This is a genomic window from Pollutimonas harenae (assembly GCF_004153685.1).
GTDB classification, from domain to species: Bacteria; Pseudomonadota; Gammaproteobacteria; order Burkholderiales; family Burkholderiaceae_B; genus Pusillimonas_C; species Pusillimonas_C harenae.
The window spans coordinates 402,370-460,040 of sequence record NZ_SDQD01000003.1 but is presented as its reverse complement, the minus strand read 5'-3'; the positions used below and the strand labels follow the sequence as shown (position 1 = coordinate 460,040).

Below are 57,671 nucleotides of genomic sequence, written 5' to 3'. Positions count from 1 at the left end.
CGACCAACAACTGATACCAACTGTTTCTTACACGACTCTTCCATGACCGACGCAATTGAAAACCTGACTATCACCCGCCCGGACGACTGGCATCTGCACTTACGCGATGGTGCTGTGCTGGACTCTGTCGTGGCGCATACGGCTCAACAATTTGCCCGAGCCATCATCATGCCCAACCTGAAGCCCCCTGTGACGACGACCGAGCTTGCGTTGGCCTATCGTGAGCGTATTGTTGCTGCGCTTGCCAGAGCCGGCGTGGAGCCGGGCCGATTCACACCGCTCATGACCTTGTACCTGACCGACAACACCAGTGCTGATGAAGTCCGTCGCGCCAGCGAGTCGGGCATGGTGCATGGCATCAAGCTATATCCCGCAGGAGCAACCACCAATTCGGATGCCGGGGTGACTGATTTGCTTGGCCGCTGTGCTACCGCGCTAGAGGCGATGCAGCGTAGCGGCATGCCGCTGCTGGTGCACGGAGAAGTCACTGATCCCGATGTCGATTTGTTCGACCGCGAAGCAGTATTCATAGAGCGCGTCATGCAGCCCTTGCGTCGGGCATTCCCCGAACTCAAGGTGGTCTTCGAGCATTTGACCACGCACGATGGCGTTCAATATGTACAGCAGGCCGATGGCCCGGTGGCCGCTACCATCACTGCGCATCATCTGCTGTACAACCGCAATGCCCTGTTTCAGGGAGGCGTGCGTCCTCACTGGTATTGTCTGCCGGTACTCAAGCGCGAAAAACACAGGCAGGCCTTGCTGGATGCGGCCACCAGCGGTTCGAGGCGTTTCTTTTTGGGCACTGATAGTGCACCTCACCCGAAAGGGCTTAAAGAGCATGCGTGTGGCTGTGCCGGATGCTATACCGCCTTGCACGCGATGGAGCTTTATGCCTCTGCCTTTGACTCTGTTGACAAGCTTGACCAGCTGGAAGCCTTTGCAAGCCTGAACGGCCCCGCATTTTATGGCTTGCCCGTGAATCCAGACAAACTGGTCTTGCAGCGCGCAAGCTACGTCATTCCTGAGGAGCTGCCGTTGGCAGGCTCTACCGTAGTGCCTCTGGCGGCAGGAGAATCACTGGGCTGGAAGGTTGTGACGAATTAAGCCGATCAGCTATCGTTCTTTTTTTCTTCCAATGCTTCCCAGCGTGCGAATAGTTTGTCGAGCTTATCTTCCAGGGCGTGCAGTTGCTCGTTGATCTGGATGACCTCATCCGGAGCATCACGATAAAGGCTGCCGTCCGCAAGCCGTTCAGTCAGTGCCGATTGCTCGGATTCCAGCTCGGCAATAGCATTGGGAATACCTTCCAGTTCGGTCAATTCCCAGGACGAGATGCGTGACTTTCGTGCGGGTTTGGGGCGTTCGGCAGCAGTTTCTTTCTTTTTGCTTTTTTCTTCAGCGGCTTCGGGTGGCATGGGACGCTGGGCTAGCCATTCGTCATAGCCGCCCACGTATTCCTGCCAGTGGCCATCGCCTTCCGCGGCAAGCGTCTGCGTAACGACGTTATTGAGAAACTCCCGATCGTGACTGACCAGTAAAACGGTGCCCGGATAGTTCTGGAGCAGTTCTTCGAGCAGCTCCAGGGTTTCTATGTCGAGATCGTTGGTGGGTTCGTCCAGTACCAATACATTGGTGGGACGGGCAAACATGCGGGCCAGCACCAGCCGCGCCCGTTCCCCGCCTGACAGGCTTTGCACCGGTGAGTGGGCACGGGCGGGCGAAAACAGGAAGTCTTCCAGGTAGCTCATGACATGCTTGCGTTGATCACCGATTTCAACCCACTCGCTGCCGGGATTGATGGTATCGACCAGCGTGGCGTTTTCATCCAGCTGGCTACGCATCTGGTCGAAATAGCCCACGGTAAGGTTGACACCCAGGCGCACCGTGCCGCTGGTGGGCTGTAGCTTGCCCAGGATGACTTTGAGCAGTGTGGTCTTGCCGGCGCCATTGGGGCCTATCAGTCCGATGCGGTCTTTGCGTAGAATCGTGGTCGACAGATCATCGATAATGGTGTTTTCGCCATAACGGTGTGTGACATGTTCCAGCTCGGCCACTAGTTTGCCGGAGCGTTGACCCTCGGCAACGGCCAGGTTGACATTGCCTTGCCGCTCTCGTCTAGAGAGACGTTCCCGGCGTAATTGTTCCAGGCGTCGCACGCGTCCCTCGTTGCGGGTGCGGCGTGCTTCTATGCCCTGGCGTATCCAGGCCTCTTCCTGCGCGAGCACCTTGTCGAACTTGGCGTTCTGCTGTTTCTCGGCTTCCAGCCATTCTGTTTTGCGTTGTTGCCATTGAGTGAAGTTGCCGGGAAAGCTGAAAAGCTGGCCGCGGTCGAGTTCGACAATACGCGTTGCCACGACATCAAGAAAACGTCGGTCGTGGGTGATGATAACCACGCTGCAAGAGGTGTTGAGCAGTAAGTTCTCCAGCCAGGCGATACCGGTGAAGTCCAGATGGTTGGTGGGCTCATCGAGCAGCAGCAGCTCGGGCTCGTCGGCCAGGGCCCTGGCCAGCGCTACACGTTTGCGATTGCCGCCAGACAGTCCGGCGATGCGAGCGTCCGGGTCCAGCCCCAGTTTTTCGAGTAGGGCTTGAACTCGTGATGGACGAGCCCAGTCCTCGCTTTCGGTGGTGTCTGGGCACAGGGTTTCGAAAATGTTCAGGCTGTTGTCCAGGTCAGGCTCCTGCTCTACCGTGGCGACCTTCAGCCCGCCAAGGCGCATCAGCTCTCCGTCATCCAGCAGTGTGCGGCCGTCCAGTACTTTCAGTAGGGAAGACTTGCCTGCGCCGTTGCGGCCAATCAGTCCTATGCGCTCGCCCGGTTGAATCGCAAAATCAGTATGGTCGAGAAGAGGGTGGTGCCCATAGGCAAGCTGGGCATTGCTCAGGGTAATCAGCGTGGTGGCAGCCATAAAAACAAAAACCTGTGTGCGCGAATCAAGAAAGACTCTATTGTCGCAGGTTACAATGCCTGCGTGAGGCAGGTTGGGCAATCGCGGTACTTTCGAGTATCGAGGAAGGTCCGGACTCCATAGGGCAGGGTAGCGGCTAACGGCCGTCCGGCAAGGGCTTGTGCGTGGCACAAGACCGAGCCGAGGAACAGGGCCACAGAGACGAGTCTGCCGCGAGGGCATGCATTGCATGCACCAGCACGGCTATCTCCGTGCTGAGCAGCCGGTTTACCGGTTGCTGCGCGGCAGGGTGAAACGCGGCAACCTCTACCCGGAGCAACATCAAATAGGCATGTGCAGGCTTCGGCCCGAGGGGCGGCTCGCTCCAGCATGCGGGTAGATGGCTAGAGTGACGCAGCAATGCGGCACCCAGAGGAATGATTGCCCGCCGGTTCTACCGGCGTACAGAATCCGGCCTACAGACCTGTCTCACCTCTTTCCTGCCCTGTAGGGCGTGCCCCCTCGCCTTACTTGTCAACAAATGCAAACAAATTCTCCCGGCATGCGTCTGTCTTCTGATAAAGGACTTGCAGTTGCTTCGCCAATTTCTTGATTTATCTACATATTTTTTTCTACAAACCTTAATAAAACAGCGCTAAGTGCTTGTTGTAATTGAAAAAATTGCAACTTTGCGCTTGACCTCTTGCAAGCTATCCCTTAGAGTGGGGAAAAGTAGGTTTTTGTGCAAAAAAGTGGGGAAAAAATCGTGTTTCAGGGCTGCAGTGCACTCACGCTAGATGCCAAGGGTCGGATGTCCATTCCGACCCGGCATCGTGACGCACTCGTTTCGCAGGTAGAAGGGCGTCTTACCCTGACCCGCCACCCTGATGGTTGTCTACTGGTTTATCCCCGTTCGGTTTGGGAGAAAAAGCGCGAGCAGATTGCGGCTTTCCCTATGCAGGCTCGTCCATTGCAGCGTCTTTTGCTGGGTAACGCACTTGATGTCGACATGGACGGCTCTGGCCGGATACTGGTCTCGCCCGAGCTGCGTACGGCAGCGGGCCTGACACGCGACGTCATGCTGTTAGGAATGGGTAGTCATTTCGAGTTGTGGGATAGCGCCGAGTGGGCGCGCCGCGAAGCCGAAGATCTGGCCAAAGGCATGCCTGAGGTCCTGGAAACCTTTTCATTCTGACCCCGACTATGGAGTTTTCGCATCGACCCGTACTGCTGGAGCCTACGGTTAACGCCCTCGTTGATCCTGGCTTTGGTGCCAAAGGCAAGCGCAGTCAGCTGCGGGAGGGCTCGTCGAAGTTGGCTGAAGGGGTATTTGTGGATGGAACCTTCGGCCGGGGTGGGCACAGTCGCTTGCTTTTGTCGCGTCTGGCGCCACAAGCGAAGCTGGTGGTTTTCGATAAGGACCCTGAAGCCATCGCTGTCGCTGAAGCCTTGCGACGTGAGGATGAAAGGGTAGTGGTAGTGCACAGTGGTTTTGCCGATATGCCGGCTCAGTTGCATGGCTTGGGCATCACCGCAGTCAACGGCGTCATGCTTGATCTGGGAATTTCATCTCCCCAGATTGACGATGCCAGCAGGGGTTTTTCGTTTATGCGAGAGGGTCCGCTGGATATGCGCATGGATACAAGCAGTGGGCTTACCGCTGCGCAATGGTTGGCTCAGGTCGACCAGGATGAACTAAAGGAGGTCATAGCTAAATATGGCGAAGAACGGTTTGCTTTCCAGATTGCAAAGGCGGTTATTGCTCGCCGCGAATCCAGGCCGCTGCGTACAACGCTCGACCTCGCCGAGCTCGTCGCCAGTGTTGTCCGTACGCGCGAAAAGGGTCAACACCCGGCCACCCGCAGCTTTCAAGCTATACGGATTCACATCAATCAAGAGCTCCAGGAGCTCGCGCTCGCCCTCGCGGCAGTTTTAAAAGTCTTGGCCCCAGGAGGGCGTTTGGCAGTGATCAGTTTTCATTCTCTTGAAGATCGTATGGTCAAGCAATGCATCGCAGCGGCATCCCGGCCCGCGGCGGTGCATGCGCGCCTGCCCATTCTCGAGAAAGACATGCCGCAGCCCATATTGAATTCCCTGGGGCGTATATTGCCCGCAGAGCAGGAGTCCAAAGAAAATGTTCGTGCCCGGTCTGCGGTGCTGAGAGTGGCCGAACGTACTGCTACACCCTTGCCGCCCGATCAGGGCGCGTCGTTTATTACGGCTATGAATCTGGTGTCCGGCTCAGCCCGGCAGCACGCCAGAAAGGGGCGCAAGTAATGGGCCGTCTGATCATTATTTGCGCAGTCTTGCTGATGTTGTCGGCGCTTTCCCTGGTCACTGCCCGTTTTCAGTCCCGCGAATTATTTGTTCAGGTTGATCGTCTGGAGGATAAGGCCAGAGATCTGGATACCGACTGGCGTCGTTTGCAGCTCGAGCGTGCCGAATTGGCCCGTAATGCCCGCATCGACGAAATAGCACGCCAGGATTTGAAAATGGTATCGACCTCGCCTGACATGACCTTGTATATAAAAGGTGTTGCCAGCAATGTGGCCCAACCTTCCGCCAGCGGGAGTCAGCCATGAAACGCGTACGGTTCTTCGACAGCCCGGTCCTGAGCGTGCAAATGCCCTTGTGGCGTTCGCGTCTGGTGCTGATTCTGCTTACGCTGGGGTTTGTTGCGCTGGGTGGCAAGGCTTTGTATCTGCAGGGGCTGTCCACCGAGTTTTTGCAGCAACAGGGCGAGCGCCGTTATGAACGTACCCTGGTCTTGCCGGCAACTCGTGGCAAGATTTTTGATCGTAGTGGTTCGGTGGTGCTGGCATCCAGTGTGCCGGTGCGCGCCATTTGGGCCATTCCCGAAGACACGCGTAAGGCAACAGACCAACAGATCAAGCAAGTTGGTGAATTACTGGGCATGTCGATCAAGGATATCAAGGGCAGACTGATCGACGATGAAAAGAATTTTGTCTACGTCAAGCGTCAGGTGTCGGTCGATATTGCAGAGCAGATCAAGGCGTTGAAGGTACCAGGCTTCCATCAGCAGATGGAAATGCGCCGTTTCTACCCCGAAGGCGATATCGCTGCGCATGTGATCGGATTTACAAATATCGAAGACAAAGGCCTGGAAGGCGTGGAACTGGCCTTCAATGAGGCACTGTCGGGCCAGCCCGGGTCGCGTAATGTCATCAAGGATCGCCTCGGTCGAGTGATTGAGGATGTGCGGGCTATCGTGCCGCCGGTCGACGGCCAGGACTTGATGCTATCGATAGATAGCGGGCTGCAGTTTGATTTGTACGCGGCGCTGAAGAAGGCCTTGGCTGAGCATAAGGCCAAGGCGGCTGCCGGGGTCGTGCTCGATACGCGTACCGGCGAGGTGCTGGCCCTGGTCAATCTGCCCACCTACGATCCCAATGACCGCGATGATCGTAAAGGAGCAGCATTACGTAATCGGGCGATGACCGATACGTTCGAGCCGGGCTCAATCATGAAGCCGTTTACCGCGGCTCTGGCGCTTGATATCAATCGTATTACCACCTCTACCTTGTTTGATACCGGCAATGGCCGCTATCGTTATCAAGGCTCCACGATTTCCGACGTGAGTCGCAATGGCACGCTGAACGTGGCGGGCATATTGCGGCGCTCAAGTAATATCGGAATGACCATGATCTCGGAGCAACTGACTTCGCAAGAGATGTGGAACAACTTTACCCGGCTGGGTTTCGGTCGTGCGCCGCAAACGAATTTCCCGGGCATGGCCTCCGGCCGGCTGCGACCCTGGGATCGTTGGCGGCCCATAGAACGCGCCACTATGGCATACGGCTATGGCATGTCGGTGTCGCTGCTGCAAATCGCGCATGCCTATACCACTTTTGCCCGTAATGGCGACATGGTGTCTTTGACCTTGCTCAAGCGCTCGGGCAAACCAACCAGTGTGCAAATTTATTCGCCCAAAGTGACGGGCCAGATTCGTTCCATGCTGGAAGCGGCAGCGGGCCCAGATGGGGCCAAGCTGGCGCAGGTGCAAGGCTACCGGGTAGCTGGCAAGAGCGGCACGGCAAGAAAAATTGTGGATGGCAAATACAGCACTTCGCTTTATCGCAGCTCATTTGTCGGGTTTGCTCCGGTCTCGGATCCCCGCATAGTGGTGGCCGTAACCATAGACGAACCTCATTCGAATGGCTATTACGGTGGCCGTGTCGCGGCGCCTGTGTTCTCCAGTGTGGTGGCCAGCAGCTTGCGTCGTCTGGGCGTACAGCCTGACGCGCCTATCGAGTCGCTGGTGGCAAGCAGTGTGAATGGGGAGCGGCAGCCATGAAGCCCATGGACGTACAAGATATTCTTTCATGGTTGGGCCGGCACGTATCGTCTGAGGCGAAGCTGTGCCTGGATACCCGGCAACTGGCTGCCGGAGACGTATTTTTTGCTTGCGCCGGTCTGGCTGGCGATGGGCGCGATTATATTGGGCAGGCTGTTGAAGCGGGTGCTGCAGCGATTGTGATGCAGGGCGATGGCCGTGCCGACGCCGTGCCCGAGCTTGCTGTGCCGGTACTCGCGGTGCCCAAGCTGCCTGAGCAGTTGGGCTCTATTGGACATCTTTGGTATGGTCGGCCGTCAGAAGCCATGTCTGTAGTGGCTGTCACCGGCACAAACGGCAAGACCAGTTGCGTGCAATGGCTGGCCGCGGCCCTGAACGCCGAGGGCACCCCTTGCGGAACCATAGGCACCCTGGGGGTGACGCTGCCCAATGGCAATAATCTTGGCGGCATGCTGACCACGCCGGACGTCTTGAGCATGCATCGCAGTCTGGCTGACATGCATGCTGCAGGCGCACAGGTTGTGGCCCTTGAGGCTTCGTCCATAGGGCTGGATCAGGGGCGCCTCGACCAGGTGTGCATAGCGATTGCGGCATTCACCAACCTGACGCACGACCATCTTGATTATCACGGCACACTGGACAACTACCAGCGCGCCAAGTTTGCCTTGTTCGCCTGGCCAAGCCTGCGCGGCGCAGTGATAAATATTGATGACCCCGCCGGCAAGACGCTGGCGTCCAGCTTGTCGCCAAGCACAACACTGGCTTATTCGGTTTCCGGCGATGAGGCTGCTGCGGTGCAGGCGCAGGATATCCATGCCGGTCGCTATGGCCTGGTGTTCAACGTCGTTACGCGCGATGGCGCCGTGCAACTGCTCACCCGGCTTGTCGGCGAGCACAATGTAGCCAACTTGCTGCTGGTTACGGGCGTGCTGCAGCAACTGGGCTGGGATCTGTCCCGTATTGCCCGGGTTCTGGCAACGCTCCGCTCTGTTGAAGGGCGCTTGCAGGTCGTGGAAGCCTTGGGTGCCGCCGGTGCGGCACATGGTCAGGCCATGGTGGTGGTTGACTACGCTCATACGCCCGATGCCTTGGAGCGTGCACTGTTGGCCCTGCGTGAGGTTGCCCGCGTACGTGGTGGCAGGCTGATATGCGTATTTGGTTGCGGCGGAAGTCGTGACCGCAGCAAGCGGCCCATGATGGGACGCATTGCCAGTGAGCAGGCCGACGAGGTCATACTGACCAACGATAATCCACGTCTTGAAGATCCGCTGGACATCATCGAGCAGATCAAGGCGGGTATGTCGATTGTGCCGCGAGTCGAACCGGACCGCGCTCAGGCGATTTTGTCGTGCATCTGGGCAGCCGATGTGCACGATGTTGTGCTACTGGCGGGTAAGGGTCATGAAACGTATCAAGAGTTTCAGGGTCGGCGCGTACCGTTCGACGACCGCGAGTGGGTTCGATTTGCCTTATCGTGGCAACAAGGGCTGAGTATCTCGACTGATACCCGTAGTATTGCCAAGGGTCAGCTCTTTGTTGCCCTGAAGGGTGACACCTTCGACGGACATGCTTACCTGTCGACCGCGCTTGAGGCTGGTGCTTGCGCTGCGATGGTCGACCAGAGGGATGCAGCCGTAGCACTGTCGCAGTTTGTGCTGGGCGATACGCGCCAGGCTCTGATACGCATCAGCACGACCTGGCGTCGCCAGCACGATTTGCCTGTGGTGGCGGTAACCGGCAGCAATGGTAAAACCACAACCAAAGAGATGATTGCCTCCATCTTCAGGCAGTCGCCGGGTGAGGATGCGAGCCTGGCGACCCGCGGCAATCTGAATAACGATATCGGCGTGCCGTTGACGGTGCTGCGCTTGAACCGCCAGCATCGTGCCGCCGTGCTCGAGCTGGGTATGAACCATCCTGGCGAAATCTCATTGCTGGCAGGTATTGCCCAGCCTACCGTTGCCTTGGTCAACAATGCTCAGCGAGAGCACCAGGAATTCATGCTCACGGTCGAGGCGGTGGCTCGCGAGAACGGAACGGTCATCGATATGCTGCCAGCGGACGGCATTGCGGTGTTTCCGGGCGACGACACTTATTCTGATTTATGGGCCGAACTGGCCGGCCAACGCAAAGTACTGCGTTTTGGGTTCTCGCCAGAGTTCGATGTACATGCTGACCAGATTCACGCCGAACCCAGCCGTACGGTATGCCGCATTCATACGCCATCGGGCAGTGCAACGCTTACATTGGCCTCGCCAGGCGTGCACAACCTGCGCAATGCGCTTGCTGCGGCGGCGTGCGCTTTCGCCACCGGAGTATCCCTGGACGGCATAGTGCAGGGACTGGAGGCGTTTAATCCAGTGTCGGGACGCATGCAGCCGCACGCATTGGCGGGCGGCTACCAGCTCATAGATGACACTTACAATGCCAATCCAGATTCGGTTCGTGCGGCCATCGATGTGCTGGCGGAGCTGGATGGCAAGCGTGTACTGGTGCTGGGTGATATGGGCGAGGTCGGGGCCAACGGCGATGCTATGCATGCCGAGGTCGGGGCCTATGCTCATGAACGCGGGGTTGATGTTTTGCTGGCTTTTGGTACGGCCTGTGTGCATGCCGTTCAGGCCTTTGGAGCAGGGGCACAGTCCTTTGCTTCCATTGAGGCGCTGAATAGCCACTTAGTGAAAGAAATGCCTGCTCATATCCTGGTGAAAGGGTCGCGCAGCACACGCATGGAGCGTGTTGTTCGTGCCCTTGAACAAGAACTCGACCATCACGAAGAAGGGGTACGCCATGCTACTTGAACTGGCACGCTGGCTATCCGATGCGCACATCAGCGCGTTTGGCGTCTTCGAATACATTACTTTTCGCGCCGTGCTTGCTTGTGGCACCGCCTTACTGATTGGCCTGTTTGCCGGTCCCTGGGTCATACGCAGGCTGACTGAGCTCAAGATAGGTCAGGCCGTCCGGGCATACGGGCCCGAGTCGCATCTCCAGAAAAATGGCACGCCAACCATGGGTGGCGCGCTGATCCTGATCTCCATCGGTGTCAGTACCTTGATGTGGGCGGACTGGACCAACCGTTTCGTATGGGTCGTCTTGATGGTGACCTTTGGCTTTGGCTGGATAGGCTGGGCCGACGACTACAAGAAAGTCGTCAACCGTGATCCCGAAGGCATGTCGTCCCGGCGCAAGTTTTTCTGGCAGGCGCTGATTGGCATCGTGGCCTCGGTGTATTTGACCTTTGCTGTATCGGCTCCGGCCAATGCTGATCTCTGGCCACTGTTTCGCGACTGGGTACTGAGTGGCTTTACCATGCCTTTGCCTACCCGGGCAGACTTGATCGTGCCTTTCTTCAAGAGTGTCAGCTATCCGCTGGGTGTATTTGGCTTTGTAGCCTTGACCTGGCTGGTCATCGTTGGCTCCAGCAATGCTGTAAACCTGACCGATGGACTGGATGGTCTGGCCATCATGCCGACCGTCATGGTGGGTAGCGCCCTGGGTATTTTTGCCTACGTGGTCGGTCGTGTCGACTACTCCAAGTATCTGCTTTTTCCTTATATACCGGGTGCGTCCGAGCTGATGGTGTTGTGCGCCGCCATTGCTGGCGCGGGACTGGCCTTCTTGTGGTTCAACGCTTATCCGGCACAAGTATTCATGGGTGATGTGGGCGCGCTGGCCCTGGGTGGCGCGCTGGGCACGATAGCAGTGATCGTGCGTCAGGAAATCGTCCTGTTCATCATGGGAGGCGTGTTCGTGGTCGAGACGCTGTCAGTGATGTTGCAGGTGACCTGGTTCAAGTACACCAAAAAACGCTATGGCGAGGGGCGGCGAATATTCCGTATGGCGCCGCTGCACCATCATTTTGAAGTGACTGGCTGGAAAGAAACACAAGTGGTTGTCCGTTTCTGGATCATCAGCATGATGCTGGTGCTTATTGGTTTGGCAAGTTTGAAACTACGATGAATACGATGTCTTTTCCTTCGTTGCGCGTCGATGGCCTGACCCTGATTTTAGGGTTGGGCGAGACGGGCCTCGCTGCGGCACTATGGTGTGCCCGGCAGGGCGCGCGCTTGCGAGTGCTTGATACACGAGCCGAGCCGGGGGGATTGCAGGCCTTGCAACAGGCGCTGGACGCTGGCAAGGTAGATTATCGGCTTGGGCCGAATGCGTTGGCGGAAGATGCATTGCAGGGCGTACATACCATTGTGCTCAGTCCTGGACTATCTCCGCTGCAGTCTCCGGTCAGCGAGTTTTTGGCCTTGGCCGCGCAGCACGATATTGATGTCGTCGGCGAAATCGAGTTGTTTGCCCGGGCCCTGGCCGATATGGCCGGGCAAGGCTATCAGCCCAAAGTGCTTGCCGTGACAGGCACCAACGGCAAGACCACAGTAACCGCCATGACACGCCAGCTGGTGCAGGCCGGCGGCCATACGGTCAAAGCCGCAGGCAACATCAGCCCGGCGGGCCTGACCGCCCTGAGCGACGCACTGGAGGCCGATGATCTTCCAGAGGTCTGGGTGCTGGAGCTTTCCAGCTTTCAGCTGGAGTCTGTACATACCCTCAGGCCTGATGCCGCCGTGGTGTTGAACGTCACGCAAGATCATCTGGACTGGCATGGGTCCATGCAGGCTTATGCGGCAGCCAAGGCGCGTCTGCTGAACATGTCACGTGTAGCCATTGTGAATCGCGACGATCCTCTGGTCATGGCCATGGTAGATAAAGTCGAGGCGCAGTCAGTACGCAGCTTTGGGCACGACATGCCTGTTTATGAGGGCGACCTGGGCCTGGAGCGTAGTCACGACATGCTTTGGCTGGTCGCGGCGGAAGCGACTGACTTTGAGTTGCCTACAGCACCGACGAGGCGCAAGAAAGCCGTAGCCGAACCGCCACGCCCAGAGGGCCGGTCCACACGCCTGATTCCCGCCGATGCCCTGCGTGTGCGTGGCCAGCACAATGCCTTGAATGCGCTGGCCGCCCTGGCCCTGGCTCGCAGCCTGGGTTTGGGTTGGGCGGCGATGCTGCATGCCTTGCGCGACTACGCGGGCGAGGCGCACCGCACAGAGTATGTGCGCACAGTGGGCGGGGTCGATTTCATCAATGACAGCAAAGGCACGAATGTTGGCGCTGCTGTCGCAGCGCTTGATGGCATGGGTGCTCCTGTAGTGTTAATTGCGGGCGGTTTGGGCAAAGGGCAGGATTTCTCCCCCTTGGCGGCGGCAGTGCGTGCGCATGCCCGTGCGGTCATCCTGATTGGGCAAGACGCTGGGCTGATTGGGCAGGCGCTTGTGGAAACGGGTGTGCCGATCGAACAGTCCGCCGACCTGGGGCTAGCGGTTGGCCGCAGTATGGAGCTTGCTCAGCCGGGTGATACGGTGTTGCTGTCTCCTGCCTGCGCCAGCATGGATATGTTCCGTAATTACGGTCATCGGGGCAGTTGCTTTGTGGATGAAGTGCAGGAACTGGCCTTGAGCCGTGGGGAGGTGGCATGAGTCTATTCACCGAACTGACTTCCAGCGTCAATGCCGTGCGGCCCGGACGCACGACCATGCCCAGCATCGATGTGTCTTTATTGGTGGTTGCGTTCGCTCTGGCTTTGTTTGGCTTGCTTATGGTGTATTCGGCCTCTATTGCGCTGGCCGATGGCCCGCGCTACGAAAGCTATGGCCGCTACTATTTCGTCATACGCCATGGCGTGTTTATGCTGACGGGTCTGTTGGCCGCCTTGTTCGCGGCCAGCATACCCATGAAGCTATGGCAAAAACTCGCCGTGCCGCTGTTTCTGTTGTGCCTACTGTTGCTGGTGGTGGTGCTGATCCCCGGAATAGGGCGTGAGGTCAATGGGGCTCGACGCTGGTTGTCCCTGGGTGTTGTCAATTTTCAGCCGTCCGAGCTGATGAAGGTGGCTGTGCTGTTGTATGCGGCTGACTATACCGTGCGCAAGCAGGAATACATGCAGAACTTCATGCGAGGCTTTCTGCCCATGGCGTTTGCGCTGGCGGTGGTGGGTATGGTTTTGCTGATGGAGCCCGATCTTGGGGCTTTCATGGTGATTGTCGCCATAGCGGTGGGCATTTTGTTTATCGGCGGCATCAATGGCAAGCTGTTCTCGATATTGCTGGGCATTATGGTCAGCAGCTTCCTCGTGCTGATCTGGGCTTCACCGTGGCGCCGCGAACGTCTCTTTGTGTACCTCGATCCCTGGAATCCTGACAATGCCTATGGCAGCGCCTATCAGTTGTCTCATTCATTGATAGCCTTGGGGCGCGGCGAATGGTTTGGCGTGGGTCTGGGCGCCAGTGTCGAAAAGTTGCACTATCTGCCTGAGGCGCATACCGATTTTATTGTGGCGGTTATTGGTGAAGAGCTCGGATTCGTCGGGGTGGCTTGCCTGATCAGCTTGTTTGTTTTCCTGGTCTGGCGTGGTTTCGAGATAGGTCGTCAGGCTTTCGCAATGGAGCGCATTTTCAACGGTCTGGTGGCACAGGGCGTGGCCCTGTGGTTTGGCGTGCAGTCCTTCATCAACATAGGCGTATGCCTGGGCTTGCTGCCTACGAAGGGCCTGACCTTGCCGATGGTGAGCTACGGCGGGAGCGGTATCGTCATGAACTGTGTTGCCATGGCACTGCTGTTTCGCGTCGACTTCGAAAACCGCAACATGATGCGAGGTAAACGGACATGAGCATACCGACCTTGTTGATCATGGCTGGTGGTACGGGCGGACACATTATGCCGGGGCTGGCAGTGGCGCATGAAATGAAAGCACGCGGTTGGCAAGTGCTGTGGCTGGGACATCCCGAACGCATGGAAGGGCGTCTGGTACCGCCACAAGGCTTTGAACTGTTGCCTTTACGGTTTTCCGGCGTTCGGGGAAAAGGTCTGTTGGCCTTGCTCAAGCTGCCTTTCACCTTGGGCCGGGCCGGCTGGCAGGCCCATCGTCTGTTGGCACGTGTCCGTCCAGACGTTGTGTTGGGCATGGGCGGCTATGTGGCCTTTCCTGGTGGTGTGGCGGCGTCCTTGCATCGCATTCCGCTGGTTATCCACGAGCAGAACGCCGTGGCGGGGACCGCCAATCGCTGGCTGGCTAAACTGGCCAGCAAAGTGCTGGTTGGATTTCCTGGTGCCCTGCCTGGCGCGGTTATGGTGGGCAATCCAGTGCGCAAGGCGCTTGTCCAGGTCACACCCGCACCCGAGCGCTATCAGGCCAGGCAGGGTGTTTTGCGTCTGCTGGTTGTAGGAGGCAGCCTGGGCGCTGCAGCCCTGAATAATATTGTGCCCAAGGCGCTAGGACAGCTAAGCGCCGCCGAGCGGCCTATTGTGACGCACCAGTCGGGTGAGAAGCATTTGGCTTCCTTGCGCGCTGAGTATGAAAAACACGGCGTGCATGCAGTGTGCCACGCTTTTATTGACGATATGGCGCATGCTTTGTCGGATGCTGACCTGGTTATCTGCCGGGCTGGAGCAATGACAGTGGCGGAAGTCGCTGCGGTAGGCGTGGCGGCGCTGTTTGTGCCGCTGCCGCATGCCATTGATGATCACCAGACGGCCAATGCACGCTACCTGAGCGAATGCCAGGGGGCGTGGTTGCAGAAGCAGTCCGGCTTGACGGTTGACTGGCTGGCCGACTGGTTGCGCAAGGCAAGCCGGCCGGCCTTGGCCGCTGTTGCCACCCATGCGCACGAGCATGCCTGCCTGAACGCGACCGGTCAAATCGCCGATGCATGCGAACAAGCTGTCAGGAGGCAGGCATGAAGCATCGTATACAAAGCATACATTTCGTTGGCATAGGTGGTTCCGGCATGAGCGGGATTGCCGAGGTCTTGCTGAACCTGGGATATTCGATCAGTGGTTCAGATATCCAAGAGACCAACGTAACACGCCGCCTGGCCGGATTGGGCGCACGTATTTCCATTGGGCATGATGCTGCCAATATCAAAGGTGCAGGAGCCATCGTAACCTCCACAGCGGTGTCAGCAGACAACCCCGAAGTGCTGGCCGCGCGTGCCGCGCGCATACCCGTCGTGCCGCGCGCACTCATGCTGGCTGAACTCATGCGCTTGAAGCGCGGGATTGCGGTGGCGGGTACGCATGGCAAAACCACGACTACCAGTCTGGTTGCCAGCGTGCTGGCAGCCGGTGACCTGGATCCTACTTTTGTAATTGGCGGCCGGCTGAACTCGGCAGGCGCGAATGCCCGCCTGGGGCAGGGCGAATTCATTGTGGTGGAGGCTGATGAGTCGGATGCTTCATTCCTGAATCTGTTGCCGGTGATGTGCATCATCACGAATATCGATGTCGATCACATGGATACCTATGGCCATGATGTGGCCCGGCTTAAAAGTGCTTTCATTGAATTTACGCAGCGTCTGCCTTTCTATGGCACGGCGGTACTTTGCAGCGACGACCCGAACGTACGCGAGATCATTCCCTTTGTATCGAGGCCAGTCACGACCTACGGCATAAGCTCCGAAGCGCAGGTGCGTGCCTTGAACGTCAGGGCCGAAGGCACATTGATGCACTTCGATGTGCAGCGCCAGGGCGTCACGGGTGCTCTGCCTCCGATGACGGTCAGTTTGAACCTGCCTGGCCATCACAATGTGCTCAATGCTCTGGCTGCCATCGCGGTGGCCACAGAGCTGGGTGTGCCGGATGCCGCTATTGTTGAGTCGCTTGCAGCCTTTAACGGTGTTGGACGACGTTTTACCCAAGTGGGTGATTTTCCTGTGGCCGAGCAGTACGGTGCTGGCACATATACCGTGATCGATGATTACGGGCATCATCCGGTCGAGATGGCCGCGACGCTTGCTGCCGCCCGTGGCGCATGGCCTGATCGTCGTATTGTGCTGGCGTTTCAGCCGCATCGCTACACACGCACACGCGATTGCTTCGAAGACTTTGTACGCATACTCGGTCAGGCTGACGCCGTACTGTTGACCGACGTCTATCCGGCAGGAGAACACGCTCTGATCGCAGCAGACGGACGGGCTCTGACCAGGGCACTTAGGGTGGCCGGCAAGGTCGAACCGGTTTTTGTCGAGGATGTGGCAGAACTGCCCCAGGCCATACGTGATTTTGCTCGAGATGGCGATGTTGTAGTGATTATGGGTGCAGGATCCATCAGCCGAGTGCCCGGGCAATTAGGAGAAACAGCGTGAATGGAACGTATGGCCGTGTAGGTGTTCTGTATGGAGGCCGCTCCGCCGAGCGGGAGGTTTCCCTGATGTCGGGCCAGGGCGTGTGCGAGGCATTGCGAAGCGCGGGGGTCGATGCACATTTGTTCGACACGGGACGCTACACGCTGGTCGACCTGATCAACGCTGGTTTCGATCGTGTGTTTATTGCGCTGCATGGGCGTTATGGTGAAGACGGAACACTGCAGGGCGCGCTGGAGCTGATGGGTTTGCCATATACCGGCAGCGGCACATTGGCATCGTCACTGGCCATGGATAAGATCATGACCAAACTGGTGTGGCTGCAGCAAGGACTGCCTACGCCCGAGTATGCCGTCCTGAGGCCGGACACCGATCTGGCCGCTGTGGCAGCCACACTGGGTTTACCCCTGATTATCAAGCCGCCGCACGAAGGTTCTACGCTGGGTGTTACCAAGGTTGGTGCGCTGGATGAGCTGCGCGAGGCGTATAAGCTGGCCGCCAGATACGATGACGACGTGTTGGCGGAACAGTTCATCACTGGTCGTGAACTAACCGTTGCCGTGCTGGGCAGCGGCAAATCGACGCGGGCGCTGCCTGTGATCGAGATCGTGGCGCCCGATGGCAATTACGACTATGAGCACAAATATATATCCAACGATACCCAATACATATGTCCGGCGAAGCTCGATGACGCCCTGAGCGCTTCCATACTCGAGATTGCCGAGCAGGCCTATATGGCGCTCGGTTGCGATGGCTGGGGCCGCGCCGACTTCATGCTGGATGAGGCAGGCAAGCCGTGGTTGCTCGAAATAAATACCTCCCCAGGCATGACCAGCCATTCATTGGTGCCCATGGCGGCCAGGGCGGATGGCATGAGCTATACCGAGTTGTGCCTGGAAATTTTGTCAACGGCCAGCTGCAAAGTGCTGGCCCCGTCCGCGGCCTAAGGAGATTTCTGTGTTTTCAGATGCCCGCCTGACCAATTTCATCGCGAACACGCTGGCTTTGCTGGCTGTGCTCGCTTTGATTGCGGGCATCGTCATGTGGGTGGCGCAGCGACCTTATTTTGCGATCGCCAAAATTCAGATAGAGCCCATGCAATCGGATGCCTTCAATTATGTGACGGCGGCGGGCGTGCAGGCAACGATTGCGGGGCGCGTGGCGGGTAATTTCTTTTCCGTCAATCTCGATGACACCAGGCATCTGATTGAAACCGTGCCCTGGGTGCGCCATGCACAAGTGCGTCGTGTATGGCCGGATTCCCTGCGTATCCGAATAGAAGAACAGCAGCCGCTGGCTCTGTGGAATGAGAACCAGATGATCAACACCTGGGGTGAATCCTTTACCGCCAATCAGGGACAACTGGCCGATGATGCCAGATTGCCCCAGTTGAACGGGCCGAACCGCTCCGAGCGGCTGGTGGTGCAGCGCTATGCCGAGTTGGCACGTTGGTTTGCCCCACTTAGCTTGAGCGTACAGGAAGTGACGCTGAGCCCGCGTTACGCCTGGGAAGTAAAGCTTTCCGATGGTGTGCATCTTAGTCTGGGCCGGGATCCGGCCGCCGATGTGGCCGACCCACACGGTCGTTCGGGTGCTTTGCCGTTCGCTGCCCGCATAGAGCGCTTTGTGCAGGCGTGGCCCAAATTGAATGGACGGCTGGATGGCCGTGTCATCAGCAGTGCAGATTTACGTTATCCCAACGGTTTTGCTATTACGTTGGCCCCTGTTTCCAATATCTCTTCGAAGTAAAAGACTATGACCCGTGACATCAAAGACCTGATCGTTGCACTCGATATCGGCACCAGCAAAGTGGTGGCGGTAGTAGCCGAGATATTGCCGGAAGGACGTTTCGAAGTGCTGGGCCTGGGCCAGCACGAATCCCAGGGTATGCGCAAGGGGGTGGTGGTCAATATCGAATCGACCGTCAATTCCATACAGCGCGCCCTGGAAGAAGCCGAATTGATGGCTGACTGCAAGATCCGCGAAGTCTATACCGGTATTGCTGGTAGCCATATCACCAGTTTCAATTCCAGCGGCATGGTGGCCGTCAAGGACAAAGAGGTGACGGCTACAGACGTCGCCCGCGTCATTGAAACGGCCAAGGCTGTCAATATTCCCACCGATCAGCAAGTGCTGCATGTGCTGACGCAGGAATTCATCGTGGATTCGCAAGAAGACATACGCGAACCCATAGGCATGAGTGGACTGCGCCTTGAAGTCAGGGTGCATATCGTGACGGGAGCCGTCAGCGCGGCACAGAATATCGTCAAGTGCGTACGTCGCTGTGGCCTTGAAGTACAGGATTTGATTCTGCAGCCTCTGGCATCCAGCCTTGCCTGCCTGACCTCCGACGAAAAAGAACTGGGCGTGGTCCTGGTGGATATAGGCGGTGGCACCACCGATGTAGCCATCTTTACCGGCGGCGCCATCCGCCATACCGCCGTGGTGCCCATTGCGGGCGACCAGATCACCAGCGATATCGCTGCCATGCTGCGCACACCCACGCCGGACGCGGAAGAGATCAAGCTGCGCTTTGGCATTGCCAAGCAGGTTCTGGCCAGTGCGGATGAACACATTGAAGTGCCCGGTCTGGGCGACCGGCCGAACCGTCAGGTCAAGCGTCAGGCGCTGGGCGCCGTCATAGAGCCGCGCATAGAAGAGCTGTTTACTTTTGTGCAGCAAATTGTGCGCGAATCAGGCTACGAGGACTTGCTGGCGTCAGGCGTTGTACTGACCGGCGGGACTGCATTGATGCCAGGCATTGTGGAGCTGGCAGAAGACGTATTTTTGAAACCGGTGCGTGTGGCCGTGCCCGACTACGAAGGCAGTCTGGCCGATGTCATGCACAATCCGCGTTTTTCCACTGTGATGGGCTTGCTGTCCGAAGCCCGCCTGCAACGCGCCCGGGGGCGCAAGGTAGCCCAGCAAAAAGGTAGCGTCAAGACCTTGCTGGCGCGCATGAAGGAGTGGTTCATGAATTAGGGCGAGGTGGCCCTGATGGGTGGGCAATATAAGCCCATTCCCGGAGAAGTCTCAAATCAGGTGCGAGTCAACAGGCTGGCATTTCCTTTGAGATGATTCCGAACAAAAAGTAGTACTGGGGAAATTTTTTTGTATTTATCGCTTTTCTGGAAATGTGAGGGAGTCAATCATGATGAATTTTGAGATGCTCGATACCAGCTCGAATGGTACTGTCATTAAAGTAGTGGGTGTAGGCGGAGCGGGGGGCAATGCTGTCGCCCACATGATCCGTTCCGGTGTCCACGGTGTGGATTTCATCTGCGCCAATACCGATGCCCAGGCGCTGGCCACGAGCGAGGCGCCGGTGCAAATTCGTTTGGGGCGTACCGGTCTGGGTGCAGGTGCCCGACCCGAGCAAGGCCGTGCAGCGGCCGAAACCGCACGTGAAGAAATTCGCGCAGCCCTGACGGGTGCCAATATGGTGTTCATTACTGCCGGTATGGGTGGCGGTACGGGTACTGGAGCTGGTCCGGTGGTGGCCGAGGTGGCCAAGGAACTGGGGATATTGACCGTAGGTGTTGTGACCAAGCCTTTTATGTTCGAGGGTGGCAAGCGCCTGAAGATGGCTGAAGACGGTATTTCCGAGCTGTCCAAGCATGTGCATTCGCTGATCGTGGTGCTGAACGAAAACCTGTACGACCTGATGGACGATGATGCGACCCAGGACGATTGCTTCAAGGCCGCCGACGACGTGCTACATAATGCTTGCGCCGGTATTGCCGAAATCATCAACGTCGAAGGCAATGTGAACGTCGACTTCGAAGACGTCAAGACCATTATGGGTGAGCAGGGTCAGGCCATGATGGGAACATCGATTGCCGCAGGTGCTGATCGTGCTCGCGTTGCAGCTGAGCGTGCTATTGCATGCCCCTTGCTCGAAGGTGTCGATTTGCATGGTGCACGCGGCATGCTGGTCAACATCACAGCCAGCCGTACACTGAAAATGCGCGAAACCCGCGAAATCATGGATACCATCCGCAGCTACGCCGCAGACGATGCAACCATTGTTTTCGGTACAGCCTATGATGAGAATATGGGCGAGAATCTTCGCGTGACCGTAGTGGCAACCGGCCTTGGCCGTCCGGCCGCACAGCGTCCTCAGCTGGTGCCTAACGCTGCCGAGGAGCTGCGCACCGGTACCGACAACATGCCTGTTACCGGCTATGACTATGGCAACTCGGATGTTCCCGCTGTAATACGCAATCCGCGCAGCCAGGCTTCGGCCCAGGTGCGCGCCCTGGAAACGGCTGGCATGGACCACTTTGATATTCCGGCTTTCCTTCGCAAACAGGCTGACTGATGCTGGGCTGCAAGGCCTGGTAACCGTCAAGATGATCTCTCTCATGCCTGGTCTGGCTTTATAAGGCCAGTACCCGATAGACGCATGACTCCTTTCCCCAGGGGTCATGCGTCGTTGCGCCGTTATATCAGCGTATTAGATAAGAATGTTCCTGAGCTTTATGAAGTTACTTGAAACATAATTGGAATATAAGTGCTTATGGTTAACCCTCAATTCGGTTAAACTGTCGTATCCGTAACGCTAGGGCAAATTGCCCCTGCCTACTTTTACTTAAAAATATGTTACGTCAACGCACTATTCAGAAAACTATCAGTACCAAAGGGGTGGGCTTACATTCGGGCCGCCGGGTCGAAATCACCCTGCGCCCAGCCGCACCCAATACAGGTATTGTGTTTCATCGCGTTGACCTTCCTGAGGTGGTTGATCTGCCCGCGCAAGCTGATCAGGTGGGCAATACCCGCATGGCGTCGGTCTTGCAGCAGGGTAATGTGCGCGTTTCGACGGTAGAGCACTTGATGTCGGCTCTCGCAGGCCTGGGTATTGATAATCTTCATATCGACCTGACCGCCGAAGAAGTCCCCATTATGGATGGCAGCGCCGGTACATTTGTGTATCTGTTGCGCTCGGCCGGCCTCGAAGAGCAGGCAGCTCCCAAGAAGTTCCTGCGAGTCTTGAAAACCATTGAAGTTACCGAAGGTGAAGGCGACGACTTGAAGTGGGCCCGTCTTGAGCCCTACGACGGCTTTGCCTTGTCGTTCGCCATTGATTTTCATCATCCTGCCATCGACTCCACGGCCAATTTTGCCGAGGTCGATTTTGCAAACGACTCGTACGTCAAAACGATTGCGCGCGCGCGTACCTTTGGCTTTGCCAGCGAAGTCGAGGCCTTGCGTGCTGCCGGCCTGGCTCGTGGCGGCAGTCTCGACAACGCTATCGTGATGGACGAATACCGGGTCCTGAACTCCGACGGCCTGCGCTATGATGATGAGTTCGTCAAGCACAAGATTCTCGACGCTATCGGCGACCTCTACCTGATCGGCAAGCCACTGGTTGCTCGTTATGTCGCCTGCAAGTCAGGACACGGGCTAAACAACCAACTGGCCCGTACCTTGCTTGCGCAGCAAGACGCCTGGGAAATCGTCACCTACGAGTCGGCAGCTACTGCCCCCAAGGCTTTTGTGCAAGAATGGAAATTCGCCTGACTTCATAGGCAAATCATTCACCTGCTATGGCTGGTGATGCCTGAGCAGCCGTTGTACGGCATCGGCCAACGGTCCGGGCTGCAATTCGCTATATAGCGTTTCAAAGGCTTTCAGAGCGACATCATCCAAAGGAATCACTTCCCTGGGTGCTGTTTTTGTCTGGGTTTTACTCAAGCCAGCTTGAACCTTCACGCTGATTTGGTTAAGGTTCCAACCGCTGCTGTTCAAGCGCTGGATGATCCGGGGTGCGAGCTGCCGAAGTTTCGCAGCATAGGCTGCACCGGGAACTGCCAGCGTAACTTGTTGTCTTTCTATACGGGCCACTTTGCATACCTCCGCCAAGGCAGGGGGAAGGGCCTGTGCTGCCGCCTGTTCCAGGGCAATCAGTTCTCGTGCTGTCGTCAATACCTGTGAGCCGCGAAGATCGTCGCTCAGCCAACTGACCGCCAGGGTGGCGGTAGTGGCTTCTTGAGATGCTTGAGGACGACGTCTGGACATGTGCAGGTGTTTTTGAATATTTAACGTGAGAAAGTGCTTTATGCAGAATCAGTCTGTCGATTCTACCGCCAAAGGGCCAACAAAAGGCATTGTCATGGCTTTGCTGGTAGTGTGCGCCATGGGCGCATCGGCGATGGCAGGCGCATGGGTGCAATCCCAGCGCAGCGTGCGGCCGGTATTGTCGGCTCAGCAAGAGCGGGTTATTTCTGAGCAAGTGCTGCGTGATTCAGCCTATGTGCGTCAGAACGTCAATCAGCTGGCCAGCAAAGTGGGTGATCTGCAAGCCAAAATCATCGCGATGGGCGGTCTAAGCAAACGGGTGGCCGAAGTGGCCGGCGTATCTTATACCGATCCCGAAGTGCAGGCCACCATAGAGCAAGCCAGTATGGCGCCCGTGATGGACGATATCACTTCCGAGTATGGTGCTTCATGGTCGGCCGAGGGTCTGGGGCGTGAGCTCGACATGATGACTCAGCAGCTTTCCGAGCAAAAAGATTGGTTTGCCATGCTGGATTTGGTCCTGACCAAACGAACGGGCGTGGAAGCCAGCTTGCCGACCTATACGCCCGTCAACTATCCCTACCTGAGCTCTTCCTTCGGATGGCGCCGCAATCCGGTCACAGGTCGCCACACCATGCACGAAGGTCTTGATTTTGCCGCGCCCAAAGGGACTCCTATCCATGCCGCATCAGGTGGCGTAGTGACGCAGGCCCGTTACGCAAGCGGTTATGGCAAGCTGATAGAAATCAGTCATGGCAACGGTTTGGTCACACGCTATGCGCATGCTTCCTCGTTCAATGTAAAGGTGGGTGATTTGGTCGAAAAGGGCCAGCTCATTGGGCGGGTGGGTTCTACCGGAAGGTCTACCGGTTCGCATCTGCATTTCGAAGTTCGCATGGCCGGGCACCCTCTTGATCCCACCTTGTTTCTGGCCAGGCAACAAGAGCCGAAGCAGCTCGTGACGGATGCCTCGGGGGCGACGCAAGCTGTCACCGCTAAGGTGCGTTAAACTGTATCGTTTTCCTGCGGATTTTTCCGCCAACCCATACAGACAGGCATGCGAGCTTGCGCTATTTTGCGGTAGGTTTGCATTGATGAAACAAGAATGGTTTCTCTGCTAAAAAAGCTTATTGGTAGTCGTAACGACCGCTTACTCAAACAGTATCGCAAACAGGTGGTGCAAATTAATGCGCTTGAGCCTGGCATGGAGTCGCTCTCCGACGAAGAGCTGGCGGCAAAAACCACTGAGTTTCGTCAGCGCGTGGCCGATGGCACGTCGCTCGATGACCTTCTGCCCGAGGCATTTGCCGTCGTGCGCGAAGCCAGCAAGCGTGTTTTCGGCATGCGGCATTTCGATGTCCAGATGCTGGGCGCCATTTCCCTGCACAATGGCAAAATCGCTGAAATGCGTACGGGTGAAGGCAAGACGCTGATGGCCACCCTGGCGGTTTATCTGAACGCCCTTGCCGGCAAGGGCGTTCACGTGGTTACCGTCAACGACTACCTGGCACGGCGCGATGCCGAGTGGATGGGCAGGCTTTATTCTTTCCTGGGCATGACAACAGGTGTCGTTGTGCCACAGCAGGACAACGAAGAAAAAAAGGCCGCTTACCAGGCCGATATCACCTACGGTACCAATAACGAATACGGCTTTGACTATCTGCGCGACAACATGGAGTATCGCGCCGAAGATCGCCGCCAGCGGCCGCTTTTCTATGCCATTGTTGACGAGGTTGACTCCATTCTGATCGACGAGGCGCGTACGCCACTCATCATTTCCGGTCAGGCCGAAGACAATACCGATTTGTATGTGCGCATGAATGCGGTGCCGCCGTTGCTGACACGCATGGCTGAAGAGCCCAAGCCGCACGAGCCCGAACCTGAAGGCGATTTCTGGGTTGACGAAAAAGCCCAGCAAGTGCATTTGTCTGAAGCCGGGCAAATCAAGGCCGAAGAGGTTTTGGCACAAGTGGGCATATTGCCCGAGGGTGAGTCCTTGTACGACCCGCGCCATATCTCATTGGTCCATCACCTGATGGTGTCCTTGCGCGCGCACAATCTGTTCTCTCTTGACCAGCAGTATGTGGTTCAAGATGACGAAATTGTCATCGTTGATGAGTTCACAGGCCGCCTGATGGCGGGCCGGCGCTGGTCCGATGGCCTGCATCAGGCGGTCGAGGCCAAGGAAGGTGTCAAGATCCAGAACGAAAACCAGACGCTGGCTTCCATTACCTTCCAGAATTACTTCCGTATGTATAGCAAGCTGGCCGGCATGACCGGTACGGCCGACACCGAAGCCTATGAGTTTCAGTCCATCTATGGCCTCGAAACCGTCATTATTCCTACCAATCGTCCCATGGCACGGGATGACCAGAATGATCAGGTCTTCAAGACTGATGCCGAAAAGTACAACGCCATACTGGCCGACATCAAAGACTGCCACGAACGTGGGCAGCCAGTGCTTGTGGGGACGACCAGCATCGAAAACTCCGAGTTGTTGTCAGGCATGCTGAACAAGGTCAAGCTTCCGCACTCCGTGCTCAACGCCAAGCAGCATGCACGCGAAGCCGAAATCGTCGCAGAAGCCGGTAAGCCGGGTCACATCACCATCGCCACCAACATGGCCGGCCGTGGTACTGATATTGTGCTGGGCGGCAGTGTCGAGAAACAGGTCGATCTGCTGCGCGCCGACGACACGCTGTCCACAGAGGAAAAAGAAGCACGTATTGCCACGGTCAAGTCTGAATGGGCGCCAGCCAACGAAGCCGTCAAGGCAGCCGGCGGCTTGCGCATCATAGGCACCGAGCGGCATGAATCCCGTCGTATCGATAACCAGTTGCGTGGCCGCGCTGGCCGTCAGGGCGACCCCGGTTCGTCGCGCTTCTACTTGTCGCTCGAAGATTCGCTGATGCGCATCTTTGCCGGTGATCGTGTGCGAGCCATCATGGAACGTTTGCGCCTGCCGGAAGGCGAGCCCATCGAAGCAAAAATGGTGTCCCGCTCCATTGAATCGGCGCAACGTAAGGTCGAGGCGCGCAACTTCGATATCCGCAAGCAATTGCTCGAGTACGACGACGTATCCAATGACCAGCGCAAAGTGCTCTACGCACAGCGCAACGAAGTGCTGGAATCGACCGATGTATCAGAAACCATTGCGAACTTGCGCAATGCCGCTTTGAGCGACCAGTTCCGGTCTTATGTTCCTGAAGGCACCATGGAAGAGCAGTGGGACGTGCCGGGCCTGCAGTCGGCGCTTGAGGCCGAGTGGCAGATTACGCTGCCGCTGGCCGACATGCTCGAAAAAGAAACCGCGCTGACCGACGACGATTTGCTCGACCGAGTCCTCGAAGAGGGACGGCGCCTGTATCAGGTCAAGGTCGAGCTCGTTGGCCAGGAAGGCTGGGCCCCGTTCGAGCGTTCCATGCTGTTGCAATCCATTGATACGCACTGGCGCAACCATTTGTCGGCGCTCGATCATCTGCGCCAGGGTATCCATTTGCGCGGTTACGCGCAAAAAGATCCTAAGCAGGAATACAAACGCGAGGCGTTTGAGCTCTTTTCTGCCATGCTTGACCGCGTGCGTGACGAGGTCATACGGGTACTCATGACCGTCCGCATCCAGTCGCCCGAGCAGGTCGAAGTCGAACAAACTGAGCCCAAACTGGATAACGTGACGTATCACCATTCCGACTACGATGCGGCGCTAAGCGGCGAAGATCCCGGCCTGGACCAAGCTGCCGCCGGAGCGCAGTCGGCAGCAGGCTTACCCAAAGTGGGTCGTAACGATGCCTGCCCCTGCGGCAGCGGCAAAAAGTACAAGCATTGTCACGGCAAGCTGGCCTAGCTCGATGCTGTCCGGCACCTGGCGTTTATAGCGGCAGCCTAGATCAGGAAGACAGTCGCCAAACCCAGGAAGACGAAGAATCCAAGTGAGTCGGTAGCGAAAGTCAGTAGCACCGACGACCCCATGGCGGGGTCCTTGCCAAAGCGGTCGCGCAGCATGGGTATCAGTACACCCAGCGCCGCACCGATCAGCATATTGCAGATCATTGCCGCCATCATGACGGCGGCAATGGCCAGCGAACCCGAAATGGCCCATGCAAAAGCGGCAGCCACCACACTACCGCACAGACCCACCAGAAAAGTAACGCTCATTTCACGCTTGACCAGCTGCCATGCGTTCGAACCGGTCACGCGCCCCACAGCCAGAGCCCGGATGATCATGGTCATGGTCTGGTTGCCGGAATTGCCGCCTATGCCTGCGACGATGGACATCAGGAAGGCAAGGATGACGATGTGACTGACGGTGTCTTCGAAGCGGGAGGCGATCAGCGATGCCGTTGCGGCAGTGCAGAGGTTGACAAACAACCACGGTGCCCGGTTGCGCAGGGCGTCCATCACTGGTGCAAAAATATCTTCTTCCTGCAGACCGGCTCGTGAAAGGGCCTGCTCTTGGGAGTCTTCCTGAATCACGTCAACCACTTCAGCAATCGTGACTCGGCCGATCAGACGCCCTTGATCGTCGGTGACGGGTGCTGAGACCAAGTCATAACGCTCGAAGGCGCCGGCGGCGTCGGCATCGGAATCGAGTGGGTTCAAGGTCAGGTAGTCGGTGGTCATGACCTTGGAGACCAGGTTGTCGGGCTCGCGCACCAGTAAGGTGGACAATTGCAGCGTACCCTGAAGCTTGTCGTCACGATCAACCACGAATATCTGGTCGGTATGATCGGGCAGCTCTTGCAAACGACGCAAATAGCGCAGCACAACCTCCAGCGTCACGTCTTCCCGCACACGAACCATTTCGAAGTCCATGATGGCGCCCACCGTGTCTTCGGGGTAGCCCATGGCTTCCAGCAACTGCGCCCGTTCTTCGTCGGTCAGGCCTTTCTGGACCTCGGCGATGACGTCGGCGGGCAGGTCGGCGGCCAGGTCGGCGATTTCGTCGGCATCCATGGTGCCAGTGGCGGCCACCAGATCCTGGTGGTCCATGGATTCGATCAGGGATTCGCGTGCCCAGTCGTCGATTTCCAGCAGCACATCGGCGTCGTGCTCGGCGCTGACCAACTGCCAGACCGCCTGTCGCTCTTGTACGGGCAGTGATTCGAGGATGAAAGCAATATCAGAGGGATGGAGATCGTTGATGATCGCTCTGATTTCGTTTTCGTGCTGCCGGTGCAGCAAGCCTTCGAGCAGGTTGGAACGGCTATCTTCTTCGTATTGGCGGAGCGCCAGGGCTTCGACGACCTCTTGCCGTCTCAGAATGGACTGGAGCCTTTGCAAGGCAAGCTGTGCGTCTTCGGGATCAAGGCGGCGCGGGATGGTGATCGGCTCGCTTTCAGCCTGAACTGAGGAATCAGACATAGGCTACCTTGATGTTAAACAGGTGGAAGAGGGCGGCGTTTGCGTTGGTCATCGGTGGCAACATAAGTCAGTATGGCCTCGGTGACTTTGACGACTTCGAGCTCCAGGCGTTGTCGTTCGGCATAGACCTCGACCGACACGGTAATGGACGTAGTGCCGACTTTCACGATTTCGGCATAGAAACTGAGCAGGTCGCCCACGAATACAGGCTGCTTGAAGGTGAATGCGTTGACGGCGATCGTGGCTACGCGCCCGGCGGCGCGGCGAGTGGCTGGAATGGAGCCGGCAATATCCACCTGCGCCATGATCCAGCCTCCGAAGACGTCGCCATGAATGTTGGCGTCGGAGGGTTGTGGCATGACGCGCAGAACGGCATGCCGTTCTGGTGGCGGTAAAACAGTGGGGGTGCTGTTGGTGCTCAAGGAAACTGCTCCGGAAATAGGGCTTAGCGTGTAGGGTTGGCCAGCCATTGTGTGGCCAGTTCGACCCAGTAGCTGGCCCCGAGGGGAATCAGGTCGTCGTTGAAGTCGTAGCTTCCGTTATGCAGCATGCATGGGCCCAGGCCGTGACCTTGGTCACGGTGATCGCCCTGGCCGTTGCCTATCCAGACATAGCATCCAGGCACTTCCTTGAGCATGAAAGCAAAGTCTTCTGCACCCATGGAGGGCTGTATGCTTTGGTCTACCTGAGCGTCGCCGACTATGCCCTTGAGCACGTCGGCGCAAAAAGCTGCCTCACGGTCGTGGTTGATGGTAGGGGGATAGCGACGCAGAAAGGTAAAACGGGCCTGGCAATCGAGCGCACGGCTGGTGTGCTCGGTAATGTCGCGCATGCGGTTTTCGATAAGATCGAGATTGTGATCGGAAAACGTGCGTACCGTGCCGCGCAGCGTGGCGTCATTGGGAATGACGTTGTCGGCCGACCCGGTGTGAATTTGGGTAATGCTGATGACGGCGGGGTCCAGCGGATTGCGATTACGGGTGACGATGGTTTGCAGGCTTTGTGCCAGTTGTACGGCTGCCATGACTGGGTCTACGCCAAGGTGCGGCATGGCGCCATGGGCCCCTTTGCCTTCCAGAACTATCTCGAAGGTATTGCTCGAAGCCATGATAGGGCCTCCGACTACGCCGAAAGTGCCTACCTCCATACCGGGCCAGTTATGCATGCCAAAGACGGCATCCATGGGGAAGAGCTTGAATAGCCCGTCGTCTATCATGGCTTTGGCGCCGCCCTGGCCTTCTTCGGCAGGCTGGAAAATAACGTGAACCGTACCCTCGAAGTCCCGGTGTTCGGCCAGGTAGCGTGCAGCTGCCAGCAGCATGGCCGTGTGGCCGTCATGACCGCAAGCGTGCATCTTTCCGGGATGCTGGCTGGCATGCTCGAAGGTATTGGCTTCTTGCATGGGCAAGGCGTCCATGTCGGCGCGCAGGCCCACCGCCTTGCCATTTTGTTTTTTGCCATGGATAGTACCGACCACGCCGGTGATGCCCAGCCCACGGTGTACTGTAATTCCCCAGGATTCAAGCGTCTTGGCCACGACATCGGCGGTACGGACCTCTTCGTAGGCTAGTTCCGGATGAGCATGGATATCGCGTCTTATGGCGGTGATTTCCGGTTTCCAGCCTACTATGGCTTCAGCGAGTTTCATGCTTGTGTCTCCTGTTATTGCTGTTGTTGATTCAGTCTTTTTTCAGGTGCGGCTGGATCATGGCATCGAGTGCCGGGGCGGTATGGGTATTGCCTGCATAGACATAACCCTTGATGGGCCACGGAGTACGGTGGTACATGTCTTCGCAAATACCGCCCGCTTCGCGCACAATGACCGTGCCTGCTGCAACATCCCAGGGCGCAAGCCCCATTTCCCAGTAACCATCGTAGCGTCCGCAAGCCACCCACGCCAGGTCGAGCGCCGCGGCACCCAGGCGTCTTACACCACGTGTGGTGTTGATGGCTTCATGCAGCGTGGGCATATACTGGTCTGAAAACGAAAAGTCACGGAAAGGAAAGCCAGAGCCTAGTACGGACTCGGAGAGCAGTTCAGTTTGCGAGCAATTGATGCGATGCCCATTCAGCCAGGCTCCTACGCCATGCATGGCGGTAAACATTTCTTCGCGGTTGGGATCGTATACAACACCGATTACCGGAGTGTCCTGAGTCAGCGGTGTATCGTTGACCAGCGTGCCTTCGTGCGCAATGAGGGCAATCGACACGGCATACTGTGGAATGCCATGCAGGAAGTTGGTGGTGCCATCCAGGGGATCTATATACCAAGTGGCTGCACCGGAGGTTTGTCCGCCGCTTTCTTCAGCAACAATGCCCAGATCTGGCGTACGTTCGCGCAAAATTTCGATGACTGCTTGCTCGGCTTCGCGATCAGCTTGCGACACCAGATCGTTGCGGTTTTTCTTGTCTATGATGAGTTCGGCCCGATTATGTGAATAGGCTTGCAGGATGGCGGCTGCTGCGTGCGCCGCAGTGACTGCTGCATCGAGACAGTCGCTAAGAGGTAGACGAGTTGATGGCATGCTGTAAAGACCTTGGTCAACAAGAGCGGACTTGCTCTATCACGTATCATTGTACGTGATGGTATCCCATATTTTCAGAAGCAAAATGTATGTCCAGCAACTATGAGCCGCTGATTCCGGCAGTATCGGCTTTCAATGAGCGTGGCGTGCCCGTCAGCATCGATTTCAACGACGTCTATCACCCGGAATGGGGGGCGCTGGAGCAGGCCAGGCGTGTCTTCATACGTGGTACCAATCTTATTGATCGTTGGCGAAACCAAGACAGCTTTACTGTTTGCGAAACTGGCTTTGGCCTGGGGCATAACTTCCTGGCCTTATGGCAGGCCTGGCGCGACGATCCGCACAGGCCGACACGGCTGCATATGGTGTCGTTCGAGCTGCATCCCTTTACCAGGCGCGATCTGGAGCTTTTATGGCAAAACCTGCCCGAGTCTGAGCGTAGGCTGGCGGCACAGCTAGTGCAGGCCTGGCCGCCTTTGCTGCCGGGCCTGCACCGACTGGAATTCGAAGGGGGAGCCTTGACCCTGACCCTGGCGTTTGGGTCAGTAGAGCGCCTCGCCCGGCAAGTTTCTGCTCGGGTCGATGCTTATTTTTTGGATGGTTTCGCTCCCCGGGTCAATCCCGAAATGTGGTCGCGTCATTTATTTGGACAGTTGGTGCGCATGGCCAATGCAGGGGCCACAGCGGCCAGTTGGTGCTGCGCCGGAGAAATGCGCCGAGGCTTGCGCGATGCTGGCTTTCTGGTGTCCAAAGTCCCTGGGTTTGGCGGCAAGCGCGAAATAACAGTGGCCACTTTGCGTCCTGGTATGGGCCAGCAACGCATTCAGGCGCCGACTGGCAGCAAGATCGTGGTGGTAGGGGGCGGACTGGCTGGTGCCGGTGTGGCTCAGGCCCTGATGCTGCGCGGTCATGAGGTTGAGGTTCTGGACCCGGTATTCGCCCAGGGGCTGGGGGGCAGTCATAAAGGACATATTGCCGCAGCGCTGACTCCCGTCATCAGTCGTGATGATGATATCCGGGCGAGACTGAGCCGGGCTGGTGTGTTGCGTGCCTTGCAGCGTTGGCAAGGTTTGCCTGAGCCTGCCCGGCCACGGCGTTGCGGGACGCTGGAGCTGGCGCGGGATGCACAACATGCCGCTGAGCGCCTGCTTGCCGTGAATGAGCTTGGGTTTCCGTCTGACTGGGTGCGCTGGGTGGAGGCCGATGAGGCCAGAGCATTGACCGGGGTTGGATCGAACAGGGGGGGATTGTGGTTTGCCGATGGGCAGCTTGTGCAGCCCGAGCCTTTGCTGCATGCCTTGTTCAGCCTGCCCGGGTTATACTGTACGGATCAGTTGGTCGGCAGTGTACATGCTGGCCCAGCCGAACAATGGATGGTTTGCGACAAGCACGGACAAGTACTGGCCAGCGCGCCCAATGTGGTACTGGCCAACGCCTGGCATGCTTCAGGCTTGCTGAGCGGCATGGCTGATGTGCCTGGCTTGCCCAAACTAAGAGCCATATACAGGTTAGGGGGGCAAGTCAGCAATTTTGCCGCCGGCTCATTTGGTGAACTGAAGGCCATTGTTGCCGGCGAGGGCTATTGTCTTCCGGCTGTAGGCAAGCAGTGTGTAGGTGGCAGTACTTATACGGTTGATCCAGCAGTCAGCCAAATCACAACACAAGGACATCAAGAGGTCATGAGCAAGATAGCGACCTTGTTGAGTGTGCCAAGCGGCCGCTCGAATTCGATGCCGGCGGCGATGGGTGGTTGGGCTGGTTGGCGCGCTGCAGTCACCGATCGCTTGCCAGTGATAGGTCCGGTCAGTGCGGCTCCCGGTTTGTGGATGGCTTGCGCTTTCGGGTCACGCGGACTCAGCTGGGCCGCTTTGGCGGGTGATGTCATTGCTGCCCAGCTCCATGGTGAGCCTGTGCCGTTGGAGCGCGAATTACTGCAAAAAATTGCCCCGCGCTGATGCTTTTCATCGTTCTTAAAGGTGCATAAACCCGTGCGATTTTATTTTATAGCTCAAATCCGTCAAAATAATGGCTTTTGAATGCTTATTGGGCGTAAGCCCCAAGGATTGCGCTGTGCCGCCCAAGTCTGACTTTGCTCACGTGACGCAACTAGTTGCCCTGAATTTCCTCGCCTCAAAGTCGACAAGAGCCGACTTTGCGGTAGATCAAACCAGCTTGCAGCTTCAAATAGAAGCGCATGCTCCGGGGGTCTATCGTTTGCGATGTGCCCCAGCCAGTGCACTAAACCCCGAAAAACCCAGTGCCCGGGCACGAGCTCATGCCGAAATGCTGTTGGCGCGACAGGAGCCGGTTGGCGAGCTTGCCGTCAGTTCAATTGCTGAACCGCCGGCCAGCGGCTGGCGAATTCAGCAGGGTGATACGACGCTTGAGCTGACTCAGTCTCCCTTGCAGCTTGCCGTATACCGCGGCGACGACTGTATCTTGACCTCCCCCGAGGGTTCGCTGACGTACGACAGTACTGAAACTCTCTGGCGCTTGAGTTTCGATCTGGATGGCGACGATGCCCTGCATGGCACCGGATCCACGGCAGGCGAGCTGAATCAGCGCGGCACGGTTTCAGTGTCGGACAAACCCGAGGCGCCGGCACTGCCCATGATCTGGAGCACCAAGGGTTGGGGGCTTTATTTCAATACGATGGCGCGTGTCGAGCACGACATGGGTCATAGCGACCCCGATCTATACCAGGCGTCGATGTATGGCAGCGTGTTCGATGCATTCCTGTTCGTCGGTGATCCTTCCGAAATCCTGAATCAATATACAGCCCTCACTGGCCGGGCCGGGCAACCCAGTCTCTGGCCTATGGGGGTGTGGCTGGACCAGGCTCCTGGCCAGTCCTCCGACGATATCCTGGCTGTTGTGCAAACATTCCGCGACCAACAATGGGGGCTGGATGCCGTTTGTCTAGGAGCGCCTGCCGTATACGGGTTTCAGGCAGATAAGCCTGTTTTCGAGTGGGATGCCGCCCGGGTTCCTGATGCGCGTGATCTTTTCTCCCGTGCCCAGGCACTGAATATTCAACTTGCGGCGCCTTCCTTCCCCGGTGTGCTCAGCGATACCGATATGTTCGCCGAATGGGAGGATCGAGGCTGGTTGCTGATCGATGATGACGGCAATGCGCACATTTTTGACGGCAACGACGTCACAGGCGGCAAGCCGTTCGGCTTGCTCGACCTGACCCACAAAGACGTATACAAGCTCTGGTCTGAGCGGCAACGCCAGGTGTTTGATGACGGTCTGGGCGCACCCGTATGTGATGCGCAATTCAACATTCCTGACGGCATTACCGCTCGTGGCGGAGAATCAGGCGCCGTGTTGCGCACAATATATCCGCTGCTGGCCCGACAAGCCTTGTTTGATGCCGTAGCCGGACATAAAACCCCCCAGGAAGGCGTGGTCATCAGTGCAGACCTCTTTCCTTCTGCGCAGCGCTTTGCCTGGCAACGCGGCCCGCGGACCGGGAACGACTGGGCGGCCTTCGAACACAGCCTGCGGACAGCGTTGTCGTTGGGTGATAGTGGCGTCACGGTACAAACCCACACGCTCGGCTCGGCTGTTCATCCGGTCGAGGGTATGTCACCAGAGCTATACATACGCTGGCTGGCTGCCAACGTTTTTTCGGCTAACTTCAGCTTCCAGGCGCTGCCAGCCTTGTTGCCCAGTGCGTTTGATGCTGCAACCCAGGAGCTCGTTCAGCACTGGCTGCAATGGCGCTACCGCCTGGTTCCTTATGTTCTGGGTATCATCGAAGACGCCGTGCGATCGGGTTTGCCGGTACAGCGCTCAATGGCGCTGGCTTTCCCCTCCGACCCGCTTGCTCAAGTCTGGGACACGCAATATATGCTGGGTCCCGCGCTGCTGGTGGCTCCCGTGCTGAAGCCTGGCAAGCAGGTGCAGGTGTATCTGCCCGAAGGCGATGCCTGGTGGGATCTGAATACGGGCTGGCGCTACGAAGGCGGCACCACCTGGACGGTTGAAGCCGGTCTCGATACGCTGCCCTTGTTTGGCCGCGAAGGTCATATGCTTTGCCTGGGGCCCACAGCTCAGCATACGGGTGATTTCAATTCGGCCCGCATCCTCGATGAGGTCTGGATGTTCGGCATGCCCGAACACAGCCCCGTAGTCATGCGTAACAAGATTCGTGTCATGCAGATGCAGGGATCAAGCTATATAAAAGGGCTGGAGGGGCTGCGTATCCTGCCGTCCGAAGGGCTGGAAGTAAAGCGCCGTGGCGCCGAGGTGCGTATTTCAAGGGCGCGCTAATACGCTGCTTGAATTGCCAAGCCAGAAAGAAAGGGTGTGGTTCTGCATGAGCCACACCCTTTTTTTTGCCGTACTTATATATTTATGACCAGATCGGGATTGAAAAAAGGGTTCTCATTGATGCCATCACGGGCATAGCCGCGTGGATTGCAGACTACGCGTGTGCCCCTGACCTGGTAGTCGAAGCTGTCGTGCGTATGGCCATGTATCCATAAGGTGGCTCGGTCTGCGTTCATCAGATATTCGCTGTCCGAAACGAAGCAGGTATTGATCAATGAGTTTTCAAAGCGTGGATGTATGCTTTGGGTGGATGGGGCGTGGTGCGTGATGACTACGGTTGGCCCATCGAAGGGGGTGGCCAGGCGTTGTTGCAGCCATGCGCGATGCTGATTGAATAGGGCTTCCATTTCGAGGGGGCTAAAAGGGGTGCCAGGAACCGCATCGGACTTGATGCGGCGAAAATCATAAGTAAACTCCAGCGCCTGGGCGATAGCCTGCTCACGAAGCTCGCCGGGGCCAGCCAGATTGAAATCGGTCCATAAGGTGCACCCGATAAACCGAATGCCATGAAGCACAAGCTCTTCGTTGTCGAGTACGTATATGGGTTTTCCAGCGGCATAGTGCTTCAGTTGTGCAATGGTCTCTTTGATGCCGCCGCCATAGAATTCATGGTTGCCTGCCACATACAGTACCGGCTTGCTGAAACCGCTGGCCCACTCCATGGCTTCTTTGGGGCGGCTGATGTCGCCTGCCAATATCACAACATCTGCTTCGACTGACGGCAGGGGCAGGCCGTTCCGGCTCAAGTGCAGATCGGAAAGAATGTTCAGGCGTATTGGGTGGTTTGCATCAGTCATGTGAGGTGTGTGTTAAGTAGGGGCGGGTCGAAATCAGCAAAATGACATCGTAATCCTGATTCTGCATGTAAGGGGTGGCACCATTTCGATTTGACAGCGAATTTAAAAGGCGTCATAATCGCGTTCTTCGGTTGGGTCGTTAGCTCAGTTGGTAGAGCACCGGACTTTTAATCCGTTGGTCGCGCGTTCGAGCCGCGCACGACCCACCAACCTTAGTTTCAAAAGTTTAGGCAGCTTCCGGGCTGCCTTTTCTTTTTTGTACGCTACTCGTGCGCGCTGTGTCTGGACCATGCTTTCAGACTTACCCTCGCCTTGGCTGGCCCGTGTGCCTGGTTTTACCGAGCCTGGTCGATCTTGCCGCACTGATACATTACTCGGCCATTTCATTATTTTTAGTATATTTAATATAACTTAAAACTATGAAAAAAGCGGTAATGATGCCTTGTGGTCATGTTAAATTGTAGGGTCGTCTTTTACCCGTCGCGATTCTTTAACTCTTCTTTTCCGGTCAGCCGGCCAGAATCTTGATCCGCCTAGAAAATATCCGTAAAACTTATGAGTCGCCTGGGCGTGTGTCGCATGCTCTGGCAGGTGTTGACTTGCATATCCGGCAGGGTGAGGTCTTCGGTATTATCGGGCGCTCAGGTGCGGGCAAAAGTACGCTTATACGCATGCTTAATCTGCTGGAGCGTCCCACACAAGGTGATGTCTGGGTACGGGACCAGAACATTACTAAAATGAGCGAAGCGCAACTGCGTAAGTTCCGGCAAGGCGTGGGCATGGTATTTCAGCATTTCAATTTGCTGCGCTCGCGCACCGTTATCGATAATGTCTGTTTCCCGCTACGTCTGACAGGCATGAGCAGGGCAGCCCAGCTTGAGCGTGCACACGAGGTCCTGTCCTTGGTGGGGCTGACAGAGCATGCCGGCAAGTATCCCCGGCAATTGTCGGGAGGGCAGCAGCAGCGGGTGGGTATTGCCAGGGCGCTGGCCAATCGTCCCGAGTTGTTGCTGTGCGACGAAGCAACCTCGGCTCTCGACCCCGAGACCACGCAGTCTATTTTGCGTTTATTGCTGGATATCAATAAGCGTCTGGGGCTCACCATAGTGCTGATCACACATGGTATGGATGTCATCCGGACAGTATGCGATCGGGTGGCTGTGATCGATGCCGGAGTGATCGTTGAAAGCGGCGAGGTACTCGATGTCTTCCTGCATCCGCAGCATCCGGTCACGCAGGCATTGCTGTCGGAAAGCGGCATCGACGCGGAAGGCTGGCGCGATATGGCACAAGGTATTGCGGGCCGGTTGGTTCGTCTGAGTTTCCGGGGCGAAGCTACCGTGCAACCTATGCTCAGCCGGGCCAGTCGTGAGCTCAACCTCGACTTGAGCATCTTGCAAGGATCGGTTAGCCGCATCAAGGATACGCCCTATGGGCAACTAGTATTGTCGGTACAGGGTGACGCGGAAGCACAAGATAAATTGGCCGGGCTGTTTGCAGCAGAAGGCGTGCAGTGTGAGGAGCTGAGGCCATGATATTTGCCAATATGGATTGGGCACTGATAGGCGAAGCCACTATCGATACCTTGCTCATGACGGGCTTTTCTTTGTTGTTCACCATCCTGATCGGTTTGCCGCTGGGGATCATCCTGTTCCTGACCAGCAAGAATCAGATGTTGGAAAACGGCCCGGTCTACCAGGTACTGTCTTTCGTGGTGAATGTGCTGCGTTCGGTGCCTTTTCTGATTTTGCTCATCGTCATGATTCCCCTTACACGGGTGCTGGCGGGAACGTCGCTTGGTGTGCAGGGTGCGGTGCCGCCCCTGGTGGCCAGTGCGGCCCCGTTTTTTGCACGCCTGGTCGAAAACGTATTGCGCGAGCTTGATCCGGGTGTGTCCGAGGCCTGCCGGGCCATGGGTGCAAACTCCAGGCAAACGGTATTGTGGGCTCTGGTGCCGGAGGCAACCACTGGTATTGTGGCTGCGATGATTGTCACGGCTATTGCTCTGGTCGGTTACTCGGCCATGTCAGGCGTGATAGGTGGGGGAGGTCTGGGTGATCTGGCCTTGCGTTTTGGTTATCAGCGTTATCAGACCGATGTCATGGTGGTGACCGTTGTCATTCTTGTTGTGATGGTTCAATTGTTGCAGGTTTTTGGGGATCGCCTGGTGGCCAGGCTGAACCGAAAATAATGTTCTTAAGGAGTTTTGCATGTTCTTGAAAAAAATCGTATCGGCCGCAGCGCTTGTCGCGCTGCTGGGAAGCGCTGCCGTACACGCAGAAAAACTGAGCGTTGCCGCCACACCGGTACCTCATGCCGAGTTGCTTGAACTGGTCAAGCCGGTTTTGGCCAAGGAAGGGGTCGAACTCGATATCAAGGTATTTACCGACTATGTACAGCCCAACCAGCAAGTGGCCGATGGCAATATCGATGTCAACTTCTTCCAGCACCAGCCCTACCTGGACTCGTTCAATAAAGAGCATAAAACCAAACTGGTAACCGTGGGCCTGGTCCACGTAGAGCCTTTTGGGGCTTATTCGGATAAGATCAAAGACGTCAAAGACCTCAAGGAAGGCGCGCTGGTGGCATTGCCCAACGACCCGTCGAATGGCGCTCGGGCGCTGTTGCTGCTGCAAAAGCAAGGCTTGATCAAACTGGCAGATCCTTCAAACATCCTGGCAACGTCTCGCGACATCGTCGAGAATCCCAAGAAACTGAAGTTCCACGAACTCGAAGCGGCAACGCTGCCACGCGTACTGCCCGACGTTGATCTGGCATTGATCAATACCAACTATGCTTTGGAAGCTGGTTTGAATCCCGTTAAGGATGCCTTGTTCATTGAAGGTGCCGACTCACCCTATGCCAATATTGTTGTCACGACTGAGGCCAAGAAAGATGATCCGGCCGTGAAAAAACTGGTTCAGGCGCTGAACAGCGATGCAACCCGTAAATTCATCGAAGAGAAATACAAAGGAGCGATTGTTCCTGCGTTCTAAGCAAGAAGCAGGACATGGTTTAACCCTCATTAAGCGGCTTACGGCCGCTTTTTTTTCGGTTACCATGTAACAGATGTCTGCTGTCACAAGCGGCAGGCAAGGAAATTGCCCTTCATGGGCGGCTTTGTCCATTACAGAGGAGTCACAAGATGATCAAGAATAAAGTTACCGCGGCACTGGCTGGCCTGGCTATTGCGCTGGCATTGCCCGTCGGAAACGCGGTTGCCCAAGATAAAGAACTATTGGTTGCAACAGATACTGCATTCGTGCCCTTCGAGTTCAAGCAAGACGGCAAATATACGGGCTTCGACATCGAACTCTGGGAAGCTATAGCCAAAGAGGCCGGCTTCAAATACAGCTTGCGCCCCATGGACTTCAACGGCATTATTCCTGGCTTGCAAACCCGCAATATCGATGCTGCCCTGGCTGGCATTACCATTCGTGACGACCGCAAGAAAGTCATTGATTTTTCCGATCCCTACTACGAAAGCGGCCTGGCGATTCTGGTTAATAAAGACAATAACAACATCAAGACAGCCAAAGACCTGGACGGCAAGATGGTGGCAGTCAAAATCGGTACCGCAACAGTCGACTACCTGAAAGAAAACGTTCCTGGTGCCAAGCTGAAGTTGTTTCCTAACATCGATAACGCCTTTCTTGAGCTGGCCACCAGCCGAGTCGATGCGGTCGTACACGACACGCCCAACCTGCAGTATTTTGCCAAAACAGGCGGCAAAGACCGCGTGAAAGTCGTCGGCTCGCTGAAAAGTGGCGATTTCTATGGCATTGCCTTCCCCAAGGGAAGCGAGTTGGTTCCGGCGGTCAACAAGGCATTGAAAACCTTGCAAGATAACGGTCAGTACGATGCCATCTATGAAAAATGGTTCGGTAAAAAGGTCCAGTAAGCTGGCCTGATATCTGTACGGCGATCCGGTGCTGGGCATCGGGTCGCCGTTTTTCGTTCTGAACGGCGCCGGCCCCGGTTTGCCAGGCGTCATTTTTAAAGGCGATCAACGTGACATTTGAATGGTCTGTCATTTGGGATGCAATGCCCAGCCTGCTTGAAGGCACCAAAATGACAATAAAAATAACATTGCTGGGCCTGATCGGCGGCACAATACTTGGCTTTCTTACGGGCGTCATCACCACCTATGTCAAGGTGCTGGTAACCTGGAAAACCACTGCGATTGCGGTCGTTTCCCTTATTGTGCTGTACATATTGCTGCAGCTGGCCAGTTGGTTGGGAGGCACTGTATTGGCTGGTGTACCCGACTGGGTATGGTTGGTCCTGCAGATAGTGGCGGCAGTGCTGTTGCTTGTTCGCTTTGCGGCGTATATTCCGGTTGCGCTTTCCTTCCTGGCTCAGGTTTATATATTGGTGATACGTGGCACGCCTATTGTGGTGCAGGTGATGTTCATCTACTTTGCCCTACCGCTCATATTCGGCTGGCGTATCGATGCAGTGCTGGCCGCCATCTTTACCTTGGTCATCAATTCGGGGGCCTATATTGCCGAAATCGTACGGGGCGCCTTGCTGTCGGTGCCCAAAGGCCTCAAGGAAGCAGGGCAGGCCATGGGTTTGCCTTTTTACAAGATTCTTGCCTATATCATTGGTCCGGTCGCCTTGCGTCGCATGATTCCCGCTATGGGGAACCAGTGCATCATCAGCCTGAAGGATTCTTCGCTGTTTATTGTGATTGGCGTGGCAGAACTTACGCGCCAGGGACAGGAGATCATTGCAAGCAACTTCCGTTCGGTCGAGATCTGGGGAGCGGTTGCCGTCTTGTACCTGATACTCACCGGCTTTATTGCTCTGACGCTCAAATTCATTGAACACAGGACGCAAATCGTATGAGCATTGTTGAATTCAAGAACGTCGTCAAACGCTTTGGGACCAGTACGGTGCTCAATGGCATAGACCTCACCATAAGCCAGGGCGAAGTTGTGGTGGTTGTCGGGCCGTCCGGATCCGGCAAATCCACCTTTCTGCGCTGCATCAATGTGCTCGAAACCATCGAGGGCGGGGACATCATCGTGAACGGCCTGAGCGTGCGCGGTAGTGGCGCCGAGGTGCGCGAACTGCGCCGCGAAGCCGGCATGGTGTTTCAGCAGTTCAATTTATTTCCTCAGCTGACTGCGCTTGAAAACGTCATGTTTGGTCCCGTGCATACACGCGGCATAAACCGGGCACAGGCGCGCGACGAAGCAAAAGCCTTGCTTGATAAAGTAGGCTTGGGTGAAAAGATAAACAACTATCCAGGTCAGCTTTCAGGCGGTCAGCAGCAACGCGTGGCAATTGCCCGGGCGCTGGCCATTCGACCCAAACTCATGCTGTTCGACGAACCCACTTCGGCACTTGACCCCGAATTGCGGCATGAGGTTTTGAAAGTCATGCAGGATGTTGCGGAAGGCGGCATGACCATGGTGGTGGTAACCCACGAAATGGAGTTCGCCCGCAAGGTCGGTACGCGCCTGATTTTCATAGATCAGGGCAAAATCTCGGAAGATGGGCCTCCTGCCGAACTTCTGAGTAACCCGCCCAGCCAACGCCTGAAGGATTTCCTGCAGCACGTGGCCTGACAGCAGCGCAGCGATACCATGCGCCCCGGCCGCTGAGCCGGGATGCGTGGTGCCTTACCTTATGACGCGTATGGTTCGGGTCCCGACGACTTTCTCGGAGCCTTCACGCATGATCTTGATGGTGACCTGTCGTGGCGTAAAGCCAGCCGGCAACGGAAATGTGCCTTCTACGTGGGTGTAGCGCTCGAGTTCAAGGTCGAATGCCGGAATGTCGATATGCCCCGACTTGCCGTTACTGTAGCGTCCGGCCATGGTCAGTTCGACCTGGCCTTTGAATCTGGCAGTTTTCCCTTCGTCCTGCATGACCAGGAATTGGTAGTTCAGGTCTTCTTTGTTACCGGTAAATGATGCGGCGCGTATGCCCGGGGATGTGCCGCGCGGGTCGGGGGGCATGGCTTGGGCAAACATCTGAACATCTTTCAGGGCCTGCTCGAGCTGCTTCTGTGTGCCTTCAAGCTCCGTCGTTTGCGACTGCAATTGTGCGCGTACTTCAGTGAGTGTGCGGGTTTCACGGCTCAGCTCGGTTTGCAGACGCTGCTTGTCCATATTGGTGCTATTCAGGTCGTAGTGCAGTTGTTCCGATTGTTGAACTGTCAGGCGTGTGGGGCCATAGCTTTTTTGCAGAAATAACAGGCCACCCGCGCCCAACACGACGCCTGTAAGCATCAAGACCAGCCATCTGGGGATGCGGCGTGGGCGACGGCTTGTGCCGTACGCCGTAGGCTTGAATGTATGGCGTTTAGAAGAACCGAACATGGGTAATTATTTCCTGTATTGCATGGTGGCCGGCACGGATGAGCCCAGCCGATGAAAAACGTTAAAGAATAGTCTGTATGAACAGGATCCGACAATGCCTGCCGTTTTTAGTTTCGCTTAGAATATTTTTGTAATGATAGCGTGCAGGCTTGCAAGAAAAAAGCCTGGCCGGCTCTGACTTGCTGTTGGACGGGCAAGTTCACGTTGCCGAAAGCTTGTGATCAAGTTCGGTCAGACGCTCTGGTGTGCCCACGTCCACCCAGCTCCCCTGGTGATGACTGCCGACAATGTGCTGGCGACTTATTGCCTGACGCAACAATGGAGCCAGTGGTGCAGCCTGGCCGGCCGGCAGGTTCTTGAATAATTCAGGCTGATAAATGCCAACGCCGGCAAAGGTAAGCGGGACACCGTCCTCATGGTCTTGTGCCAGCACCAGACCGCTGGCTGTGCTGAGTCGAAAATCGCCGTCAGGATGATGCGGTGGATTGTCGACCAATAGCAGCCATGCTGATTTTGACTGTTCGGCCAGATTGGCCGCAATGGCCTGGGCCTGTACGGGGTTCCAGTTGCACCAGATATCCCCATTGATGACCAGAAATGGTTTGTTGCCAAAAAAAGGCAAGGCCTGGGCGATGCCGCCGGCCGTTTCCAAGGGACGAGGTTCAGGCGAATACGTAATGCGGGCGCCAAATCGGCTGCCGTCGCCCAGGGCATGTTCTATTTGTTGGCCGAGCCAGGCATGGTTAATCACCAAATCAGTCATACCGGCAGCCACCAAACGTTCAATATGCCAGACGATAAGCGGCTTGCCACCAACTTGCAGCAGTGGCTTGGGTGTATGGTCGGTGAGGGGGCGCATGCGTTCGCCCCGGCCGGCCGCAAGAATCATGGCCCGCATCAGAAGGTGTATCCGATACTGACCTGGCGATTCTCGAGTTTGTCGAGCAGGCGCAGCAATGGGCGGAATGTGTTGTAGCGGCCGGCTACCTGTCGTACATACGTGTTGACGCGTGGGATATGGTCCAGGTAGTGATGTTTGCCGTCACGGTGCGAAAGTCGTGCAAAGACACCTAGTATGCGTAGATTGCGCTGCAAGCTCATCCATTCGTAAGCCCTGTGGAAATCGGCAAAGTCAGCAGGAACGGGCAGCCCCGCTGTCTTGGCTGCTTCCCAGTAGCGTATGGCCCAGTCGAGCTGCTGAGCTTCTTCCCAGGTGGTGCGTGCATCCATGACCAGGGACGCGATGTCGTAGGTAATAGGGCCCGTCAGTGCATCCTGATAGTCGATAATGCCAGGCTGATCGTCGTTGATCATGATGTTGGGTGAGTGGAAGTCACGGTGCACCAGTACGTTGGGCTGCCGTACGTTGTCTTGCACCAGGGCGTCGAAGCTGCTGTGCAGGATTTGCCGTTCGGCATCATTCAACTCGATCTGACAATGCCGCTGGGCATACCATTCGGGAAAGACGGTAAGTTCTTGTGTCAGGCGATCAGTGTCGTAAATGGGCAGGGCAGTCGTGGGAGCATGTTGCATACGCACCAATGCTTTGATGGCGCTACGATAAAGCGTCTGCAGCTGTGTGTCGTCCAGACCTGCCTGGATGATCTGGTAATAAGTTTGTTCGCCGAGGTCGGACAGCAGGAGAAAGCCGTCGGGCAGGTTTTGAGCCAGAATGGTCGGTACGCGTAGCCCGGCTTGTTCAAGCAAGCCTGTTACATGTAAAAATGGACGACAATCTTCGTGTTCTGGCGGGGCATCCATGGCGACAACCGTGCCCGTTGTCGTTTGGAGGCGATAATAGCGGCGAAAGCTGGCATCGCTGGATGCTGGCCGCAGCGTTGCGATATTCAGGCCATGTACATCAGCAATGTTTTGCAGCCAGGTTTTCAGTGTTGCAAGACGTTGATCAGGGCGGGTGTTCAAGGTTGGTTCCATGATTTGCGGTTGTGTTTCGAGATGTCTGGTTAGGTGTGTGCGCTCCATGCATGCGCTTGCTTCTCTATAATACCGGCTCGCCAATCGTTGCGGTTTGGCAGCTGTGCCAAAATATAGTCTGTTTTCAGGAGTCACTACCCTCGTGCGTTTGGTTTGGTGGGCATTCATTATCGCTTTCAGTGGCGTCGCGACGTCGCAGGCTCAGACGTCTGAGCCCGACGCGGGCGGCCGTATTGCCGTGGGCCAGCTGAAGGTTGCACCCAGCCTTCGCGTCCATCGCAATGTTGCCGACGATGATATGTCTTCATTTTTGATCGCCGACAAAATGGAAACCGACGAGGACGGCAAGATTATCCTGACTGGGTCGGCAGAAGTCCGGCGTATCGATTCCGTGGTCAAGGGCGACTATATCGATTATCAGCGATCGACCGGACAAGTCCAGGTACGCGGCAATGGCCTGATCATGCGTGATGCCAGTATCGTGACCGGCCCGGAACTTAATTACAACATCAACGAAGAAACCGGCGAGGTCAATGACCCGAATTTCTGGCTGGGCGCCTCCGGCGGATCAGGCACGGCCAGCAAAGCGAAGATATTCAGCAAAAGCACTATGCGGCTGTCTGATGTGAAGTACTCGGGTTGCCCGTGTCCAGAGCCTGCCTGGTTCATCAAGTCGCCCCGGGTCGACATGAACTTTGACGAGAACGAGGGCATTGCACGCCATGGTGTTCTGTATTTCAAGAATGTACCCATTCTGTATTCGCCCTGGCTGAGCTTTCCGCTCAAAAAAGAGCGCAAGTCGGGCTTCCTGATTCCCACCTATGGTATGTCGAGCAACAGCGGTATTGAGCTCTCTGCGCCGTATTACTTCAATATCGCGCCCAACTACGATGCAACCCTGACGCCACGGTACTTGAGCAAGCGCGGCCTGCAGCTGGGTGGCGAGTTCCGTTATCTGGGTCGCCGCTATAGTGGGATAGTAGAGGGCACTTATATGCCCAATGACAAAGATACCGACGAGCAGCGCTGGCTGTTCATGACGCGGCATATGCATGATCTGGGGGGCGGGTTCAGGGCCTCATACGATATCCGTCGAGTTTCCGACGATAATTATTTTCGCGACTTTTCTACTTTTGGCCTGAATGAGTCCACCAATAATTTTCTGGCGAGCAACGCTGGGGTGAGCTGGTCGGGATACAAATATTTCAGGTCGTCGCTCAGGGCATACAAATATCAAACATTGCAGGACGAGACGACGGGCTATGCGCGACCTCAGTACGACAAGCTGCCTGAACTTTACGTAGGGGCCGCAAGATACAACTGGGGGGGCTTTGATGTTAAGTCCGACAACTACGCCACCCGTTTCCGCATGCCTTTTTATTCGGGTTCGCTCAGCAAGTTCGATTATTACCGCGATAATCGCATTGCCCCTGACGGCACGCGTTTTTCTTCGTATTCAACGATTGCGTTTCCCATCGTACGTGCAGGCTGGTATATAACGCCCAAGGCCGGCATGCACATGAGCCAGTACAACACAGACTGGTATCCCGATGAGCTTCCGCGCTATGCAGGGTTTCCCAAGACACAGTCGCGTACCGTGCCGATATTGTCGCTCGATGCGGGTATGACTTTCGAGCGCAGCACCACACTGTTTGGTAACGACTCCATCCAGACACTGGAGCCGCGTGTGTACTATCTGTATGTGCCTTACCGGGATCAATCCCAGATTCCAGTTTACGATACCAGCATCGCCACCTTCAATTTCTCACAAGCATTCAACGAAAACCTGTTTACGGGCGGATGGGACCGCATTGCCAATGCCAACCAGATTACTCTGGGCCTGACTACCCGTTGGCTCGATGAAGACACCGGATTCGAGCGTCTGTCGCTGGCGGCGGCCCAGCGTCTGTATTTCGATGACCAGAAAGTGGCTTTGCCGGGCGGGCGGGGCCTGCGCACCGATACCAAGTCCGACTATCTGATTGGAATCAATGCTGCTTTGACTGACACGCTTAATGTGCGTTTTGATGCACAGTTCAACCCAGAGTCAAAAGATCGTAACCGGATGTCGGCGGGTTTTCGCTGGACGCCCAAGCGTCTGGCGACTTTGTCGGCCTCGTATCGTTATGAACGCGACCAGAATATGCTGTTGCCACAGTACATAAATAGTCCGACCTACGAAGACAAGACGCGGGACCAAATCAGCGTATCCGGACAATGGCCCTTGACGAATAAACTTTACGCAATGGGCCGCTACGATTATTCTTTGCAGGAAAAACGCGGCACGCAGTCGATACTCGGCCTTGAATACAAAGGTGATTGCTGCTGGACGGCGCGAGTGGTATTGCAGCGTTATGCGGTGTCAAAAGATGATGCGAACAGTGCAGTGTTTTTCCAGCTGGAACTTTCCGGCCTGGGCTCCCTGGGCACCGATCCCATGAATTTATTGCGCGACCGTATTATTGGATATGAATCGGTTACGCCTCCAATACCAGATACAACCACCTTCGAGAGGTATGAATAATGCGTAGTCTGCATGCCAAGCGCTGGATTGCAGCCATGTTGATGATCGCCTTGGGCGCACTGTCACCCGTGGCGGTCATGGCGGCCAAGCCGGCCGCTGCGGCTGCGCCCAAGCAAGCGTCGCAGCAGTTTGTCGATGGCATTGCCGCAATCGTCAACAAACAAGTGATTACCCTGCAGCAGGTCAATAAAGAAGCGGCTGCTGCACAAGCACAACTGCGGCGCCAGAACATACCTGTGCCCGAGTATGCCGTGCTGCAAAAACAGGTCTTGCAACGCATGATCATGGAAGAGCTCGAACGCCAGGAAGCCGAAAGACTGGGCATCAAGGTGACTGACGCCCAGGTTGCCCAGGCCGTGGAAACCATCGCTCAGCGTAACCGCATCACTCCTCAGCAACTGCGTGCAGAGATTGAAAAAGGCGGGGCCAAATGGAGTGACTATCTGGCTGACTTACGTCAACAGGTACGCACGGATCAGCTGCGCCAACGCACCGTCGACAGCACCATTATCATTTCCGATGCCGAGGTGGATGCATTCCTGAAGAGTCAGGGACAGGCGGTTGCAGCACCTGCACCCGCTGCGCCTCAGCAGGCCGCCAGGCCGGCAGGGCCTCAAATCCTTGGGCTGGCCCAAGTTCTGGTGGAGGTGCCCGAAGGAGCGACTTCCGCCCAAGTGCAGGCACTGCGCCAGAAAGCGGAGGGTTTGCTGCAGCAGCTTCAAAAAGGAGCCGATTTTGGCGGCGTAGCGGCAGCGTCGTCCGACGGCCCACAAGCGCTTAATGGTGGCGAGCTGGGCGTTCGGCCAGTCGAGGGTTGGCCGGACCTGTTTATCAGTGCCACCCAGAATCTGCAGGCAGGTCAAATCAGCAACATTATCCAAAGTGGCAATGGCTTTCATATCCTCAAGGTGCTGACGCGTGGCCAGCCTCAGGCAGGCAACTCGCCGCCGCCACCCACCACGGCACCGCAGGCGGCGCCCATGCAACAAGGGCCCATGATGGTCACCCAGACCCATGCACGCCATATACTGATCAAAACCACGCCGGCCATGTCCAGTGAGCAAGCGCAAACCCGTCTGGCCCAATTGCGTCAGCGTCTGCAAAATGGCGAAAGTTTCGCAGACTTGGCCAAGCGCTACTCCGATGACGCCACTGCACCGCAAGGCGGCGACTTAGGATGGCTGACACCAGGTGAAACTGTTCCCGCCTTCCAGCGGGCCATGGATGCGCTGCAGCCCAATGAAATCAGTCAGCCCGTACAATCCCAGTTTGGCTGGCATCTTATCCAGGTTCTGGAGCGGCGTACCAAGAATATGGAAAATGAGTTCCGTCGCATGCAGGCGCGCCAGCTGTTGTTCCAGCGCCGTGTCGAACCTGCTTTCGAGGACTGGCTCAGCCAGTTGCGCGGCCAGGCGTATATCGACAATCGTCTGGATCCTGCTTCGAATCGAGGGCGCCGTTAAGCACTTATGGCACATCAGGCTCGCAAGCGCTTCGGCCAGCATTTTTTAACTGACGATGGCGTCGTGGATGCCATCGTACGTGGTATTGATCCCAGACGTAGCGATGCCGTGGTCGAAATCGGGCCAGGGCTTTCTGCGCTGACGGGCCCGCTTTTAGCCCTGCTGGACCACCTGACGGTGGTTGAGATCGACCGTGATCTGGCGGCGCGGCTACGTCATGCTCATGCACCAGAACGGCTGACAGTCATCGAAGGCGATGCCTTGACGGTTGATTTTTCTGGTCTGGGCAGCGGGCTGCGTATCGTAGGCAATCTGCCGTACAACATCTCCAGCCCCTTGTTGTTTCATCTGATGGCCTGCGCCGAGCAGGTGCGGGATCAGCATTTTATGTTGCAGCGCGAAGTGATAGACCGCATGGTGGCACAACCGTCATCTGGCGATTATGGCCGGCTGTCTGTGATGCTGCAGTCGCGCTATCGGATGCACAAGCTGTTTGATGTGCCGCCCGAGGCGTTTGATCCGCCTCCCAGGGTGGTGTCGGCGGTTGTGCGCATGGTGCCTTTGCCCGATACGCGGCAGCAGCCCAAGAGCGAAAAGGCGTTCGAGCAAGTAGTGGCGCGGGCTTTCGCGCAGCGGCGCAAAATGCTGCGCCGGGGTTTGGCCGATTGGGCACCGTCCATTGATTGGGATGGGCTCTCCATCCCTTCAACGGCCCGGGCCGAGGAGCTGTCGGTTGCGCAGTTTATGGCGCTTACGGATCATTTGCTGGATAAGGGTGTATTGGCGGCTTAATCTTCGGGATGATCCAGGTGGCCTGTTTTCCCCGTGTAAGCGCTAGTCTGAACAGCCTCTGTCACGCCCACCTTGTTCGTAAGCGAAGATTTGGACGGCCAATTCAATAGACTGCAGTCACCCATAAAACCAATAACACACCCCAATAGCCGCCAATACCCCCGCCAGATCGGCGACCAGGGCACAACCTACGGCATGGCGCGCGCGTTGAATGCCTACCGCCCCAAAATACACCGCCAAGACATAGAAAGTCGTTTCAGTGCTGCCCTGTACGGTAGCCGCCAATAAGGCAGGAAAGCTGTCTACCCCAAAGTGCTGCATGGTTTCGATCAGCATGGCGCGCGCGGCGCTGCCTGAAAAAGGCTTGACCAAAGCTGTGGGCAGGGCATCGACAAAGCGGGCATCCAGTCCGAACGCATGTACCACCCAGCGGATACCGTCCAGGGCAACATCCAGGGCGCCCGAGGCCCGCAGCACGCCGATGGCACACAGCATGGCAACCAAATAGGGCAGCAGGTTTTTTGCGACATCGAAACCGTCTTTGGCGCCTTCTACAAAGCATTCGTAGACCGCGACTTTCTTGCGGGCGCCGGCCAGCAGGAAAATCATGATGATGCCGAATAGTGTCAGGTTGCCCATGAGCGACGAAACCGCACTGATGGCAGCGCTGCTGAGCGTGGCCAGGAGTGCCATGAAACTGCCCAGGATCAGTACTGCGCTGCCCAGCCACATCAGCACAACAGGATCATGCAGTTTTATTCGCTGCATGAAGGCCACCGACAGCAAGCCCGCCAGCGAGGATGCCGATGTGGCCAGCAGGATGGGCAGGAAAACCATGGTCGGGTCGGCGGCACCCTGCTGGGCGCGATACATGAAGATAGTGACCGGCAGCAAGGTGAGTGATGATGCATTCAAGACCAGGAACAGAATCTGTGCATTGCTGGCTGTATCAGCGCTTGGGTTGAGCGTCTGGAGTTCCTTCATGGCACGTAGGCCTATGGGCGTTGCAGCGTTGTCCAGCCCCAGACCATTGGCGGCAAAATTCAGCGTGATTAGGCCCAGGGCGGGATGTCCGGCTGGTACTTCGGGCATCAGTCGGCGGAATAGCGGGGTGAGCAAACGGCCCAGCAAGTCGACGAGGCCGGCGGCTTCAGCAATACGCAGGAATCCCAGCCATAGCGTCAGGGTGCCAAAAAGCAGAATCATCAACTCGACGGATAGCTCGGCCATATCAAACAGGCTGAGCACGATGCGAGAGAACACCTCGGTATCGTGCAGGACGACCCACTGGTACAAACCGGACAGCGCAGCCACAATGAAAAAGGCAAGCCAGAGCGTGTTGAGCATAAAGTGTCGCTAATGAGGTTGAATGTGCTGGTGGGTCCGTTCTAAGGCAAGCAGGGTGTGCAGCGTAGAAGCCCCCTAGATTGTCGCAGACTCTGCCCTTGTGGTGGCAGGTTTAGGTATGGATCTGTACGGGGCCGGGATTTTCAGGGGATAATGTTTGCAACGTGTATTGTTGCAAAGGAAGCATCATGAACTGGAGAGCCTGGCGTCGTCAGTGGCTGACCGAGCCTTTATATCGCATGGCGCGCGAGGCCATGCCCAGCCTGTCCCTGACGGAACAGCAAGCCATAGAGGCAGGCGATGTGTGGTGGGATGCCCAGCTGTTCTCCGGCCGGCCAGACTGGCACGCCATGCTTGAGGTCCCTCCCGTTGCGTTGTCAGAAGAAGAGCAAGCCTTTATCGACGGCCCGGTGGCGCAGTTATGCCACATGCTGAATGATTGGCAAATTACCTGGCACGATGCCGATTTGCCTGAGCCAGTCTGGAGTTTCATACGGCAGCAGGGCTTCTTTGGCATGATTATTCCCAAAGAATATGGCGGGCTGGGGTTTTCCGCTTATGCCCACTCAGAGGTCGTACGCCAGATATCGGTACGCTCGGTGACGGCAGCGGTTACGGTGATGGTGCCCAACTCCCTCGGGCCCGGCGAACTCCTGATGCAGTTCGGTACCCAGGAGCAGCGCGACTACTGGCTGCCGCGCCTGGCTCGAGGTCAAGAAATTCCCTGCTTTGGTCTGACCAGCCCCGAGGCGGGCTCCGATGCCGCTTCCATGACGGATACAGGTGTGGTCTGCCGGCGCGAGGTTGACGGGGTCGAAACGCTGGGTATTTTGCTGAATTGGCGCAAGCGCTACATTACCCTGAGTCCTGTGGCCACGGTGCTGGGGCTGGCGTTCAAGCTCTTCGATCCAGACGGCTTGCTCGGCACTGAAAAAGAGCCCGGTATTTCCGTTGCGCTGGTGCCTGTGAATACGCCTGGCGTGGTCACCGGACGTCGTCACTTGCCTGCCATGCAGGCCTTCCAGAACGGGCCTACAGAAGGGCACGATGTCTTCGTTCCGCTGGACGCCTTGATCGGTGGTGTCGGGCAAGCGGGGCAGGGCTGGCAGATGCTTATGAGTGCGCTGGCCGCAGGACGTGGCATCTCCTTGCCGTCGCTGTCGGCAGCTGCATGTACTTTCACAGCCCATACTACCGGTGCCTATGCGCGGGTGCGCACACAATTTGGCATACCTGTCGGTAAATTCGAAGGTGTGCAAGAAAGGCTGGGCCACCTGGCGGCCAATGCTTATCTGGTAGAAGCCGCGCGGCGTTTTACGTGCGCAGGTCTTGATCAAGGCTACAAGCCTTCGGTGGTATCAGCCATCATGAAGCTGCATGCCACCGAGCGCATGCGTGCTTCGGTGAATGACGCCATGGACATTCATGCAGGCAAGGCAGTCATCGATGGGCCGTCCAACTATCTGGGTGGCTTGTATCGGGCAGTGCCTGTGGCCATCACGGTCGAGGGCGCCAATATTCTTACACGTAGCCTTATTGTGTTCGGGCAGGGTGCAATACGTGCCCATCCTTATCTAATGCAAGAGATTGTTGCCGTAGGCAATAGCGATCAGACTGCCGGAGAAGACGCTTTCGATGCCGTGATCTGGAAGCATCTGGCTCATAGCATCAAGAATGCGCTGCGAGCCATTGGCACGGCCTGGACGGGAGGGGCGTTTACCCGGGTTCCCAAAGCTGCTGCTGCGGCCGCTCCATACTATCGGCGACTGAATCGCTACGCGGCGGCTTTTGCCTTGATTGCAGAAGCAACACTGCTGACGCTGGGTGGTTCGCTCAAGCGTAAAGAGATGCTGTCCGCCCGGCTGGGCGATATCCTTGCCGAGCTGTTTCTGGTGTCTGCGGTACTGAAGCGCTGGCATGACGAGGGCAAGCACGAGTCTGACTTGCCATTGGTCAGGCTATGTGCCATGCAAAGCTTCGCCACAATCGAGAAGCGCATGGACGAAATCCTGCTCAATTTTCCGTCGAGCGCGCTATCCTGGACCTTGCGTGCCATGCTGCTGCCAATAGGCTTCCGATCAGAACCACCTGCCGACAAGGTCATTGCTGCTTGCGCAAATATTTTGCTCGAGCCCTCTGATACCCGGTCGAGGCTCGTGGGTGAGGTCTGGGAGGGGCATGACAGTCCCAGCGTCGAGCAACTGGAGCGCGCTTTTGAACTGGTTGTCGAAGTCCAGCCCTTGCTCGATCGCATCAAGCATGCAGGGCTTAAAGACTGGCGTGTTGCTCACGAGAAAGGAGCGATTACCGATGAACAGGCCAGGAAACTCGAGGCTGCCGAGCAGGCCCAGGCACAAGTCATCGAGGTGGATGATTTTGCTCCGGAGGAATTGATCCGGTCCTCCATGCGCAGCACGACTAATTAGCCTGCTGTTCTACATGGGTCCGCCGGGGCTGCCTGAGCCTGCCGGACCCATGTCTGGCCAGCCTTAGTCGTTACGGCCTTTATGCTGTATCAGCTCTATTTTGTAGCCGTCAGGATCCTCCACGAAAGCGATCACGGTCTCGCCGTGTTTCATGGGGCCGGCTTCCCGAACTACGTTACCGCCTTTTTCCTTGATGCGCGCACAGGCGTCGTAGGCATTTTCGACCTCTAGTGCAATATGGCCGTATCCGTTACCCAAATCATAAGAGGGCGTGTCCCAGTTGTGGGTCAGCTCAATGACGGCGCCTTCGCTTTCGTCCTGGTAGCCCACGAAAGCCAGCGTGAACTTGCCGTCCGGATAGTCCTTGCGACGTAATAACTTCATGCCGAGCACGTCGGTATAGAAAGCCAGCGAGCGGTCCAGATCGCCTACACGAAGCATGGTGTGCAGTAAACGCATCAAAATCTCCTTGATATCAGATTAGCGGTAATGAGCTGGGATCATGCTGCCTGAGTGCATCGCGTGCACGTTCGAAGCCAGGCAGTATGCGGTCGACTTCCCGCCAGAAATTTTTGCTGTGATTAAGTTCTCGCAGATGTGCAATTTCGTGTGCGATCACATAATCGATGATGTCCGGCTGAAAGTGTATCAGGCGCCAGTTAAGCATAATGTTGCCGTCACTGCTGCATGAACCCCAGCGGGTGGCCGCCGACGATAGCCGCCAGCGCCGAATGGTCAGATTGTTGGCGCTCAGAAAGTGCTGCAGGCGCTCACCAAACCGTAGTCTGGCCTGTTGCTGCAACCAGGAATGGGCGCTGTCGCGTATACGGTTGCGTTCGGCGCTGGCAGGCAGCGCCAGATACAGCAAGTCGTCATCCTGAGGAGCAGAGAGAGCGCCGGAAAATGCCGTGGTCCTGCGCGTGTCATCAAGGCTCAGCATGATGCGTTTGCCTAGATAAGGTATACGTCCACCGTCATGCCATTGGGCATCTGCAGTGGCCAATTGTTGTTGACGGGCTTGGCTCAAGCGCAGTTTTTCAAGCACCCATGCCGATTTTTCGATGACGGCGGAATCTACCTGTGCCAGTGTGATCCAGTTTGGCGCCCGAACTTGCAGGCCGTCGTCGTTGATGGTGAGGCCTATGCTTTTGCGGCGGGAGCGCTGCAGGGTAAAGCCTATGGTCTGCTCCGGCGCCTGTACCTCGCGCCAGCGTGCGCCCTGGGGCAGCGAGGGCGGACAAGCTATGGGGATTGTGGTGGGTACAGGGCGCGGAGCCGGAGAGACGGGCTGGGCAGCAGGCAGCACCTCGGGCGTATCGGTAAAGAGCTCAAGTTGCTTAGTTTGGCCCATATCGTTCAGGATTCAATACGCGCATTTCAGTTTCGATCCAGTCGCGGACTTTCTGATTGACGACATCAGGCGTCAATCCAGTGGGGTCGATCAGCGGTCCGATGGATACGGTAACAAGACCTGGCTTCTTGATGAAGGCTTTGCGACGCCAGCACTCGCCCGCATTGTGTGCGACAGGAATAATGGGTGTATTGGTACGTGTTGCCAGCAGAGCTCCGCCCATTTTGTAACGGCCCGCCTTGCCTGGTGCGATACGCGTACCCTCGGGAAACAGTATAGGCCAACGACCTTCATTGATGCGCTGCTGACCCGTCCGTACAACTTGTTCAAAGGCATCGCGGCCCTTGCTGCGGTCTATGGGTATCATGCGTAGCAGTGCCAGGCCCCAGCCGAAAAACGGCACCCAATGCAGCTCTTTTTTGTACACGAAACACAATTCGCGCGGCATGTAGGCGGGGAAAAACAATGTTTCCCAGGCTGATTGATGCTTGGAGAGGAGAATGCCTGGACCGTCGGGCAGGTTTTCGGCGCCTTTCAACTGCCAGCGTATGCCAAGTATGACCTTGGCACCCCATACGGCCAGGCGCGGCCAGCCAGCAGTCAGCTTGTAGCGAAGGCTTAGCGGCAGTGGTGACCATAGCATGCAGGCAATGGCGTAGGGAATAACCGTAATAAGCAAGAACAGCTGATAAAGCGTCGCGCGGAAAATGGCCAGAAGCATGTTTATTCCTCGGACAACCATGTGTTGACGACAGCTGCCAGATTATCGGCTACGCGCGTTCCTGCGGGCAGCTCGCCTGTGTTTTGTGTTTTTTGCCCGTTGCCGGTCAGGACCAGCCAAGGGTTGCAGCCGGCCATGGCAGCAGCCTGCAGGTCGCGTAGCGAGTCACCCACCGCTGGTACGCCGCTTAGATCGGGCATGTCGTAGCGTCGGGCAATATCCAGGAACATGCCTGGCTTGGGCTTGCGACAGGCGCACCCGTCGTCGGGGCCGTGTGGGCAGATGAAAATGGCGTCGACCATACCGCCTGCGTGTATGACCTCGCGGCGCAGCTTGGTGTGGATGGCATTGAGCGTGTCCATGCTGAACAGGCCGCGCGCAATGCCGGACTGATTGCTGGCGATCACAACCCGCCAGCCCGCACGCGATAGCCGCGCGATCGCTTCCACGCTTCCGGGCAGGGCGATCCATTCGTCCGGGCTTTTGACGAAGGCGTCACTGTCCTGATTGATGACGCCGTCGCGGTCTAGTATGGCCAGCTTCACTGGGCCAGCCTGGAGATGTCGGCAACTTGATTCATATTGCGGTGCAAGTCGTTCAAGAGTGCCAGCCGGTTGGAGCGTATGGCGGGATCGTCGGCCATGACCATGACGTTATTGAAAAATGCGTCGACGGCGTCTCTGGCTTGTGCCATGGTTGCCATGCTGCCGCTGAAATCGCCTTGTGCAAACTGTGCCTGGGCCTGGGGCTCGAGTGTGGCAATGATGTCGGCCAACGCCTTTTCGGCCGGCTCGCTCAGCAGGCTGTAGTCGAGGTCGGCTGGAGCTGTGTCAGCTTTCTTGAGCAGATTGGCAATACGCTTGTTGGCGGCCGACAGGCTTGCGGCTTCGGGGCGCAGTGCAAATGCAGCGCAAGCTGCACTGCGAGTCTGGACTTGATGCAGGGCCGGTTTGAGCGCCAGTACGGCGTCAATGACATGGCGGTCGAAATCATGGCTTAATAGATTGCGGGAGCGTTCGTATATGAAGGTTTGTACTTCGTCTATCGTGCCGGGTGCAATGACGCCCAGCTCGAAGGTTTCGGCAGCGTGACTAAGCAAGCCGTGAAGATTCAGGGTGGCGGTGTCGCTGATTCCAAGATAGCCGCCAGCCAGCAGCTGCTCGTAGGCGCTGATCAGGCCCAACGCTGCACGGCGCAGGCCGTAAGGGTCACGTTCTCCGGTGGGTACCAGGCCTATGCCCCAGATGCCCAGCAGGGTTTCAATGCGCTCGGCCATGAATACGATGGCGGAGGTCAGGGTAGTGGACTCGACGGGTGTATCGAGACGAATGCGATATTGATTGCGGATGGCAAGCACGACATCGTCTGCTTCGCCGTCTGCCGCGGCGTAATAGGCACCCATGATGCCTTGCAGCTCAGGGAACTCACCCACCATGTTGGAGTTGAGGTCGGCCTTGGCCAGCAATGAAGCGCGGCCGGCATGGGTGATATCGGCACCCAGTTGTTCGGCAATGTGACGCGCCAGCTTGCGTACCCGCTCGACGCGATTCAGCTGTGTACCCAGCTTGTTGTGATACACGCTGGAAGCCAGTGATACCACGCGATCGGCCAGAGGTGTTTTCAGGTCGGTTTCGAAAAAGAACTGGGCATCGGCCAGGCGTGGGCGCACCACACGCTGATTGCCTTCAATGATGTTGGAAGGATCGTCGATCTGCATATTGCTGACGATCAGGAAACGGTGGGTCAGTTTGCCTGTGTCAGGTTCGAACAGTGGGAAATATTTCTGATTCAGGCGCATGGTCAGGATCAGACATTCGGGTGGCACACTGAGAAATTGCTGCTCGAACTCGCCAACATAGACGGTGGGATGTTCGACCAGAGCGGTGACCTCGTCCAGTAGTGCTTCGACTTCGCTGCCAGTGCCTATGGTAGTACCCAGGGCCTGTGCCTGTCCGTGCAACTGCCTGCTGATCAGGGCGCGGCGGTCGGTGAATGAGGCGATCACCTTGCCTTCGTCCAGCATCTGCTGTTCGTAGGTGGTGGGATCGGTCAGCTCGATGTCTTGTGCAGACATAAACCTGTGGCCCAGAGTTTTACGCCCGGATTTCAGGCCCAAGGCCTGGATATCAATGACCTGGTCGCCCCATAATGCCACCAACTGGTGAGCCGGACGTACGAACTTGACACTGCTGCTGCCATCGGCCAGTTGATAGCGCATGACCTTGGGTATGGGCAAGTGTGCAATGGCATGGTCCAGCGCCTCTTGGAGCGCGGGTTCAAGCTGTGCGCCGCTGGACACGCCCTCGGCGTATAGGTAGTCTTGCTTGCCGTCGGATCCGTGGGTCAGGTCGGCTGCGGTCAGGTGTTCCAGGTTCTTGCTGGCCAGCTTTTTGGCCAGAGCCGGGGTGATTTCATTGTTTTCGGTCAGCCCTATCTTGGCGGGCATGAGTTTTTCGATATAGCGCTGCTCGGGGGCCTGGCCGAGTACTGCACTCAGGCGCACCGCAAGGCGGCGTGGCGTGGAAAAATCGGTAACGGCGCAGTCCTCGGCCAGCAGATGCTGCTGATCCAGTATCTTGCGTATGCCTTCGGCAAAGGCATGTCCCAGTTTCTGCAGGACCTTCGGTGGGAGTTCTTCCGTCAGGAGCTCGATCAACAGCGGCCGGTATGCGGCGGGAGACACGTTCGTCATTATTTGGCCTCCGTGCTGATTGGCTGGGCAAGCATGGGGAATCCTAGTTTTTCTCGTGAATTGAAGTAAGCCTGTGCGACGGTGCGCGACAGGTTGCGGATGCGGCCTATGTATGCGGCGCGCTCGGTGACGCTGATGGCGCCTCGCGCATCCAGCATATTGAAGGTATGAGCCGCTTTGAGGGTGGCTTCATAGGCGGGCAAGGCCAGGGGTACCGTGATGAGTCGCTGGGCTTCGGCTTCGTAATCGTTGAAGTGGGAGAACAGCATGGTGGTTGAGGCGTGTTCGAAGTTGTACGTTGACTGTTCCACTTCATTTTGATGGAACACGTCACGGTACAGCACTTTGCGCCCGTCGGCCGTTTCGGTCCAGACCAGGTCGTAGACGCTTTCCACGCCTTGCAGATACATGGCTAGCCGCTCGAGGCCGTAAGTGATCTCACCTGTTGTGGGCGAGCAGTCGAGTCCGCCTACTTGCTGGAAGTAGGTGAACTGGGTGACTTCCATCCCGTTGAGCCAGACTTCCCAACCCAGGCCCCAGGCACCGAGCGTGGGGTTTTCCCAGTCGTCCTCAACGAAGCGGATATCGTGCTCCAGGGGATTGATGCCCAGGGCCTTGAGCGAGCCGATGTATAGATCGATGATTTCGGGAGGAGAGGGCTTGAGCACGACCTGATATTGGTAATAGTGCT

General features: G+C 56.9%; 48 protein-coding genes, 1 tRNA gene and 1 other RNA gene (2 of these 50 only partly in view). 33 read left to right on the top strand and 17 right to left on the bottom strand.

Going from position 1 to position 57,671, the window contains the following annotated elements:
* Positions 1 to 14 carry the 3' portion of a M20 aminoacylase family protein gene (locus tag ERD84_RS14800; RefSeq protein ID WP_130040428.1) on the top strand. Its footprint begins 1,186 nt before the window's first position, so the window shows 14 of its 1,200 coding nt (coding positions 1,187-1,200); the start codon falls outside the window, past its left edge; the stop codon is at positions 12 to 14.
* A 28-nt stretch (positions 15 to 42) separates the two neighbouring features.
* Entirely contained in the window at positions 43 to 1,107 is a 1,065-nt protein-coding gene (gene pyrC, locus ERD84_RS14795) for a dihydroorotase (RefSeq protein WP_130040427.1), read from the top strand.
* Positions 1,108 to 1,112: 5 nt separating this feature from the next.
* Here the strand turns inward: pyrC and ERD84_RS14790 are convergent, their stop codons facing one another.
* Positions 1,113 to 2,912, bottom strand: a complete 1,800-nt coding sequence (locus ERD84_RS14790; RefSeq protein WP_130040426.1) for an ATP-binding cassette domain-containing protein — start codon at positions 2,910 to 2,912, stop codon at positions 1,113 to 1,115.
* Between the two features lie 65 nt (positions 2,913 to 2,977).
* Here ERD84_RS14790 and rnpB point away from each other — a divergent pair.
* The 16 genes from rnpB (at position 2,978) to lpxC (ending at position 21,878) form a co-directional block, all read left to right on the top strand.
* An RNA gene (rnpB, locus tag ERD84_RS14785) (RNase P RNA component class A) lies at positions 2,978 to 3,386 on the top strand.
* Between the two features lie 271 nt (positions 3,387 to 3,657).
* On the top strand, positions 3,658 to 4,086 hold the full coding sequence (gene mraZ, locus ERD84_RS14780; RefSeq protein WP_130040453.1) for a division/cell wall cluster transcriptional repressor MraZ: 429 nt from the start codon (positions 3,658 to 3,660) through the stop codon (positions 4,084 to 4,086).
* A gap of 8 nt (positions 4,087 to 4,094) precedes the next feature.
* Complete coding sequence (rsmH, locus tag ERD84_RS14775; protein WP_130040425.1) at positions 4,095 to 5,168, top strand: 16S rRNA (cytosine(1402)-N(4))-methyltransferase RsmH; 1,074 nt, start codon at positions 4,095 to 4,097, stop codon at positions 5,166 to 5,168.
* On the top strand, positions 5,168 to 5,473 hold the full coding sequence (gene ftsL / locus ERD84_RS14770; protein WP_130040424.1) for a cell division protein FtsL: 306 nt from the start codon (positions 5,168 to 5,170) through the stop codon (positions 5,471 to 5,473). Before rsmH ends, ftsL begins: the two co-directional genes overlap by 1 nt.
* Entirely contained in the window at positions 5,470 to 7,206 is a 1,737-nt protein-coding gene (locus tag ERD84_RS14765) for a peptidoglycan D,D-transpeptidase FtsI family protein (protein ID WP_130040423.1), read from the top strand. The genes ftsL and ERD84_RS14765 overlap by 4 nt, the downstream gene beginning before the upstream one ends.
* The gene (gene murF, locus ERD84_RS14760; protein ID WP_130040422.1) at positions 7,203 to 10,007 is read left to right on the top strand and encodes a bifunctional UDP-N-acetylmuramoyl-L-alanyl-D-glutamate--2,6-diaminopimelate ligase MurE/UDP-N-acetylmuramoyl-tripeptide--D-alanyl-D-alanine ligase MurF; all 2,805 of its coding nucleotides are present in this window, start codon (positions 7,203 to 7,205) and stop codon (positions 10,005 to 10,007) included. The genes ERD84_RS14765 and murF overlap by 4 nt, the downstream gene beginning before the upstream one ends.
* Complete coding sequence (gene mraY, locus ERD84_RS14755) at positions 9,997 to 11,169, top strand: phospho-N-acetylmuramoyl-pentapeptide-transferase (protein WP_130040421.1); 1,173 nt, start codon at positions 9,997 to 9,999, stop codon at positions 11,167 to 11,169. The genes murF and mraY overlap by 11 nt, the downstream gene beginning before the upstream one ends.
* On the top strand, positions 11,166 to 12,695 hold the full coding sequence (gene murD, locus ERD84_RS14750) for a UDP-N-acetylmuramoyl-L-alanine--D-glutamate ligase (RefSeq protein WP_130040420.1): 1,530 nt from the start codon (positions 11,166 to 11,168) through the stop codon (positions 12,693 to 12,695). The genes mraY and murD overlap by 4 nt, the downstream gene beginning before the upstream one ends.
* Complete coding sequence (gene ftsW, locus ERD84_RS14745; RefSeq protein WP_130040419.1) at positions 12,692 to 13,885, top strand: putative lipid II flippase FtsW; 1,194 nt, start codon at positions 12,692 to 12,694, stop codon at positions 13,883 to 13,885. The genes murD and ftsW overlap by 4 nt, the downstream gene beginning before the upstream one ends.
* The gene (gene murG / locus ERD84_RS14740) at positions 13,882 to 14,955 is read left to right on the top strand and encodes an undecaprenyldiphospho-muramoylpentapeptide beta-N-acetylglucosaminyltransferase (RefSeq protein WP_130040418.1); all 1,074 of its coding nucleotides are present in this window, start codon (positions 13,882 to 13,884) and stop codon (positions 14,953 to 14,955) included. Before ftsW ends, murG begins: the two co-directional genes overlap by 4 nt.
* On the top strand, positions 14,952 to 16,358 hold the full coding sequence (gene murC, locus ERD84_RS14735) for a UDP-N-acetylmuramate--L-alanine ligase (protein ID WP_130040417.1): 1,407 nt from the start codon (positions 14,952 to 14,954) through the stop codon (positions 16,356 to 16,358). Before murG ends, murC begins: the two co-directional genes overlap by 4 nt.
* Positions 16,355 to 17,302 carry a D-alanine--D-alanine ligase gene (locus tag ERD84_RS14730; protein ID WP_130040416.1) on the top strand — a complete coding sequence of 316 codons (948 nt, stop codon included), beginning with the start codon at positions 16,355 to 16,357 and terminating at the stop codon, positions 17,300 to 17,302. Before murC ends, ERD84_RS14730 begins: the two co-directional genes overlap by 4 nt.
* 10 nt (positions 17,303 to 17,312) lie before the next feature.
* Positions 17,313 to 18,104: a cell division protein FtsQ/DivIB gene (locus ERD84_RS14725; RefSeq protein ID WP_130040415.1), complete on the top strand. Its 792-nt coding sequence runs from the start codon at positions 17,313 to 17,315 to the stop codon at positions 18,102 to 18,104.
* A gap of 6 nt (positions 18,105 to 18,110) precedes the next feature.
* Positions 18,111 to 19,337 (top strand): cell division protein FtsA, encoded by a 1,227-nt coding sequence (ftsA, locus tag ERD84_RS14720; RefSeq protein ID WP_130040414.1) that lies wholly within the window; start codon positions 18,111 to 18,113, stop codon positions 19,335 to 19,337.
* Between the two features lie 169 nt (positions 19,338 to 19,506).
* Complete coding sequence (ftsZ, locus tag ERD84_RS14715) at positions 19,507 to 20,676, top strand: cell division protein FtsZ (RefSeq protein WP_130040413.1); 1,170 nt, start codon at positions 19,507 to 19,509, stop codon at positions 20,674 to 20,676.
* A gap of 278 nt (positions 20,677 to 20,954) precedes the next feature.
* On the top strand, positions 20,955 to 21,878 hold the full coding sequence (gene lpxC / locus ERD84_RS14710) for a UDP-3-O-acyl-N-acetylglucosamine deacetylase (RefSeq protein ID WP_130040412.1): 924 nt from the start codon (positions 20,955 to 20,957) through the stop codon (positions 21,876 to 21,878).
* A 24-nt stretch (positions 21,879 to 21,902) separates the two neighbouring features.
* Here lpxC and ERD84_RS14705 read toward each other — a convergent pair whose 3' ends face one another.
* A complete protein-coding gene (locus tag ERD84_RS14705; protein WP_130040411.1) occupies positions 21,903 to 22,376 on the bottom strand; it encodes a DciA family protein in 474 nt (157 codons plus the stop codon).
* Positions 22,377 to 22,470: 94 nt separating this feature from the next.
* Here ERD84_RS14705 and ERD84_RS14700 point away from each other — a divergent pair, with 94 nt between their 5' ends.
* Positions 22,471 to 23,385, top strand: coding sequence for a M23 family metallopeptidase (locus ERD84_RS14700; protein WP_130040410.1), 915 nt, complete (start codon positions 22,471 to 22,473; stop codon positions 23,383 to 23,385).
* A 96-nt stretch (positions 23,386 to 23,481) separates the two neighbouring features.
* On the top strand, positions 23,482 to 26,220 hold the full coding sequence (gene secA / locus ERD84_RS14695; RefSeq protein WP_130040409.1) for a preprotein translocase subunit SecA: 2,739 nt from the start codon (positions 23,482 to 23,484) through the stop codon (positions 26,218 to 26,220).
* A 38-nt stretch (positions 26,221 to 26,258) separates the two neighbouring features.
* Here secA and mgtE read toward each other — a convergent pair whose 3' ends face one another.
* The 4 genes from mgtE to ERD84_RS14675 form a co-directional block, all read right to left on the bottom strand.
* Positions 26,259 to 27,737 (bottom strand): magnesium transporter, encoded by a 1,479-nt coding sequence (gene mgtE / locus ERD84_RS14690; RefSeq protein ID WP_130040408.1) that lies wholly within the window; start codon positions 27,735 to 27,737, stop codon positions 26,259 to 26,261.
* A 14-nt stretch (positions 27,738 to 27,751) separates the two neighbouring features.
* A complete protein-coding gene (locus ERD84_RS14685; RefSeq protein ID WP_245150715.1) occupies positions 27,752 to 28,096 on the bottom strand; it encodes an acyl-CoA thioesterase in 345 nt (114 codons plus the stop codon).
* An 86-nt stretch (positions 28,097 to 28,182) separates the two neighbouring features.
* Entirely contained in the window at positions 28,183 to 29,385 is a 1,203-nt protein-coding gene (locus ERD84_RS14680) for a M20 aminoacylase family protein (protein ID WP_130040406.1), read from the bottom strand.
* Positions 29,386 to 29,416: 31 nt separating this feature from the next.
* Positions 29,417 to 30,262 carry an inositol monophosphatase family protein gene (locus ERD84_RS14675; RefSeq protein WP_130040405.1) on the bottom strand — a complete coding sequence of 282 codons (846 nt, stop codon included), beginning with the start codon at positions 30,260 to 30,262 and terminating at the stop codon, positions 29,417 to 29,419.
* Between the two features lie 89 nt (positions 30,263 to 30,351).
* Between ERD84_RS14675 and mnmC the strand changes: the two genes are divergently transcribed.
* On the top strand, positions 30,352 to 32,217 hold the full coding sequence (mnmC, locus tag ERD84_RS14670) for a bifunctional tRNA (5-methylaminomethyl-2-thiouridine)(34)-methyltransferase MnmC2/FAD-dependent 5-carboxymethylaminomethyl-2-thiouridine(34) oxidoreductase MnmC1 (RefSeq protein ID WP_130040404.1): 1,866 nt from the start codon (positions 30,352 to 30,354) through the stop codon (positions 32,215 to 32,217).
* A gap of 115 nt (positions 32,218 to 32,332) precedes the next feature.
* Positions 32,333 to 34,540, top strand: coding sequence for a glycoside hydrolase family 31 protein (locus ERD84_RS14665; RefSeq protein WP_130040403.1), 2,208 nt, complete (start codon positions 32,333 to 32,335; stop codon positions 34,538 to 34,540).
* A 74-nt stretch (positions 34,541 to 34,614) separates the two neighbouring features.
* Here the strand turns inward: ERD84_RS14665 and ERD84_RS14660 are convergent, their stop codons facing one another.
* Entirely contained in the window at positions 34,615 to 35,397 is a 783-nt protein-coding gene (locus ERD84_RS14660) for a metallophosphoesterase (RefSeq protein WP_209019836.1), read from the bottom strand.
* Between the two features lie 133 nt (positions 35,398 to 35,530).
* Here ERD84_RS14660 and ERD84_RS14655 point away from each other — a divergent pair.
* The 7 genes from ERD84_RS14655 (at position 35,531) to glnQ (ending at position 40,973) form a co-directional block, all read left to right on the top strand.
* A tRNA-Lys gene (locus ERD84_RS14655) sits at positions 35,531 to 35,606 on the top strand.
* A 315-nt stretch (positions 35,607 to 35,921) separates the two neighbouring features.
* The gene (locus ERD84_RS14650) at positions 35,922 to 36,932 is read left to right on the top strand and encodes a methionine ABC transporter ATP-binding protein (protein ID WP_130040402.1); all 1,011 of its coding nucleotides are present in this window, start codon (positions 35,922 to 35,924) and stop codon (positions 36,930 to 36,932) included.
* Positions 36,929 to 37,588 (top strand): methionine ABC transporter permease, encoded by a 660-nt coding sequence (locus tag ERD84_RS14645; protein WP_130040401.1) that lies wholly within the window; start codon positions 36,929 to 36,931, stop codon positions 37,586 to 37,588. The genes ERD84_RS14650 and ERD84_RS14645 overlap by 4 nt, the downstream gene beginning before the upstream one ends.
* A gap of 19 nt (positions 37,589 to 37,607) precedes the next feature.
* Positions 37,608 to 38,393, top strand: coding sequence for a MetQ/NlpA family ABC transporter substrate-binding protein (locus ERD84_RS14640; RefSeq protein ID WP_130040400.1), 786 nt, complete (start codon positions 37,608 to 37,610; stop codon positions 38,391 to 38,393).
* Between the two features lie 149 nt (positions 38,394 to 38,542).
* Positions 38,543 to 39,298 (top strand): glutamine ABC transporter substrate-binding protein GlnH, encoded by a 756-nt coding sequence (gene glnH / locus ERD84_RS14635; RefSeq protein WP_130040399.1) that lies wholly within the window; start codon positions 38,543 to 38,545, stop codon positions 39,296 to 39,298.
* Between the two features lie 110 nt (positions 39,299 to 39,408).
* Positions 39,409 to 40,248 (top strand): ABC transporter permease subunit, encoded by an 840-nt coding sequence (locus ERD84_RS14630; protein ID WP_130040398.1) that lies wholly within the window; start codon positions 39,409 to 39,411, stop codon positions 40,246 to 40,248.
* A complete protein-coding gene (gene glnQ / locus ERD84_RS14625; protein ID WP_130040397.1) occupies positions 40,245 to 40,973 on the top strand; it encodes a glutamine ABC transporter ATP-binding protein GlnQ in 729 nt (242 codons plus the stop codon). Before ERD84_RS14630 ends, glnQ begins: the two co-directional genes overlap by 4 nt.
* A 54-nt stretch (positions 40,974 to 41,027) precedes the next feature.
* Here the strand turns inward: glnQ and ERD84_RS14620 are convergent, their stop codons facing one another.
* The 3 genes from ERD84_RS14620 to ERD84_RS14610 all read right to left on the bottom strand — a co-directional run bounded on the left by ERD84_RS14620 (position 41,028) and on the right by ERD84_RS14610 (position 43,664).
* Complete coding sequence (locus ERD84_RS14620) at positions 41,028 to 41,729, bottom strand: DUF6776 family protein (RefSeq protein ID WP_130040396.1); 702 nt, start codon at positions 41,727 to 41,729, stop codon at positions 41,028 to 41,030.
* A gap of 199 nt (positions 41,730 to 41,928) precedes the next feature.
* The gene (gene murU / locus ERD84_RS14615) at positions 41,929 to 42,627 is read right to left on the bottom strand and encodes an N-acetylmuramate alpha-1-phosphate uridylyltransferase MurU (protein ID WP_130040395.1); all 699 of its coding nucleotides are present in this window, start codon (positions 42,625 to 42,627) and stop codon (positions 41,929 to 41,931) included.
* Positions 42,627 to 43,664, bottom strand: coding sequence for an aminoglycoside phosphotransferase family protein (locus ERD84_RS14610; protein WP_130040394.1), 1,038 nt, complete (start codon positions 43,662 to 43,664; stop codon positions 42,627 to 42,629). The genes murU and ERD84_RS14610 overlap by 1 nt, the downstream gene beginning before the upstream one ends.
* Positions 43,665 to 43,806: 142 nt before the next feature.
* Between ERD84_RS14610 and ERD84_RS14605 the strand changes: the two genes are divergently transcribed.
* Genes ERD84_RS14605 through rsmA form a run of 3 tightly spaced genes read left to right on the top strand, consistent with a single transcriptional unit; the run spans position 43,807 to position 48,443 of the window.
* The gene (locus tag ERD84_RS14605) at positions 43,807 to 46,188 is read left to right on the top strand and encodes an LPS-assembly protein LptD (RefSeq protein ID WP_130040393.1); all 2,382 of its coding nucleotides are present in this window, start codon (positions 43,807 to 43,809) and stop codon (positions 46,186 to 46,188) included.
* A complete protein-coding gene (locus ERD84_RS14600; protein WP_371743179.1) occupies positions 46,185 to 47,651 on the top strand; it encodes a peptidylprolyl isomerase in 1,467 nt (488 codons plus the stop codon). The genes ERD84_RS14605 and ERD84_RS14600 overlap by 4 nt, the downstream gene beginning before the upstream one ends.
* Positions 47,652 to 47,657: 6 nt before the next feature.
* Entirely contained in the window at positions 47,658 to 48,443 is a 786-nt protein-coding gene (gene rsmA, locus ERD84_RS14595; RefSeq protein WP_130040391.1) for a 16S rRNA (adenine(1518)-N(6)/adenine(1519)-N(6))-dimethyltransferase RsmA, read from the top strand.
* Positions 48,444 to 48,560: 117 nt separating this feature from the next.
* Here rsmA and ERD84_RS14590 read toward each other — a convergent pair whose 3' ends face one another.
* Positions 48,561 to 49,790 (bottom strand): nucleoside recognition domain-containing protein, encoded by a 1,230-nt coding sequence (locus ERD84_RS14590; protein WP_130040390.1) that lies wholly within the window; start codon positions 49,788 to 49,790, stop codon positions 48,561 to 48,563.
* A gap of 188 nt (positions 49,791 to 49,978) precedes the next feature.
* Between ERD84_RS14590 and ERD84_RS14585 the strand changes: the two genes are divergently transcribed.
* The gene (locus ERD84_RS14585; protein ID WP_130040389.1) at positions 49,979 to 52,216 is read left to right on the top strand and encodes an acyl-CoA dehydrogenase; all 2,238 of its coding nucleotides are present in this window, start codon (positions 49,979 to 49,981) and stop codon (positions 52,214 to 52,216) included.
* 63 nt (positions 52,217 to 52,279) lie between these two features.
* On the opposite strand, the gene gloA is transcribed toward ERD84_RS14585, so the two are convergent.
* The 6 genes in view from gloA to glyQ are tightly spaced (at most 16 nt apart) and all read right to left on the bottom strand, a layout consistent with a single transcriptional unit that may run on beyond the window.
* Positions 52,280 to 52,675: a lactoylglutathione lyase gene (gene gloA / locus ERD84_RS14580; protein ID WP_130040388.1), complete on the bottom strand. Its 396-nt coding sequence runs from the start codon at positions 52,673 to 52,675 to the stop codon at positions 52,280 to 52,282.
* A 16-nt stretch (positions 52,676 to 52,691) separates the two neighbouring features.
* Positions 52,692 to 53,567 carry a M48 family metallopeptidase gene (locus ERD84_RS14575; RefSeq protein ID WP_130040387.1) on the bottom strand — a complete coding sequence of 292 codons (876 nt, stop codon included), beginning with the start codon at positions 53,565 to 53,567 and terminating at the stop codon, positions 52,692 to 52,694.
* Positions 53,554 to 54,288: a lysophospholipid acyltransferase family protein gene (locus ERD84_RS14570; protein ID WP_371743174.1), complete on the bottom strand. Its 735-nt coding sequence runs from the start codon at positions 54,286 to 54,288 to the stop codon at positions 53,554 to 53,556. Before ERD84_RS14570 ends, ERD84_RS14575 begins: the two co-directional genes overlap by 14 nt.
* Before the next feature lie 2 nt (positions 54,289 to 54,290).
* Positions 54,291 to 54,833 carry a D-glycero-beta-D-manno-heptose 1,7-bisphosphate 7-phosphatase gene (gene gmhB / locus ERD84_RS14565; protein ID WP_130040386.1) on the bottom strand — a complete coding sequence of 181 codons (543 nt, stop codon included), beginning with the start codon at positions 54,831 to 54,833 and terminating at the stop codon, positions 54,291 to 54,293.
* The gene (gene glyS / locus ERD84_RS14560; RefSeq protein ID WP_130040385.1) at positions 54,830 to 56,980 is read right to left on the bottom strand and encodes a glycine--tRNA ligase subunit beta; all 2,151 of its coding nucleotides are present in this window, start codon (positions 56,978 to 56,980) and stop codon (positions 54,830 to 54,832) included. The genes gmhB and glyS overlap by 4 nt, the downstream gene beginning before the upstream one ends.
* Positions 56,980 to 57,671, bottom strand: the 3' portion of a protein-coding gene (glyQ, locus tag ERD84_RS14555) for a glycine--tRNA ligase subunit alpha (RefSeq protein ID WP_130040384.1). It continues 217 nt past the right edge of the window; only the last 692 of its 909 coding nucleotides appear in the window; its start codon lies beyond the right edge, outside the window; its stop codon occupies positions 56,980 to 56,982. Before glyQ ends, glyS begins: the two co-directional genes overlap by 1 nt.

Excerpts from the sequence above, each read along its gene's own strand:
- glnH (WP_130040399.1), top strand. The coding sequence starts at position 38,543 with ATGATCAAGAATAAAGTTACCGCGGCACTGGCTGGCCTGGCTATTGCG.
- murC (WP_130040417.1), top strand. The coding sequence starts at position 14,952 with ATGAAGCATCGTATACAAAGCATACATTTCGTTGGCATAGGTGGTTCC.
- ERD84_RS14660 (WP_209019836.1), bottom strand. The coding sequence starts at position 35,397 with ATGACTGATGCAAACCACCCAATACGCCTGAACATTCTTTCCGATCTG.
- ERD84_RS14685 (WP_245150715.1), bottom strand. The coding sequence starts at position 28,096 with ATGCCACAACCCTCCGACGCCAACATTCATGGCGACGTCTTCGGAGGC.
- rsmA (WP_130040391.1), top strand. The coding sequence starts at position 47,658 with ATGGCACATCAGGCTCGCAAGCGCTTCGGCCAGCATTTTTTAACTGAC.
- ERD84_RS14675 (WP_130040405.1), bottom strand. The coding sequence starts at position 30,262 with ATGCCATCAACTCGTCTACCTCTTAGCGACTGTCTCGATGCAGCAGTC.
- pyrC (WP_130040427.1), top strand. The coding sequence starts at position 43 with ATGACCGACGCAATTGAAAACCTGACTATCACCCGCCCGGACGACTGG.
- ERD84_RS14645 (WP_130040401.1), top strand. The coding sequence starts at position 36,929 with ATGATATTTGCCAATATGGATTGGGCACTGATAGGCGAAGCCACTATC.
- ERD84_RS14705 (WP_130040411.1), bottom strand. The coding sequence starts at position 22,376 with ATGTCCAGACGTCGTCCTCAAGCATCTCAAGAAGCCACTACCGCCACC.
- ftsL (WP_130040424.1), top strand. The coding sequence starts at position 5,168 with ATGGGCCGTCTGATCATTATTTGCGCAGTCTTGCTGATGTTGTCGGCG.
- ERD84_RS14620 (WP_130040396.1), bottom strand. The coding sequence starts at position 41,729 with ATGTTCGGTTCTTCTAAACGCCATACATTCAAGCCTACGGCGTACGGC.
- ERD84_RS14610 (WP_130040394.1), bottom strand. The coding sequence starts at position 43,664 with ATGGAACCAACCTTGAACACCCGCCCTGATCAACGTCTTGCAACACTG.
- rsmH (WP_130040425.1), top strand. The coding sequence starts at position 4,095 with ATGGAGTTTTCGCATCGACCCGTACTGCTGGAGCCTACGGTTAACGCC.
- gloA (WP_130040388.1), bottom strand. The coding sequence starts at position 52,675 with ATGCGTTTACTGCACACCATGCTTCGTGTAGGCGATCTGGACCGCTCG.
- ftsW (WP_130040419.1), top strand. The coding sequence starts at position 12,692 with ATGAGTCTATTCACCGAACTGACTTCCAGCGTCAATGCCGTGCGGCCC.
- ERD84_RS14680 (WP_130040406.1), bottom strand. The coding sequence starts at position 29,385 with ATGAAACTCGCTGAAGCCATAGTAGGCTGGAAACCGGAAATCACCGCC.
- glnQ (WP_130040397.1), top strand. The coding sequence starts at position 40,245 with ATGAGCATTGTTGAATTCAAGAACGTCGTCAAACGCTTTGGGACCAGT.
- murF (WP_130040422.1), top strand. The coding sequence starts at position 7,203 with ATGAAGCCCATGGACGTACAAGATATTCTTTCATGGTTGGGCCGGCAC.
- lpxC (WP_130040412.1), top strand. The coding sequence starts at position 20,955 with ATGTTACGTCAACGCACTATTCAGAAAACTATCAGTACCAAAGGGGTG.
- ERD84_RS14790 (WP_130040426.1), bottom strand. The coding sequence starts at position 2,912 with ATGGCTGCCACCACGCTGATTACCCTGAGCAATGCCCAGCTTGCCTAT.
- glyS (WP_130040385.1), bottom strand. The coding sequence starts at position 56,980 with ATGACGAACGTGTCTCCCGCCGCATACCGGCCGCTGTTGATCGAGCTC.
- ERD84_RS14575 (WP_130040387.1), bottom strand. The coding sequence starts at position 53,567 with ATGGGCCAAACTAAGCAACTTGAGCTCTTTACCGATACGCCCGAGGTG.
- mnmC (WP_130040404.1), top strand. The coding sequence starts at position 30,352 with ATGTCCAGCAACTATGAGCCGCTGATTCCGGCAGTATCGGCTTTCAAT.
- ERD84_RS14700 (WP_130040410.1), top strand. The coding sequence starts at position 22,471 with ATGGCTTTGCTGGTAGTGTGCGCCATGGGCGCATCGGCGATGGCAGGC.
- ERD84_RS14570 (WP_371743174.1), bottom strand. The coding sequence starts at position 54,288 with ATGCTTCTGGCCATTTTCCGCGCGACGCTTTATCAGCTGTTCTTGCTT.
- ftsA (WP_130040414.1), top strand. The coding sequence starts at position 18,111 with ATGACCCGTGACATCAAAGACCTGATCGTTGCACTCGATATCGGCACC.
- murU (WP_130040395.1), bottom strand. The coding sequence starts at position 42,627 with ATGCGGGCCATGATTCTTGCGGCCGGCCGGGGCGAACGCATGCGCCCC.
- ERD84_RS14585 (WP_130040389.1), top strand. The coding sequence starts at position 49,979 with ATGAACTGGAGAGCCTGGCGTCGTCAGTGGCTGACCGAGCCTTTATAT.
- ERD84_RS14590 (WP_130040390.1), bottom strand. The coding sequence starts at position 49,790 with ATGCTCAACACGCTCTGGCTTGCCTTTTTCATTGTGGCTGCGCTGTCC.
- mraY (WP_130040421.1), top strand. The coding sequence starts at position 9,997 with ATGCTACTTGAACTGGCACGCTGGCTATCCGATGCGCACATCAGCGCG.
- ftsZ (WP_130040413.1), top strand. The coding sequence starts at position 19,507 with ATGATGAATTTTGAGATGCTCGATACCAGCTCGAATGGTACTGTCATT.
- murD (WP_130040420.1), top strand. The coding sequence starts at position 11,166 with ATGAATACGATGTCTTTTCCTTCGTTGCGCGTCGATGGCCTGACCCTG.
- secA (WP_130040409.1), top strand. The coding sequence starts at position 23,482 with ATGGTTTCTCTGCTAAAAAAGCTTATTGGTAGTCGTAACGACCGCTTA.
- ERD84_RS14765 (WP_130040423.1), top strand. The coding sequence starts at position 5,470 with ATGAAACGCGTACGGTTCTTCGACAGCCCGGTCCTGAGCGTGCAAATG.
- ERD84_RS14640 (WP_130040400.1), top strand. The coding sequence starts at position 37,608 with ATGTTCTTGAAAAAAATCGTATCGGCCGCAGCGCTTGTCGCGCTGCTG.
- murG (WP_130040418.1), top strand. The coding sequence starts at position 13,882 with ATGAGCATACCGACCTTGTTGATCATGGCTGGTGGTACGGGCGGACAC.
- mgtE (WP_130040408.1), bottom strand. The coding sequence starts at position 27,737 with ATGTCTGATTCCTCAGTTCAGGCTGAAAGCGAGCCGATCACCATCCCG.